General features: G+C 49.7%; 40 protein-coding genes (2 of these 40 only partly in view). 29 read left to right on the top strand and 11 right to left on the bottom strand.

The features are described from left to right. On the top strand, positions 1-189 hold the final stretch of the coding sequence (gene ubiA, locus J4614_RS09600) for a 4-hydroxybenzoate octaprenyltransferase (protein ID WP_000455249.1). 684 nt of this gene lie to the left of the window's left edge; only the last 189 of its 873 coding nucleotides appear in the window; its start codon lies beyond the left edge, outside the window; its stop codon occupies positions 187-189. Positions 190-287: 98 nt separating this feature from the next. Here ubiA and plsB read toward each other — a convergent pair whose 3' ends face one another. After that, positions 288-2,708 (bottom strand): glycerol-3-phosphate 1-O-acyltransferase PlsB, encoded by a 2,421-nt coding sequence (gene plsB, locus J4614_RS09595; RefSeq protein ID WP_208293149.1) that lies wholly within the window; start codon positions 2,706-2,708, stop codon positions 288-290. Positions 2,709-2,878: 170 nt separating this feature from the next. On the opposite strand from plsB, the gene J4614_RS09590 reads away from it, so the two are divergent. From J4614_RS09590 to J4614_RS09570, 5 genes are all read left to right on the top strand, one after another. Then, on the top strand, positions 2,879-3,247 hold the full coding sequence (locus J4614_RS09590) for a diacylglycerol kinase (RefSeq protein WP_000002900.1): 369 nt from the start codon (positions 2,879-2,881) through the stop codon (positions 3,245-3,247). A 108-nt stretch (positions 3,248-3,355) separates the two neighbouring features. After that, on the top strand, positions 3,356-3,964 hold the full coding sequence (gene lexA, locus J4614_RS09585) for a transcriptional repressor LexA (protein ID WP_000646079.1): 609 nt from the start codon (positions 3,356-3,358) through the stop codon (positions 3,962-3,964). Between the two features lie 177 nt (positions 3,965-4,141). Beyond that, on the top strand, positions 4,142-5,467 hold the full coding sequence (gene dinF, locus J4614_RS09580; RefSeq protein ID WP_001128112.1) for an MATE family efflux transporter DinF: 1,326 nt from the start codon (positions 4,142-4,144) through the stop codon (positions 5,465-5,467). Beyond that, complete coding sequence (locus J4614_RS09575) at positions 5,464-5,577, top strand: hypothetical protein (protein ID WP_001575282.1); 114 nt, start codon at positions 5,464-5,466, stop codon at positions 5,575-5,577. Before dinF ends, J4614_RS09575 begins: the two co-directional genes overlap by 4 nt. A gap of 21 nt (positions 5,578-5,598) precedes the next feature. After that, positions 5,599-5,808 (top strand): CsbD family protein, encoded by a 210-nt coding sequence (locus J4614_RS09570; protein WP_001030592.1) that lies wholly within the window; start codon positions 5,599-5,601, stop codon positions 5,806-5,808. A 99-nt stretch (positions 5,809-5,907) separates the two neighbouring features. Here the strand turns inward: J4614_RS09570 and zur are convergent, their stop codons facing one another. Then, a complete protein-coding gene (gene zur, locus J4614_RS09565) occupies positions 5,908-6,423 on the bottom strand; it encodes a zinc uptake transcriptional repressor Zur (RefSeq protein ID WP_000416271.1) in 516 nt (171 codons plus the stop codon). Positions 6,424-6,669: 246 nt separating this feature from the next. Between zur and J4614_RS09560 the strand changes: the two genes are divergently transcribed. The 3 genes from J4614_RS09560 to pspG all read left to right on the top strand — a co-directional run bounded on the left by J4614_RS09560 (position 6,670) and on the right by pspG (position 9,476). Continuing rightward, positions 6,670-7,980 (top strand): conjugal transfer protein TraF, encoded by a 1,311-nt coding sequence (locus J4614_RS09560; protein WP_023215120.1) that lies wholly within the window; start codon positions 6,670-6,672, stop codon positions 7,978-7,980. 87 nt (positions 7,981-8,067) lie between these two features. Continuing rightward, positions 8,068-9,066 carry a tRNA dihydrouridine(20/20a) synthase DusA gene (gene dusA, locus J4614_RS09555; protein ID WP_001527561.1) on the top strand — a complete coding sequence of 333 codons (999 nt, stop codon included), beginning with the start codon at positions 8,068-8,070 and terminating at the stop codon, positions 9,064-9,066. Between the two features lie 167 nt (positions 9,067-9,233). Then, complete coding sequence (gene pspG / locus J4614_RS09550; RefSeq protein WP_000891414.1) at positions 9,234-9,476, top strand: envelope stress response protein PspG; 243 nt, start codon at positions 9,234-9,236, stop codon at positions 9,474-9,476. A 174-nt stretch (positions 9,477-9,650) separates the two neighbouring features. Here pspG and J4614_RS09545 read toward each other — a convergent pair whose 3' ends face one another. After that, complete coding sequence (locus J4614_RS09545) at positions 9,651-10,634, bottom strand: quinone oxidoreductase (RefSeq protein ID WP_000235555.1); 984 nt, start codon at positions 10,632-10,634, stop codon at positions 9,651-9,653. Between the two features lie 64 nt (positions 10,635-10,698). Between J4614_RS09545 and dnaB the strand changes: the two genes are divergently transcribed. The 6 genes from dnaB to J4614_RS09515 all read left to right on the top strand — a co-directional run bounded on the left by dnaB (position 10,699) and on the right by J4614_RS09515 (position 16,408). Next, the gene (gene dnaB, locus J4614_RS09540; RefSeq protein WP_000918353.1) at positions 10,699-12,114 is read left to right on the top strand and encodes a replicative DNA helicase; all 1,416 of its coding nucleotides are present in this window, start codon (positions 10,699-10,701) and stop codon (positions 12,112-12,114) included. A gap of 31 nt (positions 12,115-12,145) precedes the next feature. Next, entirely contained in the window at positions 12,146-13,225 is a 1,080-nt protein-coding gene (gene alr / locus J4614_RS09535; RefSeq protein ID WP_001147297.1) for an alanine racemase, read from the top strand. Positions 13,226-13,410: 185 nt separating this feature from the next. Further along, positions 13,411-14,604 carry an aromatic amino acid transaminase gene (gene tyrB / locus J4614_RS09530; protein ID WP_208293148.1) on the top strand — a complete coding sequence of 398 codons (1,194 nt, stop codon included), beginning with the start codon at positions 13,411-13,413 and terminating at the stop codon, positions 14,602-14,604. 186 nt (positions 14,605-14,790) lie between these two features. Continuing rightward, complete coding sequence (aphA, locus tag J4614_RS09525; RefSeq protein WP_000724436.1) at positions 14,791-15,504, top strand: acid phosphatase AphA; 714 nt, start codon at positions 14,791-14,793, stop codon at positions 15,502-15,504. 128 nt (positions 15,505-15,632) lie between these two features. Further along, complete coding sequence (locus J4614_RS09520) at positions 15,633-16,049, top strand: secondary thiamine-phosphate synthase enzyme YjbQ (protein WP_000270392.1); 417 nt, start codon at positions 15,633-15,635, stop codon at positions 16,047-16,049. A gap of 2 nt (positions 16,050-16,051) precedes the next feature. Further along, entirely contained in the window at positions 16,052-16,408 is a 357-nt protein-coding gene (locus J4614_RS09515; RefSeq protein WP_000155665.1) for an MmcQ/YjbR family DNA-binding protein, read from the top strand. Here J4614_RS09515 and J4614_RS09510 read toward each other — a convergent pair whose 3' ends face one another. The 3 genes from J4614_RS09510 to uvrA all read right to left on the bottom strand — a co-directional run bounded on the left by J4614_RS09510 (position 16,409) and on the right by uvrA (position 20,146). Next, positions 16,409-16,747: a hypothetical protein gene (locus J4614_RS09510; RefSeq protein WP_023233009.1), complete on the bottom strand. Its 339-nt coding sequence runs from the start codon at positions 16,745-16,747 to the stop codon at positions 16,409-16,411. It abuts the gene before it with no gap. Beyond that, positions 16,734-17,189, bottom strand: a complete 456-nt coding sequence (locus J4614_RS09505) for a hypothetical protein (RefSeq protein ID WP_076031643.1) — start codon at positions 17,187-17,189, stop codon at positions 16,734-16,736. The genes J4614_RS09510 and J4614_RS09505 overlap by 14 nt, the downstream gene beginning before the upstream one ends. Positions 17,190-17,320: 131 nt before the next feature. After that, complete coding sequence (gene uvrA, locus J4614_RS09500; RefSeq protein WP_000357722.1) at positions 17,321-20,146, bottom strand: excinuclease ABC subunit UvrA; 2,826 nt, start codon at positions 20,144-20,146, stop codon at positions 17,321-17,323. Positions 20,147-20,393: 247 nt separating this feature from the next. Between uvrA and ssb1 the strand changes: the two genes are divergently transcribed. The 7 genes from ssb1 to siiF all read left to right on the top strand — a co-directional run bounded on the left by ssb1 (position 20,394) and on the right by siiF (position 45,521). After that, the gene (gene ssb1 / locus J4614_RS09495) at positions 20,394-20,924 is read left to right on the top strand and encodes a single-stranded DNA-binding protein SSB1 (RefSeq protein WP_000168322.1); all 531 of its coding nucleotides are present in this window, start codon (positions 20,394-20,396) and stop codon (positions 20,922-20,924) included. Positions 20,925-22,112: 1,188 nt separating this feature from the next. After that, positions 22,113-22,745: an SPI-4 type I secretion system auxiliary protein SiiA gene (siiA, locus tag J4614_RS09490; RefSeq protein WP_023233007.1), complete on the top strand. Its 633-nt coding sequence runs from the start codon at positions 22,113-22,115 to the stop codon at positions 22,743-22,745. Beyond that, positions 22,742-24,130 carry a MotA/TolQ/ExbB proton channel family protein gene (locus J4614_RS09485; RefSeq protein ID WP_023228454.1) on the top strand — a complete coding sequence of 463 codons (1,389 nt, stop codon included), beginning with the start codon at positions 22,742-22,744 and terminating at the stop codon, positions 24,128-24,130. Before siiA ends, J4614_RS09485 begins: the two co-directional genes overlap by 4 nt. Then, positions 24,120-25,439, top strand: coding sequence for an SPI-4 type I secretion system protein SiiC (siiC, locus tag J4614_RS09480; RefSeq protein ID WP_023262806.1), 1,320 nt, complete (start codon positions 24,120-24,122; stop codon positions 25,437-25,439). Before J4614_RS09485 ends, siiC begins: the two co-directional genes overlap by 11 nt. Continuing rightward, positions 25,436-26,713 (top strand): SPI-4 type I secretion system protein SiiD, encoded by a 1,278-nt coding sequence (siiD, locus tag J4614_RS09475; protein WP_001081935.1) that lies wholly within the window; start codon positions 25,436-25,438, stop codon positions 26,711-26,713. Before siiC ends, siiD begins: the two co-directional genes overlap by 4 nt. Before the next feature lie 16 nt (positions 26,714-26,729). Then, complete coding sequence (gene siiE, locus J4614_RS09470; RefSeq protein ID WP_023233006.1) at positions 26,730-43,415, top strand: non-fimbrial adhesin SiiE; 16,686 nt, start codon at positions 26,730-26,732, stop codon at positions 43,413-43,415. A gap of 39 nt (positions 43,416-43,454) precedes the next feature. After that, positions 43,455-45,521, top strand: coding sequence for an SPI-4 type I secretion system protein SiiF (siiF, locus tag J4614_RS09465; RefSeq protein WP_000358575.1), 2,067 nt, complete (start codon positions 43,455-43,457; stop codon positions 45,519-45,521). A 277-nt stretch (positions 45,522-45,798) separates the two neighbouring features. Here the strand turns inward: siiF and J4614_RS09460 are convergent, their stop codons facing one another. Further along, positions 45,799-46,080, bottom strand: coding sequence for a YjcB family protein (locus tag J4614_RS09460; protein WP_000719058.1), 282 nt, complete (start codon positions 46,078-46,080; stop codon positions 45,799-45,801). 561 nt (positions 46,081-46,641) lie between these two features. Between J4614_RS09460 and J4614_RS09455 the strand changes: the two genes are divergently transcribed. Continuing rightward, positions 46,642-48,243, top strand: coding sequence for an EAL domain-containing protein (locus tag J4614_RS09455; RefSeq protein ID WP_208293147.1), 1,602 nt, complete (start codon positions 46,642-46,644; stop codon positions 48,241-48,243). On the opposite strand, the gene soxS is transcribed toward J4614_RS09455, so the two are convergent. Continuing rightward, the gene (gene soxS / locus J4614_RS09450) at positions 48,231-48,554 is read right to left on the bottom strand and encodes a superoxide response transcriptional regulator SoxS (protein WP_000019483.1); all 324 of its coding nucleotides are present in this window, start codon (positions 48,552-48,554) and stop codon (positions 48,231-48,233) included. The two genes, J4614_RS09455 and soxS, sit on opposite strands and share 13 nt — an antisense overlap. 86 nt (positions 48,555-48,640) lie before the next feature. Between soxS and soxR the strand changes: the two genes are divergently transcribed. The 4 genes from soxR (at position 48,641) to J4614_RS09430 (ending at position 53,552) form a co-directional block, all read left to right on the top strand. Next, the gene (soxR, locus tag J4614_RS09445; protein WP_000412686.1) at positions 48,641-49,099 is read left to right on the top strand and encodes a redox-sensitive transcriptional activator SoxR; all 459 of its coding nucleotides are present in this window, start codon (positions 48,641-48,643) and stop codon (positions 49,097-49,099) included. 292 nt (positions 49,100-49,391) lie between these two features. Beyond that, a complete protein-coding gene (locus tag J4614_RS09440) occupies positions 49,392-50,060 on the top strand; it encodes a glutathione S-transferase (RefSeq protein ID WP_000958575.1) in 669 nt (222 codons plus the stop codon). Between the two features lie 346 nt (positions 50,061-50,406). Beyond that, positions 50,407-51,756, top strand: a complete 1,350-nt coding sequence (gene ghxP, locus J4614_RS09435; RefSeq protein WP_000106907.1) for a guanine/hypoxanthine transporter GhxP — start codon at positions 50,407-50,409, stop codon at positions 51,754-51,756. 149 nt (positions 51,757-51,905) lie between these two features. Further along, a complete protein-coding gene (locus J4614_RS09430) occupies positions 51,906-53,552 on the top strand; it encodes a Na+/H+ antiporter (protein ID WP_001542845.1) in 1,647 nt (548 codons plus the stop codon). A 94-nt stretch (positions 53,553-53,646) separates the two neighbouring features. Here the strand turns inward: J4614_RS09430 and J4614_RS09425 are convergent, their stop codons facing one another. Beyond that, positions 53,647-54,534 (bottom strand): LysR family transcriptional regulator, encoded by an 888-nt coding sequence (locus J4614_RS09425; protein ID WP_000354962.1) that lies wholly within the window; start codon positions 54,532-54,534, stop codon positions 53,647-53,649. Positions 54,535-54,637: 103 nt separating this feature from the next. Here J4614_RS09425 and J4614_RS09420 point away from each other — a divergent pair, with 103 nt between their 5' ends. Both J4614_RS09420 and J4614_RS09415 read left to right on the top strand, forming a co-directional pair. After that, entirely contained in the window at positions 54,638-55,048 is a 411-nt protein-coding gene (locus tag J4614_RS09420; protein ID WP_000257347.1) for a CidA/LrgA family protein, read from the top strand. Next, positions 55,041-55,730: an LrgB family protein gene (locus tag J4614_RS09415; RefSeq protein ID WP_001067094.1), complete on the top strand. Its 690-nt coding sequence runs from the start codon at positions 55,041-55,043 to the stop codon at positions 55,728-55,730. Before J4614_RS09420 ends, J4614_RS09415 begins: the two co-directional genes overlap by 8 nt. 38 nt (positions 55,731-55,768) lie before the next feature. On the opposite strand, the gene actP is transcribed toward J4614_RS09415, so the two are convergent. Continuing rightward, positions 55,769-57,418 carry a cation/acetate symporter ActP gene (gene actP, locus J4614_RS09410; protein ID WP_000832536.1) on the bottom strand — a complete coding sequence of 550 codons (1,650 nt, stop codon included), beginning with the start codon at positions 57,416-57,418 and terminating at the stop codon, positions 55,769-55,771. After that, on the bottom strand, positions 57,415-57,671 hold the 3' portion of the coding sequence (locus J4614_RS09405; RefSeq protein ID WP_000999620.1) for a DUF485 domain-containing protein. It continues 58 nt past the right edge of the window; 257 of the gene's 315 nt are visible here — the last part of the coding sequence; its start codon lies beyond the right edge, outside the window; its stop codon occupies positions 57,415-57,417. The genes actP and J4614_RS09405 overlap by 4 nt, the downstream gene beginning before the upstream one ends.

The raw sequence follows: 57,671 nt of genomic DNA, 5'->3' as shown, positions 1-57,671 counted from the left end.
ATCGGCTGGTTGAATGGTCTGGGATGGGGATATTACTGGGCTGTGCTGGTGGCGGGCGCGCTGTTTGTCTACCAGCAAAAACTGATTGCGAACCGTGAACGTGAAGCCTGCTTTAAAGCCTTTATGAACAATAACTACGTTGGCCTGGTGCTATTTTTAGGGCTGGCGATGAGTTACTGGCACTTCTGATGTCATGCCGGGCGAACCCGGCCTGCAAAGCCAAAATTTTCAATACGTCATATCAGTTGCCCGATGAGCTTACGCCATCGGGCATTTCAGGCACTGGCTTACTCGCTCTGCGTCGCGCTTTCAATCGTCAGACGGACATCAGAGGTAATCAGATCGGCAAGCATCTGATATATCTTCATCGTTTCTGCCGGTTCGGCATCGCCCGTATCACTGATATAACCCTCATCCCGTAGCGTCGACACGAGTGAACTGAACACCGCTTTGTCGAAAAACTCCGGCGCGTTAATACCGTGCAGGACAGACAGACGTTGCGCCACGGTACGGCTTTCTTTCTCCAGCGTACTGCGGTTGATGGACGGATTGGCGCTCAACAGCCAGAACGTAATGGCATAACGCTGTAGCGTTTCGCGCGCGCCTGCCGCCAGCAGTTGCAGCGTACGGGAATGCGCCGGGTTGATATGCAGTTCATCATCCTGCAGGGTAATTAGCCCCTGACGCTGCATTTCACTGGCCAGCGCGTCAATGACCGAGGCTAACTCCTCGCGCTCCCAGCGCAGGAACAGCTCCGCTTTTAACATCGGATAGAGCGCTTCAACATGCTGCTGCAACGCATCACGCGAAATGCGACGATGCTGGGTGATAATCGCCGCCATCAGCGAAGGCATAATCAACATATGCGCGATATTGTTACGATAGTAGGTCATCAACACCGCCTGCTCGCGCGGCAGAATGATGATATCGCCAATGGTGTCTTTCTCGACCTCAAACTTATTCATCTGCAGCGCGTGAGCGATGAGCTCACCAGCGTTGGCGGCAGGAACGGTTGAGTCTGTGGAATAAGGGACATTGCGCATCAGATCGAGATAGCAATCAAGCTGTTCGGTGAGCTGCTCGCGGGTGAGCGAGCGCTGACGCGACGCCAACAGCGCGGTACAACACAGGTTCATCGCGTTTGCCGCGCCAGCGTTGTTAATACGCACCATCAGATCGGCGGCGATACTATTTACCGTCGGCGTCAGCCAGGCTGGGCGTATGGCCTCTATAGGGTCGATAGATTCGCGCCACTCCGGCACATGCTGGTTCAGGTACGTCATGAGCGGCATCGGTTCGCCAAAGTTAACGTAGCCCTGACCCAGATTGCGCAGCTTGCTCAAGCCTTTCAGCATTTGCGGCAGGCTCTCTTTCTCTTTTGTCGCGCCGCGCAGCTCTTTCGCATAGGTTCCCACTTCCATGACGTGCTCATAGCCGATGTAAATAGGCACTAACGTAATTGGACGGGTACCGCCGCGCAGCATCGCCTGTATAGTCATCGACAGGGTGCCGGTTTTCGGGTCTAACAAACGTCCGGTACGCGAACGTCCTCCTTCGACAAAATACTCAACCGAGTAGCCGCGGCTGAACAGCTCGCCCAGGTATTCGCGAAAGACGGTGGAATAGAGTTTATTCCCCTTAAAGGTGCGACGAATAAAGAACGCGCCCAGACGACGGAAAATCGGGCCAGCGGGCCAGAAATTAAGGTTAATACCGGCGGCAATGTGCGGCGGAACCAGTCCCTGGTGATACAGCACATAAGAAAGGAGCAAGTAGTCCATATGGCTGCGATGACAGGGCACATAGACGATTTCATGCCCGTCGTGCGCCAGTTGGCGTACGCGCTCGGCGTTATGCACGTTAATCCCCTGGTACAGTCGGTTCCAGGTAAAACCCAAAATCCTGTCGGTCAAACGAATCATCTCGTAAGAGAAGTTCGCCGCGATCTCTTCCATCAGCGCAATGGCGTTTTGCTGCGCTTTTTCATGAGAGATTTTCTTACTACGCGCTTCGTCTTCTACCGCGCGGGCGATCGCTTTCGAGGCCAGCAGTTTGTTAAACAGATCCTGACGGGCTGGCAGGCGTGGGCCAACCGCCGCCAGGCGCTGGCGGGCAAAGTGCATACGCGCCACGCGAGCCAGCTTCTGCGCGATGATTTTATCGGTGCCGTGTTCATCAGCCATACGACGCAATGAGACGGACGGCGAGAATCGGACAAAGCTATCGCGACCCAGCCAGGAGATGGCAAAGAATTTCTGTACGCCGTTCAGCATACGTAAAGGCGGGTTATCTTCTCCCTTTTCACGACCCGGCGCGCGGCCAAACATCACGGAAACGGGCACCATCTGCACGTCCAAAGCCGGATTACTCCGATGCAGATCGAGATAATCGTGAAAAAGTTTCACCGACTCTTCTTTTGGCGTGTAATAGGTAAAGACACGCGGTCCGCCGTGAATAAATACATAGCGTGGCAGCAGCGCGCCGTCGATCTCCAGCGGCTCCAGCGGATCCGGGAGATCGTGCGCCAGACATTGAGCCCGCAGCGTCAGTAAGTCCGCTTTTGAGTTGTATGGCAAGACATACATAATGGGGCGAGAAGTATCGAGCCCCAATTCCTGGGCGGGTTCCGCCGGAATAGACTTGCTTTTTACCAGTATGCTTAATGGTAAATTCAGTAATTTGTAGTAAATTCGTGGCCAGCCGGACATAAACGATGTAAAGCCTCTGGTTAATAATGCAAATGCGGTGCAAGGATATCAGAAAGTTTAGCGAATTTCTGTTGTATCCCGTCATACTTCGCGCTGCGTTACGGCAGTCCGAATCGTGCAGGGCAACCGTATAATGTCATTGACGTTAATAATGTAAAAAGGTTCTTTTGATGGCCAATAATACCACTGGATTCACCAGAATTATCAAAGCGGCAGGATATTCCTGGAAAGGATTTCGCGCCGCATGGACTCACGAAGCAGCGTTTCGCCAGGAAAGTATCGCGGTATTGCTGGGCGTCATCATCGCCTGCTGGCTGGATGTGGATGCGATTACCCGTGTGTTATTGATAGGTTCCGTTTTACTTATCATGATTGTTGAAATCCTCAACAGCGCTATTGAAGCGGTCGTTGACCGCATCGGTTCTGAATACCATGAGCTTTCCGGCCGTGCGAAAGATATGGGATCGGCTGCGGTGCTACTGTCTATTTTCGTTGCCCTGATGACCTGGGGCATCCTGTTATGGTCACATTTTCGATAAAGGTTCCAAATTTTATAAATCTCTTGTTTTTTGCGCCGTTTGTGGTTCCAAAATCACCTTTAACTGTATATACTCACAGCATGACTGTATATACACCCAGGGGGCGGAATGAAAGCGTTAACGGCCAGGCAACAAGAGGTGTTTGATCTCATCCGGGATCACATCAGCCAGACAGGTATGCCACCGACGCGTGCGGAAATCGCGCAGCGTTTGGGGTTCCGTTCCCCAAACGCTGCGGAAGAACACCTTAAAGCGCTGGCGCGCAAAGGGGTGCTTGAAATCGTTTCCGGCGCATCGCGAGGTATCCGTCTGTTACAGGAAGAAGAGGACGGATTACCGCTTGTCGGGCGTGTCGCGGCGGGTGAACCGCTTCTGGCGCAGCAGCATATTGAAGGCCATTACCAGGTCGATCCTTCACTGTTCAAACCCAGCGCCGATTTCCTGCTGCGCGTGAGCGGTATGTCGATGAAGGACATCGGTATTATGGATGGGGATTTGCTGGCGGTACATAAAACGCAGGACGTCCGTAATGGCCAGGTGGTTGTCGCTCGCATTGACGATGAAGTGACAGTAAAACGCCTGAAAAAGCAGGGCAATAAAGTGGAGCTGCTGCCGGAAAACAGCGAGTTTACACCGATAGTGGTGGATCTGCGCGAACAAAGCTTTACGATTGAAGGGCTGGCGGTAGGCGTCATTCGCAACGGGGAATGGTTGTAATCTCTTTTTAATCTCCTTGTAAGCCGTCATCCGGCAATCGTGCAGCCTGATGGCGCTGCGCTATCAGGCCTACGGGAATGCAGTTCCTGAGATGATTAATTTGTAGGCCGGATAAGGCGTTACGTCGCCATCCGGCAATGCGCTCGTTTCGTTTAACTCCTTGTCAGGCTTTTCTCCATGCCGCTTTTTACCTCCTCTGATAAAGCTCTCTGGCGTCTCGCGCTGCCGATGATTTTTTCTAACATCACCGTCCCCTTACTGGGGCTGGTTGATACGGCGGTGATTGGTCATCTGGACAGCCCGGTTTTCCTGGGCGGCGTGGCGGTGGGCGCGACTGCCACCAGCTTTCTTTTCATGCTGCTGCTATTTCTACGTATGAGCACCACCGGACTAACGGCGCAGGCATTTGGCGCCAAAAATCCGCAGGCGTTAGCCCGGGCGCTCATTCAACCGTTATTGCTGGCACTGGGCGCTGGCGTGATGATTGTGCTATTTCGCACGCCGCTTATCGAGCTGGCTTTACATATTGTCGGCGGGAACGACGCTGTCCTGGTGCAGGCGAGACGCTTCCTTGAAATTCGTTGGCTAAGCGCTCCCGCGTCACTGGCGAATCTGGTGCTGCTCGGGTGGCTGTTAGGCGTTCAGTATGCGCGGGCGCCGGTTATCTTGTTGGTCGTGGGCAATATCCTCAACATCGCGCTCGACCTGTGGCTGGTGATGGGACTTCATATGAACGTGCAGGGCGCCGCCCTGGCGACGGTCATCGCAGAATATGCCACATTACTGATCGGCTTTATGATGGTACGTAAAGTTCTCCATCTCCGCGGTGTGTCGCTGGATATGCTAAAACAGGCCTGGCGCGGCAACGTGCGCCGCCTTTTAGCGCTCAATCGCGATATCATGCTGCGCTCATTGCTCCTTCAGCTTTGTTTTGGCGCAATCACGGTGTCAGGCGCGCGGCTGGGCAGCGATATTATCGCGGTAAATGCAGTCCTGATGACCTTACTCACCTTTACGGCCTATGCGCTGGACGGTTTTGCTTATGCGGTGGAGGCGCACTCCGGTCAGGCTTACGGCGCGCGTGACGGTAGCAAGCTACTGGACGTCTGGCGAGCGGCGTGTCGTCAGTCAGGAATTGTGGCCTTGTTGTTTTCCACAGTCTATGCCCTGGCAGGCGAACATATTGTCGCGTTACTGACCTCATTGCCGCAAATACAGCTACTGGCGGATCGGTATCTTATCTGGCAGGTGGTATTACCGCTGGTGGGCGTATGGTGCTATCTGCTCGACGGTATGTTTATTGGCGCGACGCGCGCTGCCGAAATGCGCAATAGCATGGCTGTCGCCGCGGGAGGATTCGCGCTGACGCTCTTCGCCCTGCCGGTATTAGGAAATCATGGTTTATGGCTGGCATTAACCGTGTTCCTGGCGCTTCGCGGTCTGTCGTTGAGCCTTATCTGGCGTCGTCACTGGCGCGAGGGTACATGGTTTGCCAGATCGTGACGGTTAAAAATTCTGAATATAAAACCGAAGGCCGAATTCCTGCCTACAATTATTATCACGTCCAGCAGAAATTGCAGTGCATTTGGGCGAATAACACCTGCTATTCCTAACCGAATGATGAGGACAAGATGATGAATAAAGACGAAGCCGGCGGTAACTGGAAACAGTTTAAAGGTAAAATGAAAGAACAATGGGGCAAACTGACCGATGACGATATGACCGTTATCGAAGGTAAACGCGACCAACTGGTAGGTAAAATCCAGGAGCGTTACGGTTACCAGAAAGATCAGGCGGAAAAAGAGGTTGTTGACTGGGAAACCCGTAACAACTATCGCTGGTAATATGTTTTCCCCTACCAGGAGTACATGGATGTGCTTCCCCCTGTTTGCCTGTGAATGCGGGCGTGCCCCTCTCTACTGCCGCCCGTTTTTCCGTTCAGGCTAACGTGGTTTTTTCTTCACCAGCACCGAGTGATCGTGACCACAGTCGCCCGGATGGCGACACGCTTCCACTTCTACGCACGCAGGGCACAGACCGTGCGCCTCAATAACGTTATGTCGTAGCGCAAAGCCCATTTTAGCCGCCAGCGTATGCATGATGTCTTCCACGCCCTCGGCACACTCTTCCTTCACCACGCCGCAACGATCGCAGATAAACATGGCCGAGCTGTGCGTCGGCTGGTCGAACAGGTGGCAAACCACATAACTATTGGTGGATTCCACTTTATGGACAAAACCCTGTTCGAGCAAAAAATCCAGCGCGCGGTAGATGGTGGGCGGTTTGGCCTGTGGTTCCGTTTCGCGCAGCAAATCGAGCAAATCGTATGCGCTGATGGCACCCTGTTGCAGACTCATCAGGCGCAGCACTTCGAGGCGCTGAGGCGTCAGGCGCACGTTGCGCTGCGCGCAGAGTTTTTCAGCTTGCGCCAGTAACTCTTGCGTTGTGGTCTTTTCCATGTAGCACCTCGAATGGCATGAAAGTCTAATCCGCTACTTTACCACGAGCTGCTTAAAACTCTGAAATTACCCCGCGACAATATATCGCCTGCTAAGCTTTTCCGCGCCAGTATTCTCATCTATACATAATGAGGGTCGATATTATAACAACAGGATTTAACATCACTATTTCACAGCAATGGTTCGCCTCTGTCCGATAAAGCGTGGCGGAGGGATTACTTCACCTGATAATAAGATGGGCTAACTGTGAACAAAAACGTCAAACTTTCACTGATTGCTATCGCGGTCTCGCTTTTTATGGCAAAGCAGGCGAGCGCCGCCAATACCTGGACGGAAGCGCGTAATGACGCAATGGGCGGGACGGGCGTCGCGTCCGCGAATTATGGCAGCGGAGTACTGTTAAATCCGGCGTTACTGGCAAAAGCCAAACCGGAAGACAATATCACTGTTGTCCTTCCTGCGGTCGGCGTCCAGATTACGGATAAAGACAATCTCCAGGATGAAATTGACGATATCAGCGATAAAGTGGATTACTACGATGAGGTCGTCGATAACCTTACGCTGGGGCAAATTCTGCTCAATCCGCGAGACGTGCTGAATCAATTTCAGGGCGCCGCGCGCGACCTGGCCGATGAGCTGGAATATCTCAACGGAAAAACCGCCCGCGCCAATGCCGGCGCCGGGTTGGCGGTAAGTATTCCAGGGCAAACGCTTTCCGTGGCGTTTATCGCCAAAGGTTATGCGCATGGGCGCGTGAGTTCGTCCATTGATCAGAACGATATTCAGTATCTGCGCGATATCCAGCATGATGAACGTGTCGCGCTTCGTGAAGCAGGACGCGCTGCTTTGCTGGGGTCTGACGAAATTACAAAGCATTTAAACTCTACCGCGTCGGGGCGGGTAGCGATTGTATCTGACTACGGTATTGCGCTGGCGAAGCAGTTTGTGGTGGGCGAGGTGCCTGTTTCCATTGGCGTTACGCCAAAACTGCAAAAAACCTGGCTCTATAACTACACCACCTCAATTTATAACTACGACAGTAGCGACTGGAATAGCAGCCGTTATCGCAATGACGATACGGGTTTTAACATTGATGCGGGGCTTGCTGCCGATATCGGTGAAAACTGGACGCTGGGGCTGAGCGGGCAAAATTTGGTATCTCGCGATATCGATACGAAAGATATTTACATCACTAATGGTATGACGGGAGAAACCACCAACTACAAAGATACATACCAAATCCGCCCCCTGGTTACCGCGGGCGTCGCATGGCATAACGATTTGCTGACCGTAAGCGCCGATGGCGATCTGACGGAAACGAAAGGCTTTAAGAGCGAAGACAATTCACAGTACGTGGGTGTCGGCGCTGAAGTTCGACCGTTGTCATGGCTGGCGGTGCGCGCAGGGTATCGTGCGGATGTGAAAAATAACGATAGCAATGTAGTTACCGGCGGTCTTGGTTTTGCGCCCTTTAACCGTGTGCATCTCGACTTAATGGGACTGTACGGCGAAGATGAAACCTGGGGGGCAGGCGCGCAGCTTACAATGACATTCTGAGGTGCTTTCACCGGAGGCGCTACGCCTCCGGTTTAGCGTTATGCTATAGTAACGCCCCTTTTTTAACCGGATGCTTATTTATTCGCCATGCAGCCTGAAACCCAGTCCTCCGCTTTTCCTGCTTATCGCTTCTCCATCGCGCCTATGCTCGACTGGACGGACAGACATTGCCGCTATTTCCTGCGTTTGCTGTCTCGCCAGACGCTGCTCTACACCGAAATGGTGACCACGGGCGCGATTATTCACGGTAAGGGTGACTATCTGGCTTACAGCGAAGAAGAGCATCCGGTCGCTCTACAGCTTGGTGGAAGCGATCCGGCTCAGCTTGCGCATTGTGCAAAGCTGGCGGAAGCGCGTGGCTACGATGAAATTAACCTCAACGTGGGGTGCCCCTCCGATCGCGTGCAAAACGGTATGTTTGGCGCCTGTTTGATGGGCAATGCGCAACTGGTCGCCGATTGTGTTAAAGCCATGCGTGATGTCGTCTCGATTCCGGTAACGGTAAAAACCCGCATTGGTATTGACGATCAGGACAGCTATGCGTTTCTGTGTGATTTCATCAATACGGTTTCCGGTCAGGGCGAATGCGAGATGTTTATTATCCATGCGCGCAAAGCCTGGCTTTCTGGCTTAAGCCCGAAAGAAAATCGTGAGATCCCGCCGCTGGATTACCCGCGCGTCTATCAGCTAAAGCGGGATTTTCCGCACCTGACCATGTCCATTAACGGCGGCATCAAATCGCTGGAAGAGGCGAAGGAGCACCTGCGCCATATGGATGGCGTCATGGTTGGCCGCGAAGCTTATCAGAATCCGGGTATACTGGCCGCGGTGGATCGGGAGATCTTTGGCGCCGATACCACCGATGCCGACCCGGTTACGGTGGTTCGCGCGATGTATCCCTATATTGAGCGTGAATTGAGCCAGGGAGCGTATCTGGGGCATATCACTCGCCATATGCTGGGGTTGTTCCAGGGCATCCCCGGCGCGCGGCAGTGGCGTCGCTATCTGAGCGAAAACGCCCATAAAGCTGGCGCGGATGTTGCTGTACTGGAGCAGGCGCTAAAACTGGTAGCAGACAAGCGTTAAAAGTTCGCCAAAAATTAGTCAATCTCACCACGCTCTGTGCAGTCTTGCAGGGCGTTTTCTTTATATATCAAAAACATAAATATTGGCATGATTTTTGTAATAGCTTACCTGACCAAACCCGGTAAGCGCCGTGCCGCCGGGCAATGCCATCTTTATGGGGAGCGACTATGCTGGAACTACTTTTTGTGCTTGGCTTTTTTCTGATGTTAATGGTGACGGGCGTCTCCTTGCTGGGCATTCTGGCCGCGCTGGTTGTAGCGACTGCCGTCATGTTCCTGGGCGGAATGTTCGCCCTGATGATCAAGCTGTTACCGTGGCTACTGCTGGCGGTGGCTGTGGTGTGGGTGATCAAAGCAGTAAAAACGCCAAAAATCCCACAGTATCAGCGCAATAACCGTCGGTTTTACTAAGGTATTGAGCGGTTCGTCACAACCTGGAACTTTGCCCTCACAGGCAAATAGGAATCGATTATTAAATCTGTCATGATTGCGCAGGTAACGAATTCATCGCGCTGTACCCTACATACAGCCGAACAAAAAAAGAAAGGGCTTCCCGGGTGGAAGCCCAATTTCTTTGCAGAGCTATTACGGAATCAGCAGGCTTGAGCCCTGTGTGGCCCGGCTTTCCAGCACCTCATGCGCGCGACGTGCATCTTTTAACGCATAGCGTTGATTTTCAGCCACATCGACTTTAATCACGCCGCTGGCGATCAATGAGAACAATTCATTGCTGGCTTCGGTTAGTTCTTCACGCGTCGTAATATACCCCTGTAGTGAAGGTCGCGTGGCATACAGGGAACCTTTCTGATTCAGAATACCTAAATTCACGCCGGTGACGGGGCCGGACGCATTGCCGAAACTGACCATCAGTCCCCGACGTTGCAGGCAGTCCAGTGAGGCTTCCCAGGTATCTTTCCCCACGGAGTCATAGACCACGCGGACTTTTTTGCCGCCGGTGATCTCTTTTACCCGTTCTACAATGCTCTCCTCACGGTAATTAATTACCTGCCAGGCGCCGGCGTCCAGCGCCCGCTGCGCTTTTTGCGCGCTACCGACGGTACCGATAAGCTTCGCGCCCAGCGCTTTCGCCCATTGGCAGGCGATCAGACCGACGCCGCCCGCAGCGGCATGAAACAGGAAGGGTTCATCGGGTTTCACTTCATAGGTTTTGCGCAACAGGTAAAAAACGGTCAATCCCTTGAGAAAAGAGGCTGCCGCCTGTTCGAAGGAAATGGCGTCAGGTAAAATCGCGGCTTTATCTGCGGGGACGTTATGGACGGAACTGTAAGCGCCGAGCGTTGACTGCGCGTAGACGACGCGATCGCCGACGCGAATGTGCTCCACGCCGTTGCCGACTTTACTGACCACACCCGCAGCTTCGGTTCCCAGGCCCGCAGGCAACGACGGGGGCGGATAGAGTCCGCTACGGATATAGGTGTCGATGAAGTTGATACCAATGGCTTTGTTCTCAACCTGGATTTCGTGTTCCGCCGGTTCCGTTGGCGTAAACTCCACGGTCTGAAGCACTTCCGGACCACCATGCTTGTGAAATTCAATACGCGTTGCCATGCTTCCTCCAAAAGAAATGTGGTAATCTTTCGACCCAATCACTATCTCGGTAACTCCATTCACTATGGCAGGAAATAAACCCTTCAACAAACCACAGACTGATGCCCGCGACCGCGATCCGCAGGTTGCCGGGATAAAAGTGCCGCCGCACTCGATTGAAGCGGAACAGTCGGTGTTGGGCGGTTTAATGCTGGATAACGAGCGCTGGGACGATGTGGCCGAGCGCGTGGTGGCGGAAGATTTCTATACCCGCCCGCATCGCCATATCTTTACGGAGATGGGGCGCTTGCAGGAAAGCGGCAGTCCTATCGACCTGATTACGCTCGCGGAATCGCTGGAGCGGCAGGGCCAACTGGACAGCGTCGGCGGTTTCGCCTATCTGGCTGAGCTGTCTAAAAACACGCCAAGCGCGGCGAATATCAGTGCTTATGCGGACATTGTGCGCGAACGCGCCGTGGTCCGCGATATGATCGCGGTGGCGCATGAAATTGCGGACGCTGGTTACGATCCACAGGGGCGCAATAGCGACGAACTGCTGGATCTGGCGGAGTCGCGCGTCTTCCAGATCGCGGAAAACCGGGCCAACAAAGACGAAGGCCCGAAAAGCATCGACCAGATTCTCGACGCTACCGTGGCGCGTATTGAGCAGTTGTTCCAGCAACCGCACGATGGCGTTACAGGCGTGGATACCGGCTATCAGGATCTCAATAAAAAGACGGCAGGGTTACAGCGTTCGGATTTGATTATCGTCGCGGCGCGTCCCTCCATGGGTAAAACCACTTTTGCGATGAACCTCTGCGAAAATGCGGCGATGTTGCAGGATAAACCGGTACTGATCTTTAGTCTGGAGATGCCCGGCGAACAGATCATGATGCGTATGCTGGCCTCGCTGTCCCGCGTCGATCAGACACGTATTCGTACCGGTCAACTCGATGATGAGGACTGGGCGCGAATCTCCGGCACGATGGGCATTCTGCTGGAGAAACGCAATATGTACATTGACGACTCCTCAGGTCTTACGCCGACAGAAGTCCGTTCGCGCGCGCGGCGTATTTTCCGCGAACATGGCGGGTTAAGTCTGATTATGATCGACTACCTGCAATTGATGCGCGTGCCGTCGCTTTCTGATAACCGTACTCTGGAAATCGCCGAAATTTCCCGCTCGTTGAAAGCGCTGGCGAAGGAACTTCAGGTGCCGGTCGTGGCGCTATCGCAGCTTAACCGCTCCCTGGAACAACGCGCGGATAAACGTCCGGTGAACTCCGACCTGCGTGAATCCGGCTCTATTGAACAGGATGCCGACTTAATTATGTTTATCTACCGTGATGAGGTTTATCACGAGAACAGCGACTTAAAAGGCATTGCTGAAATTATTATTGGTAAGCAACGTAACGGTCCTATCGGTACGGTTCGTCTGACGTTCAATGGTCAGTGGTCGCGCTTCGATAACTATGCGGGACCGCAATACGATGATGAGTAACTCTCCGTCATTCTGTTAACAAGGAATTCAAATGCAAGCGGCAACAGTCGTCATTAACCGCCGCGCTCTGCGACACAACCTGCAACGTCTGCGTGAACTGGCGCCTGCCAGTAAGCTGGTTGCGGTGGTGAAAGCGAACGCTTATGGACACGGTCTTCTGGAGACCGCGCGAACGCTCCCTGATGCTGACGCTTTTGGCGTGGCGCGTCTTGAAGAGGCTCTACGTCTGCGAGCGGGCGGGATCACGCAGCCTATCCTGCTGCTGGAGGGTTTTTTCGACGCCGCCGATCTGCCGACCATTTCCGCGCAATGTCTGCATACCGCCGTACATAATCAGGAGCAGCTTGCCGCCCTGGAGGCGGTGGAGCTGGCGGAGCCAGTAACGGTCTGGATGAAACTGGATACCGGTATGCATCGTCTCGGCGTGCGTCCCGAAGAGGCGGAGGCGTTCTACCAGCGTCTGACGCACTGTAAAAATGTACGCCAGCCGGTGAATATCGTCAGCCATTTTGCCCGTGCGGATGAGCCGGAATGCGGCGCTACCGAACATCAGCTCGACATTTTTAATGCCTTCTGTCAGGGTAAACCCGGTCAGCGCTCTATTGCCGCGTCTGGCGGTATTCTGCTGTGGCCGCAGTCTCACTTTGACTGGGCGCGTCCGGGCATCATTTTGTATGGCGTATCGCCGCTGGAACACAAACCCTGGGGGCCGGATTTTGGTTTTCAGCCGGTGATGTCCTTAACCTCCAGTTTGATCGCGGTGCGTGACCACAAAGCGGGCGAACCGGTGGGCTACGGCGGGACATGGGTGAGTGAGCGCGACACGCGCCTGGGCGTGGTGGCGATGGGTTATGGCGATGGCTACCCACGAGCGGCGCCTTCCGGTACGCCAGTACTGGTCAATGGTCGTGAAGTCCCGATTGTCGGGCGGGTGGCGATGGATATGATTTGCGTGGATTTGGGGCCAAACGCGCAGGATAACGCGGGCGATCCGGTGGTCTTATGGGGCGAAGGTCTGCCGGTTGAACGTATCGCTGAAATGACAAAAGTAAGTGCTTACGAACTTATCACGCGCCTGACTTCAAGGGTGGCGATGAAGTATATTGATTAAATACGCGGCAGGCCGGGTGGCGCTTGCGCTTATCCGGCTTGTCTAGCGCATTGGCTGTAGGCCGGATAAGACGTTCACGCCGCCATCCGGCAATATGCGCATCCACCACAACATCCTCTCGATCTTCTCGTCCTTCCGGTTTATTGTGTTATTTCCTGCCCTCTGTAAACCTGGAGAACCATCGCGTGTTTCAAAAAGTTGACGCCTATGCCGGCGATCCGATTCTTTCACTGATGGAGCGTTTTAAAGACGACTCCCGTCACGACAAAGTAAATCTGAGCATTGGCCTGTATTACAACGAAGACGGGATTATCCCACAGCTCAAAACGGTGGCCGAAGCCGAAGCCCGGCTTAACGCGCAGCCGCATGGCGCTTCGCTGTACCTGCCGATGGAAGGACTCAATACTTATCGCCATACTATCGCGCCTTTGCTCTTTGGCGCCGATCACCCGGTTCTTCAGCAACAGCGCGTGGCTACTATCCAGACATTAGGCGGTTCCGGCGCGCTGAAAGTGGGCGCGGATTTCCTGAAGCGTTATTTCCCCGACGCAGGCGTATGGGTGAGCGACCCCACCTGGGAAAACCATATTGCGATATTTGCCGGGGCAGGATTCGAAGTGAGTACTTACCCCTGGTATGACGACGCGACTAACGGCATCCGTTTTAACGATCTGCTGGCCACGCTGAATACGTTACCTGCACGCAGTATCGTGCTGCTGCACCCCTGTTGTCACAACCCGACCGGGGCGGATTTAACACCTTCGCAATGGGATGCGGTGATTGAGATAGTGAAAGCGCGCGATCTGATTCCGTTCCTTGATATTGCCTATCAGGGTTTTGGCGCAGGCATGGACGAGGATGCTTACGCTATTCGCGCCATTGCCAGCGCCGGGTTACCTGCGTTAGTCAGTAATTCTTTTTCGAAGATTTTCTCGCTGTATGGCGAGCGCGTCGGCGGCCTGTCCGTGGTGTGTGAAGATGCCGAAATCGCCGCGCGGGTTCTGGGGCAGCTAAAAGCGACGGTGCGCCGAATTTACTCCAGTCCGCCGTGTTTCGGCGCTCAGGTGGTCGCTACGGTCCTGGGCGATGAGGCGTTAAAAGCGAGCTGGCTGGCGGAAGTCGACGCGATGCGTAACCGCATTATATCGATGCGCCAGACGCTGGTGAAGGAGCTGAAGGCGGAGATGCCTGACCGCAACTTTGATTACTTGTTACAGCAGCGCGGTATGTTCAGCTATACCGGGTTAAGCGAGGAGCAGGTCGAGCGGTTGCGCGATGATTTTGGCGTTTACCTGATTGCCAGTGGCCGCATGTGTGTCGCCGGGCTTAATGCTTCAAATGTACACCGCGTGGCGAAGGCATTTGCCGCTGTCATGTAATATTCAGGCCGGACGGCGATAACATTGCCCTCCGGTCTGACAATAGCTGTTGTGATCATCCTCTTTTTTCGTAACAAAACCGCAGATAATCCTTCCTTTTGACCGTTACTGGCGTTATGGTCAGATAGTTTTTTGAGCAAAGACTCATCTTAATAATTATAATATTTTGAATTTTAAGGGAAAAGCATGAAAAAAATAACCCTGGCGCTAAGTGCCGTCTGTTTGTTGTTTACGCTAAACCATTCCGCGAATGCGTTAGTATCTTCCCCTTCGACGCTCAATCCGGGCACTAACGTTGCAAAACTCGCGGAACAAGCGCCTGTCCATTGGGTCTCTGTCGCCCAGATTGAAAACAGCCTCACCGGACGCCCGCCGATGGCGGTCGGCTTTGATATTGACGACACCGTGTTATTTTCCAGCCCCGGATTCTGGCGCGGAAAGAAAACCTACTCCCCGGACAGCGACGATTATCTGAAAAATCCGGCCTTTTGGGAAAAAATGAACAACGGCTGGGATGAGTTCAGTATTCCAAAAGAAGTGGCCCGACAGCTCATTGATATGCATGTTCGTCGTGGCGACAGTATTTACTTTGTCACTGGTCGTAGTCAGACGAAAACGGAAACCGTGTCGAAAACGCTGGCGGATAACTTCCATATTCCGGCGGCGAATATGAATCCGGTGATTTTCGCCGGCGATAAACCGGGACAAAATACGAAAGTTCAGTGGCTGCAGGAGAAGAACATGCGTATCTTCTACGGCGATTCGGATAACGATATTACTGCGGCTCGTGATTGTGGTATCCGCGGTATTCGCATCCTGCGCGCGGCTAACTCCACCTACAAACCGCTGCCGCAGGCAGGAGCGTTTGGCGAGGAAGTCATTGTCAACTCGGAGTACTAAAAATCAGGAGAGCGACAGGCTCTCCTTTTTTGCATGATTTTTGCACAAACTTGCCCCGCTGGCTTTTACCTTTTCCAGACTTGCTGCACACTATTCAGGAGACGTTTGTTTTTAGGAAGGAGCAGCCTATGTGGTATCAGCGCACCATTACACTGAGCGAGAAGCCGCGCGGGTTTCATCTGATAACAGATGAAATTATCGATAAATTGTCTGGCTTACCGCCTGTCGAAACGGGTTTGCTGCATCTGTTGTTGCTACATACCTCGGCCTCGCTGACGCTAAACGAAAACTGCGATCCCACCGTGCGCGCTGATATGGAGCGCCATTTCCTGAAAACCGTTCCCGATAATGCGGCGTATGAACATGATTACGAAGGCGCGGATGACATGCCTTCGCATATTAAGTCGTCAGTATTGGGCGTCTCGTTGTTGCTGCCTGTACGCCAGGGGCGTTTACAGTTAGGAACATGGCAAGGTATCTGGTTGGGAGAGCACCGTATTCACGGCGGTCCACGTAAAATCATCGCGACACTACAAGGGGAATGATAATGACCATTTCGGAATTACTGCAATACTGCATGGCAAAACCTGGCGCAGAGCAGAGCGTCCACAGCGACTGGAAAGCGACGCAAATTAAAGTGGAAGATGTACTTTTCGCGATGGTAAAAGAAGTTGAAGGACGCCCGGCAGCCTCTCTCAAAACCAGCCCGGAACTGGCAGAGTTGTTACGCCAGCAGCACAGCGATGTACGACCGAGTCGGCACCTTAATAAAGCGCACTGGAGCACGGTCTATCTGGACGGATCGCTGCCGGATTCACAACTCTATTATCTGGTCGATGCCTCTTATCAACAGGCGGTAAATGCGCTGCCGGAAGATAAACGCAAGCAGTTGCCGCAGTCCTGATTATAGCGCGCCGACCAACAACGCCAGGGCGATATCAATGAGGCGGATGACCGTAGACCGGATACGGCTGCCGAGGGCGATTTGCGCATTATTGGCGCGTAGCCTGGCGAGGTCCCGCTGTCCTTCCAGCAGAATAATCATATCGTCGTCGTCCAGCCAGCCGCGAGCATGTTCCTGAAGCGCGCGGGCGATAAACGCGGCGGACTCGCGGATACCGTCGTCGCTGTCTTCTCTTGCCTGTTTATACGTCTGGATAAACTCGGCAATCGCCGAGGAGGCTACAGGATGTTCGGCCCGGGTGGTGGTCATCAGGTTATGTATTTCGTTAATAGACGCCATTTTCATCTCCCTGAGTGCAGCGGGTGCCCCAATGCAGACACTCACCCTGTATGGCTAATTTCCAGACCTGATTATTTTGCTGTTGGTATCTCTCAGTCTGGATGTAAGTAAGTGGTTGCTTACGTTGCATAACCCGCGCATAAAGACGCAAATAGTGATTTTTCAGCAGCGCCAGATTATCGAGTCGGTGTTTATCCCCACCTTGACGGGCGACCCGCTCAGCCTGAAAAAATGTCTGGCGGATATCGCGGTCATCCTTGAGCAGTGTCTCTTTTTGCCACGGTATTCGCGCCGCGTCCTGCAGGAAGCGGGTTGAGCGCGCTTGTAATAGCGTCAGTTGTTGAAAAGCCACGGCGCTAAAGCGGTCAGGCAGCGTACAGGCGGCTAAAAACAGGCACAGCAGTAGTGTGATTGCGTAGGGCAACTTCATGGTGTTTTCCATAACAGACCGTTTGCGCTATCACATGTCAGAGCGAGGCGGCACGCAAATCACAAATGCTCAACACGGATACAATGAGGTGGGATGAGGAAAAATGATGCCGCTTCCCGGCGAATCGGAAAGCGGCGTGAAGGTTATTTGAGCATAGGTTTAAGGAAGCGGGCGGTATGCGACGCCTCGCACTCCGCCACGGTTTCCGGCGTACCGGAGACGAGAATTTCGCCGCCGCCGCTGCCGCCTTCCGGGCCGAGGTCGACAATCCAGTCCGCCGTTTTAATGACGTCCAGGTTGTGTTCGATCACCACGATGGTGTTGCCCTGATCGCGCAACTGATGCAGAACGTCAAGCAACTGCTGAATATCGGCAAAGTGCAGGCCGGTGGTCGGCTCGTCGAGAATATACAGCGTCTGCCCGGTGCCGCGCTTCGACAGTTCGCGCGCCAGCTTCACGCGCTGGGCCTCGCCGCCGGAAAGCGTCGTCGCCGACTGACCAAGACGGATATAGGTCAGCCCCACGTCCATCAGCGTCTGCAGCTTACGCGCCAGCGCCGGAACCGCATCAAAGAACTCACGCGCTTCTTCAATGGTCATATCCAGCACTTCGTGGATGGTCTTGCCTTTGTACTTAATCTCCAGCGTTTCCCGGTTATAGCGCTTGCCTTTGCACTGGTCGCACGGCACGTAAATATCCGGCAGAAAGTGCATTTCGACTTTAATGACGCCATCGCCCTGGCACGCTTCGCAGCGACCGCCGCGCACGTTGAAGCTGAATCGCCCTGGCGTATAGCCGCGCGCGCGAGACTCCGGCACGCCAGCAAAAAGCTCGCGAACCGGGGTAAAGACGCCCGTATAGGTCGCCGGGTTGGAACGCGGGGTGCGCCCGATCGGGCTCTGGTCGATATCGATCACTTTATCGAAATGTTCCAGCCCCTGAATATCCCGATACGGCGCCGGTTCGGCGATAGTCGCCCCGTTTAACTGACGCTGGGCGATGGGGAACAGCGTATCGTTAATCAGCGTTGATTTACCGGAACCCGAGACGCCGGTGATACAGGTAAACAGCCCTACCGGTAGCGTAAGGGTCACATCTTTCAGGTTATTGCCGCGCGCGCCGGTGAGTTTGAGCACTTTTTCTGGATTTGCCGGCACGCGTTGTTTCGGCACTTCAATTTTGCGTTTACCGCTCATGTACTGGCCGGTCAGCGATTCCGGTACCGCCATAATGGCTTCCAGCGGGCCTTCCGCCACCACCTCGCCGCCGTGAACGCCCGCGCCGGGGCCAATATCAATCACATGGTCGGCGGCACGGATGGCGTCTTCATCGTGTTCCACCACAATCACGGTATTGCCAAGATTGCGCAGATGAATCAGCGTACCCAGCAGCCGTTCGTTATCGCGCTGGTGCAGACCGATGGACGGTTCATCCAGCACATACATCACGCCGACTAACCCGGCGCCTATCTGGCTCGCCAGACGAATACGCTGGGCTTCGCCGCCGGAAAGCGTTTCTGCCGAGCGGGAGAGCGTGAGATAGTTCAGGCCGACGTTCACCAGAAACTTGAGGCGATCGCCGATCTCTTTTAGCACTTTTTCGGCGATTTTCGCCCGTTGCCCGGAAAGCTTGAGATTAGTGAAAAAATCCATCGCATGGCCAATGCTCATATCGGAAATAGCAGGCAGCGGCGTATTTTCCACAAATACATGGCGCGCTTCGCGATTCAGTCGCGTTCCTTCACAGCTGGCGCAGGGGCGATTACTGATGAATTTCGCTAGCTCTTCGCGCACCGCGCTGGATTCCGTTTCTTTATAACGGCGCTCCATATTATGCAGCACGCCTTCGAACGGATGGCGGCGCACGGAGGTATCGCCGCGATCGTTCATATATTTAAATTCGATGTTCTCTTTGCCGGAACCGTACAGCACGACTTTGTGTACGTTGGCGCTGAGGCTTGCCCACGGCGCATCCACGTCGAACTTATAGTGTTCCGCCAGCGACTTGAGCATTTGAAAGTAGTAAAAATTGCGACGATCCCAACCACGAATCGCGCCGCCTGCCAGCGACAGGTCGGGATTCTGGATCACGCGGTCCGGATCGAAATATTGCTGAACGCCGAGGCCGTCACAGGTCGGGCAGGCGCCTGCCGGGTTGTTGAACGAGAACAGACGCGGTTCCAGCTCGCGCATACTGTAGCCGCAAATCGGACAGGCAAAATTGGCGGAGAACAGAAGCTCCTCCGCTTTCTCATCGTCCATATCGGCAACAACCGCCGTGCCGCCGGATAATTCCAGCGCCGTTTCGAACGACTCCGCCAGGCGTTGGGAAAGATCGTTGCGAACTTTGAAGCGATCGATCACCACCTCAATAGTATGTTTCTTTTGCAGCTCCAGCTTCGGCGGATCGGAGAGATCGCAGACTTCGCCGTCAATACGGGCGCGAATGTAACCCTGGCTTGCCAGATTTTCCAGCGTTTTGGTGTGTTCGCCTTTACGCTCTTTAATAATCGGCGCCAGCAGCATCAGACGTTTGCCTTCCGGCTGTGACAGCACGTTATCGACCATCTGGCTAACGGTTTGCGCCGCCAGCGGCACGTCATGATCCGGACAACGCGGCTCGCCCACGCGGGCAAACAGCAGGCGCAGGTAGTCGTGGATCTCGGTAATAGTACCCACCGTAGAGCGCGGGTTGTGCGATGTCGATTTCTGTTCAATTGAGATCGCGGGCGATAGCCCCTCAATATGGTCGACATCCGGTTTTTCCATGAGCGACAAAAACTGCCGCGCGTAAGCGGAGAGCGATTCAACGTAACGACGCTGCCCTTCGGCATACAGAGTGTCGAAAGCCAGTGAGGATTTGCCTGAACCCGAAAGCCCGGTCACGACAATCAGTTTGTCGCGGGGGATGACGAGGTTAATATTTTTGAGATTATGGGTGCGGGCGCCCCGAACTTCGATCTTATCCATTCACCTTTCCCGGTAGAGACTCGGATGCCTGGTTTGTTTGAAGGACAAACGGCAGAAACGGCTAATTATGACACAATTTAACCTGTTTGAATATACAGTATTGGAATGCATCTTCAGCTAAAGTATGCAACAATATGAGGTTCGCGCGAGTGACCTGGAACCTGCATCGCAGCTATTAAAATGCTACGTGGAAATGGTACACTCACGCGTTTACACTATTTATGAAACGTATTCAGGAGACTCAATTATGGCCAGCAGAGGCGTAAACAAGGTGATTCTCGTTGGTAATCTGGGCCAGGACCCGGAAGTACGCTATATGCCGAGTGGCGGCGCTGTCGCCAACTTAACGCTGGCTACTTCTGAATCCTGGCGCGATAAGCAGACCGGCGAAATGAAAGAGCAGACTGAATGGCACCGGGTGGTGATGTTCGGCAAACTGGCGGAAGTGGCCGGCGAATATCTGCGTAAAGGTTCTCAGGTGTATATCGAAGGTCAATTGCGTACCCGCAAGTGGACCGATCAGAGTGGCCAGGAACGCTATACGACTGAAATTAACGTTCCGCAGATCGGCGGCGTGATGCAGATGCTGGGTGGTCGCCAGGGCGGCGGCGCACCGGCAGGCGGTCAGCAGCAGGGGGGTTGGGGTCAACCGCAACAACCTCAGCAGCCACAGGGCGGCAACCAGTTCAGCGGCGGCGCGCAGTCGCGTCCACAGCAATCCGCGCCAGCGCCGTCTAACGAACCGCCAATGGATTTTGACGACGACATTCCGTTCTGATTTTTGGTAAAAAACTCAAAGCGTTATTTGCATTTTCGCTATAGTTCTCGTCTGCTGAAATGCCTGGTGTAAACCAGGCATTTTCTTACCTGGTATTATTGTCTTAGGGCCTATCCCACCAGGCGTTATTGGCGCAGCCAGTTTGGACACGGACAGCGCGCAAAAACCGGAGCGTACACGTAGTACGTGAGGATTTTGAGCACTGCCCAGGACCAAAATGGCAAGTAAAATAGCCCTAATGGGATAGGCTCTTTGTATCCCTTTCAAAAAAGAGAAGCGCATATCTTACGGAAAAATGTCGCTTATCGCCTTTGGCCGACTCGCCTCGGCACATCATTATCCAGCCGAAGTTCATAAATGTACTGCAATAACCCGGATTGTCTTAAATATGAAAGAGAAATCTCATCTGCAAAATATATAATTTATAGCCATTTTTTGACAACAAAAAGATATTATAAAATAACGTTAGAGAATGGTCGGTATTATCAATAGTTAATTAAATGTTTGCTTTAGCTTGTGATGAGGTCAAATATGATATGTTCATCTTGCTTTATTTTTAATTGCTGAAGATAAACTTGTTACTTATAGCTGGCTTTATATAAAAAATGGTTTTATTTATGTATTTTTTTACGCAATTCTGATTTTTTACTCCCCACTTATTATATTTTTAATGATTTAAGTTATATTGAAGTCCCTATGACCCTATGTTTTAATTGTGAAAATTCATTTTATCCTCTGGAGGCAAATTTATTAAATACGTATGATTATAACGCGTATTAAAAAGAAATATGTCCTTAAAATGATTTAGAGTTTCAATGATTAGCTAACAAATCTATTTATCGGCGAGTGGTTTTAATTTGCTGATGACTATTTTTTATTTATGAGCTGAGAGCTTATGCGATACCTATTATTGGGGAAGATATAGTTAGTGCAATAATTGATGTATACCTAATAAAAAAATGAAGAGTGTTTTTAATTAAAGCACTCATCTTTGTTGTGGGCGCATAAAAATGGCGTCATTGTTTTTATTTTTCTGATTACGAGATGTAGGGAAAACTGAAATCTATAAAGCGTATTGGTAGCAGGAAGCCAAGGGCGGTAGCGTTCACTTTCTGAATAAGTTGAGCATCCTTTATCCTTTCTAATCCACAAAAACATTTTATTCACAATGTAATATCAGGAGACAACATGGAAGACGAAAGTAATCCGTGGCCTAGTTTTGTTGATACATTCTCTACGGTATTGTGCATTTTTATATTTCTTATGTTGGTGTTTGCACTTAATAATATGATTATTATGTATGACAACTCAATTAAAGTTTATAAAGCAAATATAGAGAATAAGACTAAATCTACTGCTCAAAATAGCGGAGCCAATGACAATTCAAATCCTAATAAAATAGTTAATAAGGAAGTGAATACTCAAGATGTGTCGGACGGAATGACTACAATGTCAGGTAAGGAGGTTGGAGTATACGATATCGCCGATGGTCAGAAAATTGATATAACATCTACAAAAAATGAGCTTGTTATTACGTATCATGGCAGGCTGAGAAGCTTTTCAGAAGAGGACACTCATAAAATAAAGGCTTGGTTAGAAGACAAAATCAATAGTAATTTATTGATAGAAATGGTTATTCCTCAGGCAGACATCTCTTTCTCTGACTCTTTACGACTGGGATATGAACGGGGAATTATTTTAATGAAAGAGATTAAGAAGATATATCCTGATGTAGTTATTGACATGAGTGTTAACTCCGCAGCATCAAGTACAATGAGTAAAGCTATTATCACGACTATTAATAAAAAGGTGTCAGAGTGAAATATATAAATCATTACCGCTATTTGTTTGTCTGTTTTTTCCTTGCCATACTCCCTTTTTCCGCTTTATCTTTTCCCGGTATAAGAGAGTATGTTTTTGATAACTTTATGGTTTCTGCAATTTACAATGGAGTCATTATTGCCATTTATATTACAGGCTCTTTGTGTGCATTATTCACTATTTTTAAAAATATTTCAGCAAAAGACATATTAATAGCTCAGGACGCCAGCAGAAAAAATAGTATTCTTTCTAACCTCAATCAGATTTTGTTTTCCGGAGAACCCAAACAGTGTGATTTCAATTTGCTGATGGAATTAGATGACAATGTGTCTACCGCCCGTAACCAACGATTGTCATTTATTATGAGTTGTAGCAATGTGTCGACGCTTGTTGGCCTGTTGGGGACGTTTGCGGGTCTGTCTATTACGATTGGTTCAATCGGGAATTTATTGAGCTCGCCATCAGATGTTGGCGGTGATAATGCAAGTAATACACTCAATATGATCGTGACAATGGTAGCGTCGCTTTCTGAACCATTGAAAGGGATGAATACCGCATTTGTATCTTCTATCTATGGTGTTGTTTGCGCCATACTCCTGACCTCACAAAGTGTTTTTGTTCGCAGCTCCTATTCCCTTGTTTCTACGGAAATCAAAAAATTAAAAATTATAAGCAACAGATCCAATAATAAACAACGAAGCCTGCGGGTTGAATCAGAGACGCTTGTAGAATTTAAAGAGTTGTTTAAAGCGTTTTTTGATAACTACCTGACAGTTGAAAACTTACGGACGCAGGATGAAGAAAAGAAACGAGTGATGCTATCAGATAGCTTTGTCACTTTGCAAAACCGACTATTGGATAACTCAGCAAAACTGGAACAACTTTCTACGCTGATTGATGGTTATCTGGTAAGCAGTAACGAAAATCTCAAAAAATTATCTGACGGTGTAATAACAATTACCTCTCGTTTATCTGAAGGTAATATCCTGCTTGCTGATAATAATGCACGACTGGAGGCAATGAGTACAATACAAAATATTATAGACAAAAAGAATGATTCAATAATAGCATCAGTTGATAAATGTTATCAGGAATCTCTTTCACATGGTAAGACCATAAACGATATTGCCGCTGGCAGTGCCGATATTTCTCATACTCTCGATGGGCTGAGAACAGAAATGGATGAGGATATGAACAATGTTCATTTAGCACTATCCGATCTATCGGCTACTGATAAAAAGATTATTGCCAATACTAAAGAGATTAGTGCTGAAATGGTTAGCTACCGTGATACCTATATGCCATTAATGGAAAAAATAACATCTATGCACCAGGAAATAGTAAAGCAACGTTTGTTAAACAAGGAGGAAAAAAATGAAGATTAAGATGTTTTTTCTGACGGCTGCTTTTATTACACAAAGCACATACGCCAGCGAGCTTCCGGTCATTCCTCTAAGAGATTTAGTTAATGCCGCATTAACGCATCAGCCCTCTGTTGCTGTTTCATATTATGAGACTGAAAAGAAAAACAGTGACTTAGATCTTTCACGGGCAGCACTTTATCCTACCCTGGATCTAACATCTGGCCTTAATAATAACAGGAAAGAGTCATCAGGTACCGAGAGAAACGTTGAAAATAAGGTGTCTTTATCATACCGAATAACGGATTTTGGAGTGAGGGGGGCTAATATCAGGAAATCTGAATATGAAAGAGATAATAGTAAAACTGACTATGAAAAAACAAAGAATATAGTGTCTCAGGAGGTTGTGACAACCTATTACAACATCAGTAAATATCGTGAAATGATTGATGGCGTAAATCTGGAGAAAGAGTTTTATAAAAAGATGCTGGAAACTTTTTCGCTGCTGGTATCTTCCGGTGTAGCTATGCAATCTGATATGCGTAAAGTACAAGTATCTATCGATGCATTAAATACCAGAAGCATTATGTATCAGTCGATGTTGGATGATGAAATGTATAAAATGCAGAATATGACTGGTCTGAATTTATCACCAGTTCAGATTCAAAGCGATGAAAAATTCAACCTCTTCAAAAAATATATCTTTGTCGAAAGCCCTGAAAAACTTATGGACATGGTGATGAAATACAACGATGACTATAAGATGCTTGTCAATACCCGAAAAGCCGCGACCGAAGATATTAATGCCGCAAAATCATCCTATTTTCCGACTGTAGATCTCGTTTCCAGCTATGTACAGAATAACCCGAGCGGTAGTGCCAAAAAAAGTGATTATGAAGATGAATTCAAAACGGGTATCAATGTCAGTTTCAACATTTTTAATGGGTTCAGAAATTCAGCCCAGGAAAGAAAAATGGTGGCAAGTTACTCGCAGGCTAAGCTGCAAATTGACGATTTTTTGATTAAAACGCGTTATAACATTGATTCACAACTTTCAAAATACACCGCTGCAAAAGAGACTTACTCAGTGGCGGAACGTTCACATACAAACGCGTTACAGCTTACTGAGTTATATGAGCAGGAGTTTCAGTTAGGGCAAAAAAGTTTGCTTGATTTAATTTCAAGCCGTAATGAAGCATTTCAGGCATATGTAAGCATGGTCGACAGCAAATATAGCCTGTATATTTTAAAGTTACAGCAGCTCTCATTGATTTTTCATTTAATGGATTATTTAAAAGGAAATACTGAAAGTGAGTTAAATGGAATGAAATGAATAGAAGACAAAGCGATCATCTCATGATGATAATTATTTCTTTGACGATCTTAATTATTATCCTTACCTACTTTATAGAAATTAATTCAGTGGTTCATGGTCAGGGCGTTATCACTACTAAAGATAATGCTCAGTTAATATCTCTTTCTAAAGGAGGAACGATACAAGATATTTATGTGGCCGAGGGTGATACTGTAAAAAAAGGAGAACTCCTTGCAAAGGTCGTTAACCTTGATCTGCAAAAAGAATATCAAAGGTATAGAACTCAAAAAGGGTATCTGGATAAAGATGTTAACGAAATATCTTTCATTCTTGATAAGGAAAATGAGAGTGGGTTGATTACCCTGGATGGTACCCGTTCTTTAAGCAATAAAGAGGTAAAAGCGAATATTGAATTAGTGCATAGTCAGATAAGAGCTAAAGAGTTAAAAAAAACCTCTCTTGATTCTGAGATTAGCGGATTACAAGAGAAGCTGAGTTCGAAAGAAAAAGAACTAGCATTGCTTGCCGAAGAAATAAATATTCTTTCTCCACTGGTAAAAAAAGGAATTAGCCCATATACCAATTTTCTTAACAAGAAACAGGCGTATATAAAAGTTAAGTCTGAAATTAATGATATTGAAAGTAGCATCACTTTAAAAAAAGATGATATTGAGCTGGTTGTTAATGATATTGAGGCGCTTAATAATGAATTGCGATTATCTTTATCTAAAATAATATCTAAAAATCTTCAGGAACTTGAGGTTGTTAACTCTACATTAAAAGTAATAGAGAAGCAGATAAATGAGGAGGATATCTATTCACCGGTTGACGGTGTAATTTATAAAATCAATAAAAGTGCCACTACTCATGGTGGTGTGATTCAGGCGGCGGACTTACTTTTTGAAATAAAACCAAAAGTAAGGACTATGCTGGCCGATGTGAAAATACTACCCAAATACCGTGACCAAATATATGTAGATGAAGCCGTTAAGCTGGATGTCCAGTCAATTATCCAACCAAAGATAAAATCGTATAATGCGACTATCGATAATATTAGCCCTGATTCCTATGAGGAAAATACCGGAGGAACAATTCAGCGTTATTATAAAGTAATTATTGCATTCGATGTTAATGAAGATGATTTACGGTGGTTAAAACCAGGTATGACTGTTGACGCCAGTGTAATTACCGGAAAACACAGCATTATGGAATACCTGTTATCTCCCTTGATGAAAGGCGTGGACAAAGCCTTTTCAGAACCAGTTAATACTAAACGATTAGATACACCTTGAGAGTGAATATAATATTATGGGAAATAAAAGCATACAAAAGTTTTTTGCCGATCAAAATTCTGTAATTGATTTATCTTCTTTGGGTAATGCCAAAGGCGCAAAAGTTTCTCTTTCCGGGCCAGACATGAACATTACTACGCCGCATGGGTCAGTGATCATTGTCAATGGCGCTCTTTATTCAAGTATCAAAGGCAATAACCTCGCTGTTAAATTTAAAGATAAGACTATTACCGGCGCTAAAATTCTGGGCAGCGTAGATTTAAAAGATATTCAACTAGAGAGAATTGACAGCTCATTGGTTGATTCTGCTCAGGTAGAAAAGAAAGGTAATGGCAAACGACGAAATAAGAAGGAAGAAGAGGAATTAAAAAAGCAGCTTGACGAGGCTGAAAACGCAAAGAAAGAAGCTGATAAGGCGAAGGAAGAAGCTGAGAAAGCTAAGGAGGCTGCAGAAAAAGCGCTCAATGAAGCGTTTGAAGTACAGAACTCGTCAAAGCAAATTGAAGAAATGCTGCAGAACTTTTTGGCTGACAATGTAGCAAAAGACAATCTGGCTCAGCAAAGCGATGCTTCCCAGCAAAATACCCAAGCTAAAGCAACGCAGGCTTCTAAACAGAACGATGCTGAAAAAGTTCTTCCTCAACCTATTAATAAAAATACCAGCACTGGCAAAAGTAATAGCAGTAAAAATGAGGAAAATAAGCTCGATGCCGAGTCTGTTAAAGAGCCGCTTAAAGTCACATTAGCGCTTGCGGCCGAGAGTAACAGCGGTAGCAAAGATGATAGTATAACTAATTTTACCAAACCTCAGTTTGTAGGTAGCACTGCTCCCAATGCCACGGTCATTATTAAAATTAATGGTATTGCTGTCGGTCAGGCTGTAGCGGATAGTTTGGGTAACTTCACCTTCACTGCGCCTGAAACATTGACTGATGGAACATACAATCTGGAGGCAGAGGCCAAGACTGCTGATGGGAGCGGTAGCGCCAAACTTGTCATTACTATCGATTCCGTTACCGATAAGCCAACATTTGAACTTTCGCCTGAAAGTAGTGTGTCTGGTCATAAGGGCTTAACGCCGACCTTGACGCCTTCAATTGTTGGTACGGCGGAAGAGAATGCCAAGGTTGACATTTATGTAGATAATAAACTGGTTGCCAGCGTTGATGTCGATAAAGATGGAAACTGGAGTTATGAATTTAAAGATAATGAATTATCTGAGGGCGAAAATAGTATAAAAGTCGTTGCCGTAGATAAAGCAGGTAATAAAAACGAAACGACGGATAGTATCATAACCGACACCATTGCTCCGGAAAAGCCGACGATTGAGCTGGATGATAGTAGTGATTCCGGCATTAAAAATGACAGCATTACAAATAGCACCCTGCCAACATTTATTGGTGTGGCGGAACCCGGTTCTACAGTCTCTATTTATCTTGGACTTAAACATCTTGGTGAGGTCATTGTTGCTAAAGATGGGACATGGAGCTATACGCTTACTACGCCGCTCAAGGATGGCGAATACAATATAACAGCAACAGCTACTGATATTGCCGGGCATACCTCAGCGACGGCAAATCTGCCTTTTACTATTGATACACGTATCAGCTATTTCAGCGCTGAGATTGAAACTACTGATGATAGCGGTATTGTTGGAGATAACGTTACTAACAATACTCGCCCAACCTTTACAGGTAAAACTGAGCCAAATGCTATTATCAGTGTCATAAATAGTGAGACTGGCGAAGAGGTTATTTTTAAAGCGAATGACAAGGGCGAATGGACGTTCAATTTCACTTCCGACTCAGTGGAAGGGGTTAACAATCTTACGTTCACTGTTGAAGATGTCGCTGGCAACAAAAAGGATTTTTCCTTTAGTTACGTTATCGATACTGTTGCCCCTGTACCTCCGACAGTTTCTTTGGAGGATTTTGTTGTTTTACCGAATGGTATAATTTTATCAGGGAATGATTTACCGGCTTTAGTCGGTACGGCAGAGCCAAAGTCTACCATCTTATTGATGCGAGATGGTAAATTATATGACAGCATTGAGGTTGACTCAAACGGGACCTGGAATTATCAGTTTAGTAATAAATTTCTTCAGGGTGCCTATGATATTGAAATCATTTCTCAGGATGCCGCCGGTAATAAATCCTCTACTGTTAAATATTCTTTTACTATTCAAACTGAAGTTGTACCTCCAAAAGCGGAACTCGATGCCAGTGATGATTCCGGTGCAAAAGGCGACTGGATTACCAATAAACATAATGCTCTGACGTTACTGGGAACAGCGGATAGGTTTGCTACCGTAAATATCCTTATTGATGGTAAAACGATAGGCGTGACGACTGCGGATGCAGACGGTAACTGGAATTTTGATATTTCCCGAAATCTGTCTGACAATGTTTATAAGATTACGGTTGAATCCATCGATCCTTTAGGAAGAACGTCATCTGTAGATTATCAGCTTACCATTGATAGCTTTACGCCGATCCCTACTGTTATGTTGCATGATAGCGCTGATTCTGGCGTTAAAGGCGATATGATTACTAAAATTAATACGCCGTTGTTTACCGGGATGGCTGAAGCTAATGCTAAGGTTTCCATCTATGTTGACGGTGTGTTAAGTGGCGAGGCTATTGCTGGCGATGATGGTGTATGGAATTTTCAATTTACCACAGCGTTATCCGATGGCTCGCATGACGTAACGGTAAAGGTAGAAGATATTGCCGGTAATACTGCCTCCTCATCAGCGTATAATTTCCAAATCGTAACGCAAACACAAAAACCAACAATAGAGTTGGTCAACGATACGGGGGTTGATAATACAGACCATATTATTAATGAAAAGAATCCTGCACTGACAGGAACCGCTGCACCCTATTCAACGGTTAAACTCTATATTGATGGTGCGCTGATCGCTGAGGTCAGAACAAATAAAGATGGCAGATGGGAGTATACTCTAAAAGCCGATCAAGGTTTGGTTGATGGCGATCATAGAATAACCGCTTCAGTTGAAGATATCGCTGGCAACATTGCCCATTCGGATCCTTTCTTAATTAGCGTCGATACTGCTATTTCAATACCGATAGTTTCATTGAGCCCGGATTCAGATTCGGGAATTTCAGATGATAATTTAACGAATATCGTTAAACCTACCTTGCACCTAAAAGATATTGATCCGGACATTATCAGTGTTCAGGTATGGGATGCCGCGTCTGATACGCAGATCGGTGTTGCCACGCAACAACCTGATGGTTCATGGGCCTATACCTTTACTTCAGATTTAACGGAAGGCTTGCATCAGGTTTATGTCAAGGTTGAGGACATTGCGGGTAATAAAGCAAACAGCGCGGTATTCGATTTTACTATCGATACCACAGTATCAACGCCGGTGATTTCCCTGCTTTCTAAGGATGATACGGGGGTTACAGGCGATAACCTGACCAACATCAATAAGCCAGGTTTTGCTATTTCCGGTGTTGATGCCGATGCGCATCGGGTCGTCGTACAGGTGATGCACAATGGCGTGAGCGAAGAGATCGAACTTTCCCACCTCAATGGTAGCTGGTTATTTACACCAGGGAATACGTGGGCGGATGGCAGCTACACGTTAACGGTGAAAGTAGAAGATAAGGCAGGAAATACCAACTACTCAGCGCCGCTGACGGTCGTTATCGATACCCAAATCGCCATTGATGGGGTGGAACTGGTCAACGATAGCGGCGTGAAAGGCGATAATATGACCAATGACGACCGTCCCCACTTTCGTGTGACGGTACCGACGGATGTCAATGAAGTCCGTCTGAGCATTGACGGTGGTAATTCGTGGGTTCAGGCAACTCCGGGCGTGGCAGGAAGCTGGGAGTATATCTGGCCGACAGACCTGGCAGATGGTCAATACACGCTAACGGTGGAAGCTACTGATAAAGCAGGCAATACAGTGACGAAGACCATCGATTTCGCGGTGGATACCACGCTGTCAGTGCCGGTCATCGTACTGAATAGCGCGGACGATACCGGTGTCCAGGGCGATAACATGACGAATAGCACCCAGCCGACATTCGCCCTGCAGCATATTGATGATGATGCCGTTCGCGTTACGGTCAGCGTGGAGCATGGCGGCGTCACCACCACATTTGACGCCACGAAAGGCGTAGGCGGATGGAGCTTTACGCCGACAGGGGCGTGGGCGGATGGTGATTATACCCTGAGTGTGTCAGTCGAAGATAAAGCGGGAAACACCAGCCATTCGGCATCGCTGACGGTGACGGTGGACACGCAAATCGCCATTAATAACATTGAACTGGTCAATGACAGCGGTATTCCCAACGATAATCTGACTAATAACGTGCGTCCGCACTTCCAGGTGACGGTACCGACGGATGTCAACGTGGTGCGCCTGAGCATTGACGGCGGCAAGACGTGGTTCAACGCTACCCAGAACGCGACGCCGGGCGTTTGGGATTATATCTGGCCGGATGATGTGGCCGACGGAGGCTATACCCTGACGGTAGAAGCGACCGATGAGGCGGGAAATAAGACAACACAGACGCTCGATTTCACCATCGATACCACTCTGTCTGTGCCGACCCTCGCGCTGGACAGCGCAGATGACAGCGGCATCGCGGGCGATAATATCACCAATGTTAAAACGCCGGGCTTTACCCTCAACAATATTGATACCGATGTCAGCCGGGTGATAGTGGAGGTAATGCACAATGGCATTAAACAGGAGGTGCCACTGGTTCAGACCGGCGGACAGTGGCGCTTTGCGCCGACCAGCGACTGGGCGGACGGCGACTATATCCTGACGGTGAAGGTAGAAGATAGGGCCGGAAATGTGAAGCAGTCCGCGCCGTTGACGGTGACAGTGGACACGCACATCGCCATTGACCGTATTGAACTGGTTAACGACAGCGGTATCCCCGGCGATAATCTGACCAATGAAGCACGCCCGCACTTTCAGGTGACAGTACCGGCGGATGTTAACGGTGTAAGACTGAGCATTGATGGCGGCAAAACGTGGTTTGACGCTACGCAGAGCGCGACGCCGGGCGTTTGGGATTATACCTGGCTGACGAATGTGGCTAACGGCCCTCACACCCTGATGGTGGAAGCGTCCGACAAGGCGGGAAACAAAACGACGCAGAAACTGGACTTCATCATCGATACCATGCTGTCAGAACCGACGATTACCCTGGACAGTGCGGATGACAGCGCCGCTGGCGATAACATCACCAACGTTAAGATGCCAGGCTTTACCCTCGGTAATATCGACGCCGACGTGACCAAAGTGGTGGTGACGGTGGCGCATGATGGTAAGAACCAACAGATAGAGTTGATTAAGAACGGCGGTGTGTGGCGCTTTACGCCGGGCGCAGCCTGGACCGATGGCGACTATACGCTGACGGTAAAGGTAGAAGATAAGGCGGGTAATACAAATTATTCTGCGCCGCTGACGGTGACTATCGATACGCAAACGTCTATTGATCGCATTGAACTTCTTAATGACACGGGTATTGTCGGGGATAACCTGACCAATGAAGCACGTCCACAGTTTCATATTACGGTACCGACGGACGTGAACTCTGTGCAACTGAGTCTTGATGGCGGCATCAACTGGGTTAACGCAACGCTGACGCCCGACGGCGTTTGGGAGTATATATGGCCGACAGATCTGGTCGAAAATACGTATACCCTGACAGTGAAAGCAACCGATGTTGCAGGCAACACGGCGACGGAAACGCTCAATTTTATCATTGATACCACATTGTCGACACCGACCATCACGCTGGATAGCGCAGATGATAGCGGCACCGCCAACGATAATAAGACTAACGTTAAAACACCGGGTTTTATTATCGGCGGTATTGATTCTGACGTGACTCAGGTCGTCGTGCAGGTGATGCGCGATGGTCACAGCGAGGAGGTGGAGCTGACGCAGACTAACGGGCAGTGGCGTTTTGTACCCGGCAGCGCGTGGACTGATGGCGACTATACGCTGACGGTAACGGTGAAAGATGAGGCGGGTAATATTCGCCACTCAGCGCCGTTGACGGTCACCATCGATACGCAAATCGCCATTGACCATATTGAACTGGTCAATGACAGCGGTATTCCCGACGATAATCTGACCAATGAAGCGCGCCCGCACTTCCAGGTGACGGTACCGACGGATGTCAACGTGGTGCGCCTGAGCATTGACGGCGGCAAGACGTGGTTCAACGCTACCCAGAGCGCGACGCCGGGCGTCTGGGATTATACCTGGCTGGCTGATGTGGGAGAGGGTAAGCATACCCTGACAGTGGAGGCGACCGACAAGGCGGGAAACAAAACGACGCAGCAACTGGACTTCATCATCGATACCATGCTGTCAGAACCGACTATCGTGCTGGACAACACGGACGACAGCGGAACAAAAGGCGATAACCTGACCAACGTAAATAAGCCGACGTTTTTACTGGGCAATATTGACGCAGACGCGCGGTATGTCACGGTTGAGGTGCAGCATGGCGGCACGAAAGAAGTGCTGACGGCCACCAAAGACGCGACCGGCAACTGGAGCGTAACACCGACCGGCACATGGGCAGATGGCGACTATACGCTGACGGTGAGGGTGGAAGATGAGGCGGGGAACGAAAAACACTCAGCGTCGCTGACGGTCACTGTTGATACCCAAATCACCATTGATGCTATTGAACTGGTTAATGATAACGGTATTCCCGGCGACAATATGACTAACGACGCCCATCCGCAGTTCCGCGTGACGGTACCGGGGGACGTTAACGAAGTCAGTCTGAGCATTGACGGTGGCGTGACCTGGGTTAAGGCGACACAGAGCGCGACGCCGGGCGTCTGGAATTATACCTGGCCGGGCACCGTGCCGGATGGCGACTATACGCTGAATGTGAAAGCGACTGACAATGCGGGTAATACGGTGACGGAGACACTCCACTTCACTATTGATACCACGCTGTCGACGCCGGTCATCGTACTGGATAGCGCGGACGACACCGGCATCCAGGGCGATAACATGACTAATCGCACCCAGCCGACATTTAACCTGCAACATATTGATGATGATGCCGTTCGCGTTACGGTCAGCGTGGAGCATGGCGGCGTCACCACCACATTTGACGCCACGAAAGGCGTAGGCGGATGGACCTTTACGCCGCCGACATCATGGGGGGCGGGCGATTATACCCTGAGTGTGTCAGTCGAAGATAAAGCGGGGAACACCAGCCATTCGGCATCGCTGACGGTGACGGTGGACACGCAAATCGCCATTAATAACATTGAACTGGTCAATGACAGCGGTATTCCCGACGATAATCTGACTAATAACGTGCGTCCGCAGTTCCAGGTGAAGGTACCGACGGATGTTAACGAGGTGCGCCTGAGCATTGACGGCGGCAAGACATGGTTCAACGCTACCCAGAGCGCGACGCCGGGCGTCTGGGATTATACCTGGCTGGCTGATGTGGGAGAGGGGAAGCATACCCTGACAGTGGAGGCGACCGACAAGGCGGGAAACCAGACGACGCAGAAACTGGACTTCATCATCGATACCCTACTGTCAGAACCGACTATCGTGCTGGACAACACGGACGACAGCGGAACAAAAGGCGATAACCTGACCAACGCGAATAAGCCGACGTTTTTACTGGGTAATATTGACGCAGACGCGCGGTATGTCACGGTTGAGGTGCAGCATGGCAGCACGAAAGAAGTGCTGACGGCCACCAAAGGCGCGACCGGCATCTGGAGCGTGACACCGACCGGCACATGGGCAGATGGCGACTATACGCTGACGGTGAGGGTGGAGGATGAAGCGGGTAACGTAAAATACTCGGCGCCGCTGACGGTCACGGTTGATACCCAAATCACCATCGATGTTATTGAACTGGTTAATGATAACGGTATTCCCGGCGACAACCTGACCAATGACGTTCGTCCACACTTCCGCGTCACGGTGCCAGGGGATGTCAACGAGGTACGTCTGAGTATCGACGGCGGTAATACGTGGGTTCGTGCAACACAGGGCACGGCAGGGATCTGGGATTACACCTGGCCGAAAGATGTGACCGACGGGCTACATACCCTGACGGTAGAAGCGACCGATAAGGCGGGAAATAAGACGACGCAGACGCTCGATTTTACCATTGATACCCGGCTGTCAACGCCTACCATCACTATGGATAGCAGGGACGATACAGGTGCCATTGGCGATCATATTACGAGCGTCAAAAGACCGGGCTTTACCATTGGCAATATTGACTCCGATGCGCAATCGGTCATTTTGCGGATCACACAGGGCGGCAATAGCCAGGAAGTGACACTAACCCAGGTTGGAGGACAGTGGCGCTTTACGCCAGATGCTGACTGGGCGGACGGTAGCTATACACTGACGGTAGAGGTAACGGATAACGCAGGAAACGTTCGTCAGTCCACGCCGCTGATAGTGACGGTAGATACGCAAACCAGCATTACTGATATTACATTGGTCAATGATCATGGCGTGCCGGATGACAATCTAACTAACAGCACCCGTCCGCAGTTTGAGATCACGGTGCCGGCGGATGTGAATTCTGTGCAACTGAGCATTGATGGCGGCGCAAACTGGGTGAGCGCGGCGCAGGGTATCGAAGGCGTCTGGGGCTATACCTGGCCAACGGACATGGGCGATGGAAAACACACCCTAACCGTCATGGTCACCGACAGAGCGGGCAATACGGCGACGCAAACGCTTGAATTTTTCATCGACACCCGGTTGTCGACGCCGACCATTGCGCTGGATAGTACGGATGATACCGGTACGCCTGGCGATGATATGACCAATCGCACCCGACCGACCTTTATTCTGCAGAATATCGATTCGGATGTTATCAACGTTACAGTCAGCGTCACGCATAATGGAACGACAACCTCGTTTACTGCGACACAGGGGGCTGGAGGATGGAGCTTTACACCGCCAGCACCGTGGGGCGACGGTGATTATACGCTGACGGTGACAGTGGAGGATCGGGCGGGAAATACGCGTCCGTCTACGCCGCTGACGGTGACAGTGGATACGCAAATAGCCATTGATCATATTGAATTAGTCAACGATAGCGGCGTCCCTGGCGATAATATCACAAAACATGTGCGTCCGCAGTTCCAGATCTCGGTACCGGATGATGTGGAAAAGGTTCTTCTGAGTATTGACGGCGGCACGACCTGGGTTACTGCAATCAAGAGTTCGACGGCTGGCATTTGGGATTACACCTGGCCGACGGATATGCCAGAGGGACAGCATACCCTGATCGTGGAAGTGACTGACGGTGCGGGTAATAAGATGACGGGGACGCTCGATTTCACTATCGACATCACGTTGTTGACGCCAACCATTGAGCTAGCGCCCGATCAGGATACCGGACAGAATAAGAACGATAATCTGACCAGTGTCACTCAGCCGATATTTGTGTTGGGGAGTATCGATAAAGATGTTCGACACGTGGAATTGAGTATTGAGCATAACGGCACGTTTAAAACGGTGGTACTCACCGAATCAGCCGACGGCTGGCGTTATCGACCGGATTCTGCTTTGGCGGACGGTAGCTACACATTCACCGTGACGGTAACAGATGTGGCAGGCAACCAGCAAACATCCGCGCCTTTAAAGGTGACGATAGACGGTACGTTGACTACGCCGGTGATTGAACTGGCAGCTGGCGAAGATAGCGGTACTGTTGGCGATCGCCTCACCAATCACGATCGGCCGGTGTTCGACATACGCCAGGTTGATTCTGACGTTACGCGCGTGATGGTCAAAGTAACTTACAACGGTAAAACGCACGAGGAAGCGGCGGTATTCACCAATGGTCAATGGCGCTTTACGCCTTCTGCGAGCTGGGCTGATGGCTCATATCAGTTAGCCGTTGTGGTGGAAGATCTGGCGGGGAATGTAAAAGAATCTGCGCCGTTAGAGGTGCGTATTGATACCACGACAACCATTAACAATATCGTATTGCTTAATGATACTGGCGTGCAGAATGATCAATTAACGAATGTTGCCAAACCGTCATTCAGAATTGACGTTCCCGGTGATGTCATCCAGGTACGCGTAACCCTGGATGGTGGCGCTAACTGGAATGTGATACGCAAAAATGCCGACGGACAGTGGATTTTTGACAGCCCGAATACTCTGGTTGACGGCACATATACCCTTCGCGTAGAGGCCACGGATGAGGCAGGTAATATTGCGAATAAAGATTTAGTATTTAATATCGATACTAATATACAGGTTCCGACTATTGCTTTAGACGCAGGACAAGATACCGGAGCGAATACAGCCGATAATATCACTAATATTTCACGACCCACCTTTACGATTGGTAATGTTGACCCCGATGTTATTAAAGTCGTGGTGACGATTGATGGTCATGATTATAACGCGACTAAGGTTGGGGCTGGTTGGCAATTTACACCAGGCAATGCCATTCCGGATGGTTCTTATAATATTACCGTTACGGTTGAAGATAAGGCCGGAAATACCGCGACATCGAAACCATTACCTGTTGTGATAGATACGACGGCTGAAATTGAAAGCGTCACGTTGGTTACAGATAGCGGTGATAGCGATGTAGATAACATTACCAAAGTCGACAAGCCGCAGTTTAGTATTGTTACCGCTGATGATATTACCCATGTGCGCGTTAAAATCGATAACGCCGCTAATTGGATTGAACTCACAAAAGGAGGGGATGGCCGCTGGATATTTAATGTCGGTTCGGCATTACCTGATGGGAAACACACTCTCTTGGTTGATGTGACTGATATCGCTGGCAACGTTGCGCAAGAAACGCTGCAGTTTACGATTGATACGACTCTGCGAGAGCCGACAATTGTACTCGATCCCACCCATGATACTGGTGATGATACTAATGATAATCTTACCAGGATTAACAAACCGGTGTTTATTATCGGTAATGTCGATAATGATGTATCACACATTGTGGTTCATATTGATGGTCGGGATTACACCATTGAAAACACAGGGGGGAATTTAACCTTTACGCCGGATCAACCGCTGTCTGACGGTCAGCATACGATCTCTGTTACCGTAACGGATATTGCTGGTAATACCAAAACATCGGCCGAACTGCAGATTGAAATCGACACGCAGGTTCAGATTGACAGTGTTACGTTAACAACAGATAGCGGCGTCAACGATCACGATAATGTCACCAATGCTACCCGTCCCTCTTTTGAAATTGCAACGCCTGATGATGTGACATCGGTGCTGGTTTCTTTCGATGGCGTAAACTGGACGCCTATCAGTAAAAATGCGGCCGGGCAGTGGGAATTTACTGCAGGTAGCGCATTGCCTGATGGTCATTATACTCTCCATGTCCAGGCGACGGATCGGGCAGGAAATACGGCAAATTCCACGCTGGGCTTCACCGTGGATACGCAGATTGACGGCCTGAGCGTCGTGATGCTGGACGACGCCGGAAAGGATTCTACGGATGGTATTACGAATATTACCTCTCCACGTTTTGAAATTTCAGCCAGAGAACCGCTGCAGAGCGTGACGGTAATTTTAAACGGGAAATCCAGCACACTGACTCAGGGGGCAGGTAATAAATGGCTGTTTACCCCTGATACACCGTTAGTGGATGGAACTTACAAAATAGAAATAGTGGCTGAAGATATCGCAGGTAATAAAATTAGCAAAGAGGTATCATTCACAATAGACACTATTGTTTCTGATCCCAGTATTGATTTGCTGGATGCGGATGATACTGGCGAAAGCGCTGTTGATAATATTACGAGTGTCACTAAACCACGTTTCGTTATTGGCAATGTACCCGCCGATATTGATACTGTTGTAATCAGAATTAACGGCGTTTCTTATCCGGTTACGGCAAATGGCAATAACCTCTGGGAATTTCAGGTTCCCGTTGCGTTAAACGATGGCGTATATGAAGCCGTTGTTGTCTTCAGAGATATTGCCGGAAATACTTCTGAAACTAAGCTGCCCTTTACCATTGATACCACGACAAGCGTCAGTGTCAGAATGGAGCCAGCGTCTGATACCGGCAGCTCCAATAGCGATAACCTTACGAATAAGCAAAATCCCAAATTCGAAGGTACTGCGGAGCCTAATGCGAAACTGGTGATTACCATTGTTGATGATAAGTCAGGTCGGGAGGTTCTAAAACACACGATTACGGTTGGCGCCGATGGCAACTGGAGTGTGACGCCGAATATACTGCCGGATGGCATGTATACCATCAACGTCGTCGCAACAGATGTCGCGGGAAATACTGCGCAAACGCAGGAAAGATTCACTATCGATACGGTTACGATCGATCCTACCATTCGCCTTTCGGATCCATCTATTGATGATCAGTATGAAGCAACCAGCCTGCGTCCTGAGTTCAAAGGGCTAGCCGAAGCGTTCTCGACGATTATGATTCAGTGGGATGGGAAAGTGGTCGGCTCGGCAAACGCCAATGCGAATGGCGAATGGAGTTGGACGCCGCCATCAGTATTAGCGCCAGGCTCCTATGTTGTGAGCATTGTTGCCAAAGATAAAGCGGGTAATGAATCGTCGCAGGTCGACTTTCCTGTCGTAATACCTGTTATTGATGTCACGCCTCCAACCATAAAGCTCAGCGAGGAGAGCGATAGTGGTGCCTTAGGAGACTTTACCACGAATAATAAAACGCCGACCCTGGTTGGGAACACGTTACCTAATGCGATTGTGAGTATTTATGTGGATGGCGTGAAGGTCGGCGAGGCGACAGCGGATACAGCGGGTCGATATACTTTCCAGTTATCGGAAATGAAAGATGGCCATTATGTCGTCCAGGTGGGTATCGTCAACCCTCGCGATAATAGCGAACTGCGTTCCACCGCCGTTGATGTCACTATCGATACCGAGGTTGCTGAACTGGTATGGAATATATCTGGAATGCATGAGGGCGGATATATCAATACGGTGACGCCGGAGATTGGCGGCACCAGTGAGCCAAACAGCAAAATCACTATCTTTGTGAATGGCGTTGAAAAAGCGATTGCTTATACGACAGGCGCAGGACACTGGGGCGTAGTATTACCTGCTTTGGGTAATGACGGTAATTATGTATTAACGTTTAAAGTTGAAGATGTTGCCGGCAATATCAGAGAGTTTGGTCCGCAGAATGTGATACTGGATACGGTAATTTCGCCGTTAACCGTGGTATTACGCGAAGCTGATGACAGTGGCAAAGTTGGCGACTGGATCACCAATAAATCTCATGTCACCATCGATGGTACTGCCGAAGCCGGAAGTACTTTAACCATCAGGAATCCACAGGGGGTGGTTATTGCTACCCTGGTGGTAGGCAATGATGGTCGATGGAGCGCAGAATTAGATCTGCGTGAAGGTAGTAATGCCTTTGTCGTGGTATCGGAAGATAAAGCGGGCAACAGCCAACAAAAAGATATCCTGATAGAACATGATACGCAGATTGAAATCAGCGATATTTCATTAAGTCGGGATACTAATAGCGGTGATAAATATGATCTGATTACCAATAATAAGTCTCCGGTACTGGTTGCCATGACCGATCCCGGCGCGACGGTACAGGTTTATATTAATGGTGTGTTACAAGGCACAGTAGAGGCGAGTTCGTCAGGTAATATTAGCTATACCATGCCGGCAAATAGCGCCGACGGCGAGTATCAGGTGCAATTTGTTGCTACGGATACTGCTGGTAACCGGGTTGAGTCTGCGATTACAACCGTGACAATCGATTCTCAAATTGCTGTCTTTGACATTGATGAAGATTCATTACCGGCCCTCTCTAATAACCGGGCGTTGTCAGTCTCAGGTGTCGGGGAGGCAGGTTCTCAGGTCAGCATCTTTGTCGATGGTAAATTAGTCAACGTTGTTATGGTTGAGGCTGATGGCACATGGCGCGCGCCGATACTGCTGCAAGATGATGGTACGTTTAATATTCATTTCAGCATTACTGACGTTGCTGGCAACACTGAAGTGAGCAAGGATTATAGCGTGGATGTCGATTCATCAACCGACTTCCCAACGCTCAACCTTGAAGATGCGAGCAACTCTGGTTCACTTGACGATCTGATTACTAGTCACAACAAGCCTGTGTTAGTTGGCACCGCAGAAGCGGGAGCCACAATCCATATTTATGTGGATGAAAAGATCGTGGCAAATGTTCTTGTGCTTGAAGATGGAACCTGGTCCTATCAGTTTGATAATGCGTTAAAAGATGGTGAATATTCTATCCGAGTGGTTGCCGAAGACCCGGCAGGTAATACGGCAGAATCGCCTCGCTTACTCGTCACGATAGATACCAGTACGTTTATCGATAATCCTGTTATGATGGCAGGTTCTGATAACGGTATTTTCAGTAATGATAGTATAACGAGTCAAACCCGGCCTGCGTTTAGTATTTATGGAGAAATGAACCAGAGTGTTCAGATTTTCATTGATGGGGTGTTAGTCGATACGATCACGGTGACGGACAGAAATCAAGTTTATCGACCTGAGTCACCGTTGGGCGATGGTTCCCATAGCATTTATTATGTTATCACCGATAAAGCAGGCAACACGGCTACCTCGAAAACGCTAAACTTTACTATCGATACCTTTAATACGACGCCTGTCGCCATTGATTCTATCGGTGGACAAACGTTAGCAGAGATGACCGGTAGTGATGGCAAAATATATATAACGGACACGACACGTAACTTATTGTTTAGTGGCAGTGCCGAGCCCAATAGCAAAATAGAAATCATCATTAATGGCTTAAATGTGGGGGAAGTTTGGGTTAATGACAAAGGCCACTGGCAGATGCCGGTGAACCCGCTTTATTTCACAGAAGGCCAGCTGGATATCACTGTTAAATCTACGGACCGTGCTGGTAACGTAAATCAGGAAAAGTATTCCATTTGGGTCGATACGCATATTCAGGTATTTACCAGCGAGCTTGATGACAATAAATCATCATCGAAAACGGACTGGTGGAGTAATAGCTCCACTATTACCATGAGAGGTATGGGGGAAATTGGCGCTACGGTATCATTAATCGTGGCAGGGGTCACGCTGGCAACCGCTGTCGTTGCGGCTAATGGGCAGTGGGAGTTATCGACCGATCAACTTCCGGAAGGGAAATACGATATCACTTTGAGTATTGAGGATAACGCAGGCAACCGTAAGGAAGAAGTACATGAAATATTTATTGATCGAACGCCGCCAAACGCTCCGGTCGTAACTTATTCAGATATTGTCAACGATCTAATTATTATGCAGGGAACGGCGGAAGCCAAATCTCAGCTAATAATAACCGATAGTAATGGGAATACTTATACGTTAACCGTTCCTGATAATGGTAAATGGAGTATGGCGATCCCGTATCCATCGGAAGGGAAGTTTACCATTACGAGTGTGGATGCGATTGGTAACCGGAGTGATGATGTCCCTCTCGATATCATGAAAGAGACTCCTGTTATTTCATTATCTCCAGACTCAGACAGTGGTACGGTGGGCGATAATATTACGCGAGATAATCAGCCTACCTTTATTATCGGGAATCTGGAAAGCGATGTTGTGGTCGTTCAGGTCGATATCAATGGGACCGTATATAATGCTGAAAAAAATGCCGATGGCGTTTGGTTCTTTACGCCAGGTACACCGTTAGCTGATGGTTCCTATACGATATCGGTAATCGCAAGCGATGCCGCGGGTAATCAGAAAAACTCGTTACCCATTACCGTTACGATCGACAGTACGCTGACCGTGCCGGAGATTGCGCTGGCAGCAGGTGAAGGCAATGGCGCTTCAGACAGCGATAACGTGACGAATCACAATCACACCCAGCCTAAGTTCACGCTGCAGCATATTGATGCTGACGTGACCGGGGTGACCGTAAACGTGACGCATAATGGCGTGACAGACATCTATCAGGCGACGCAAGGCGCGGATGGCTGGACCTTCACGCCGCCAGCCGCCTGGAATGATGGTACCTACACGCTGAGCGTGACGGTGGTGGATCGCGCGGGGAACTCACTGCAATCTGCTTCGCTGGAGGTGACGGTTGACTCAACGGTGACGGTAACAGCGGATAGCCAGCATGACGATGCGAGCGATGACGCCACGCCAACAGCGGTTACTCCACCGGAGTCTGAAACAGTGAATGCCGAAAGCGCTACGCATCTTCGTACAGTGCCGTCTGCGGCGGAAGAAAGCGTGGTGAAGGAGACAGCCTATAGTATTACATTGTTAAACGCTGACTCTGGGGATGAAATAGATCGTTCAATTAGTCAGACACCTTCTTTTGAAATATCAGTACCTGAGAATATTGTTAATGTCAGTGTTATGTTTGAAGGAGAAGAGTTTACTCTGCCGATAACTAACCAGAAAGCAATATTCGAAGTTCCGCTATCTTTGGAAGATGGTGAATATACTATGGACGTGAAATTCCTTGATAAGGACGATGATTTCCTGATTAAGGAGAAAACATTCTCAGTCGATCACTCCTCGGCGGATATTGTGAACGCAATGAATGCAAGAGGAAAGACCGAGGATGATATTAATGATTCCCCTTCAACGAGTTCTGTAGGGCACAACAATAACGGCGCTATTGAAGTTTTCGCCGTTAATGAAGTTACGTTACCTGTAGATAACCAAGAAGAACACGCATAATAACGGAGACCCCTCACCTTTGGGTGAGGGGGTTTACTTATGGATAAAAAACTAGAACCTTATTATTTAAGTGCGGAAACGGCATTATCTATAGTGTCTAAAAAATTCAACATAAAAATTGACATCAAAGAGGATGATATAAATTTAAGATTTAAAAAGTACGACAGAAATAACACTGACGACTCTATACAAATGAAGAATTTCTTTTTGTCGTTAGGGCTTTCTCTACAGGATATATTATTTAATAATGGTGAGGATTTACTAAATGAGCCTATGCCGATTTTACTATTAACACCAGAAATGAAGTGGATGGTGTGTGTGAGTGGCGGGCAAAAAATAAAGTTGGTAAACGCGCGCGGTGAACTCTGTTATGTTGAAATTGAAGATGAATATTTAAAAGAGTTATCTGCATTTAGTATACTACCTTTAAATAAAGTTGTTGATAGTATAAGAGTAAAAAATATCATAAAAAACTCTTTATCGATGAACAAGATTTTTTATACTAAATACTTCTTTTCATCTCTTTTTATGGCAATTTTTGCGTTAACTATTCCAGTATTTAGTAATCTGTTCTATGATAAGCTTGTTCCAAGCGCTTCGGTTTCATCTTTATTTGGCGTGGCTATAATTGTTGCTGTATTTATTGTTTTTGAGTTTATCCTTCGTACTTCGAAAGATATTTATCAGTCTATCACAGCAAGGCAGGATGACGTCGATATTGATATCGCATTTCTTGAAGCGGTCCTGTATAGTAAAAAGAAAAATGGCAGATCCATGTCATCAGCATTTGTGCTATGGAATGAGTTTCAGAAAATTAAACCCGTTTTATTAAACTCGATCTTTCAACGTATAGCCGATATTCCAATATTTATTATATTTCTCATTGTTATATATGTAAATTTAGGTCTGGTCGTTATTGTCCCTGTTACCATGTTTATCGTCTCTATTATTATTTCCCTCGTTAACCACCATTATACTAATGAGTTAATGAACAAACAAAAAGAAGGACAGAAGAACAGGAATATCTTCATCTCAGAGGTTTTCTTATCTATTAAAATGATCCATACCTTAAATAATCAAGGTTTACTTTTTGATTGGGTCAACACATCAAATGAACAGTCGTATCTTAACCTGAAGATAAGGAAATTAAATCTTATCTATCAATCTATATTGGGGAGTATGTCATCTATTACCCAAATAACTATTATGGTAATAGCCTTTTTTATGGTAATCAAGGGTGATGTTACTACTGGCGCAATTGTTTCATCTGTCATTGTCTCTGGTCGTATTTCCGGGATCATTTCGAATTTTTCTTCTACATTAATCTCTATTTTATCAGCAGAAAAAACCGGTAAGGATCTGCTTTCTTTTTTTGATGAAGATCAGGCAGAAAAAACACCGGCATTACAGTCCATATCAAAGTGCAATGGCGATATCTCTATTCGGGGTGTGAGTTATCAGTATGACGCTCAATCTCCGATGATTATTAACCGACTGTCTATAGACATACCTGCGGGGCAGCGTGTCGCAGTGATAGGCGAATGCGGTGCAGGAAAAAGCTCATTACTGGGAATGCTATCTGGCTACCTTTCGCCAACAGACGGCGCCATCTTATATGATGGATATAACTTAGGACATTTATCGCAGAACTTTTTTTCTCAGCATTTAAGCGTGGTGACGACACATGATGTTTTATTCACCGGAACCATTGAAAGTAATTTCGCGTTAAAACCGCAAAACGACAGGGGCCGGGTACTCAAGGCGCTCCATCTGGCGAACTGTGGTTTTATCTTGCAACATCCTATGGGGCTGAAGTTTCCGGTGAATTTTATGGCTAAAAACCTGTCATCCGGACAGCAACAGCAGTTATTATTAGCACGTAGTCTGAGCAGTAACGCCAGCGTCTTTTTATGGGATGAACCAACATCAAATCTGGATGAAAATACCGAGAAGCAAATTTTTGATAACTTAGATGAGTTTATTCATGGGAAAACGTTGATCATGGTGACGCATCGTCGATACCTGATAAAGTATTTTGACCGGGTCCTGGTAATGAAAGGTGGAAAAATAATCCGTGATTGTTCTCCGGATAAATTATTAACGTAAAATAAGCAGCGCTTGTCGCTGTTATCAGGTGGTACTGCTTAATAAAAAAGACCCGTTGCACAAACGGGTCTTTTTTGTCATTTAACGAGTCGGCAACGTCTTCAATAAGTTTAGCTCGATTCTGTTAGGGCTATTCCACTTGCCATTTTTGGATAACCACACCTGGCGGCCCTCATCAACGGCAATGCGAGGGACGTGATGGTTCGCAAGGCTACCCCTGGTGCGCGGTTCCGCGTTGAGATAACCGGTGGGCGACTTCAGCGGCAGCGATGGCGTATCAGGTCAGCACCATCGGCCATTCTGGTGGGGTCTGGCTCATCGTTTCGACCATTACGGCTTCAATGTTATGCCAGATCGCAGCGAGATCCATCATGGTAATACCGAGTAAACCGGTGGCAAACCAGCAGGCGGATACCACGCCCAGACCGCTACTGATCACCGCCAGACCAATATAATCTGATTTACGGAAACGGATATTGAGCGTGCTGGCTAAAAACATGAGCACGGCGCTCAACAGTTGCCAGCGGAGAAGAACGACACCAGTGGTTATGGCAGCCATGAAACATTTCCTCTGAATAGACCTTTGTCCAGGACAGCGCGGCGTTGTTCCCGGGAAACGTGGGACATTCTGGCTATCAACGGACATCACATCAACATCGAATGAAACATTGTTTCTATTTCATTATTTTTGTGAACTATATCACAAAAACAAGCTTGTTCGCCAGATCGGCAATGTATTTTTTGTGCGTTTTATAACCGTATTTTTTGTGTGACTTCTACGCGTCCGTAGAGAAACTGCCGGAAAGCAAAGATGTATTATTACTACTCTTTTATTTTTTTCGTGAAATACAGACCTGATAAAAATATCAAGTTATTTATCAAAAGAAAGGAGTAAAGATGTATACCCCATCGTTTACTTAGGTATAAATCTGATATTATCAAAAATATTTAGTGTCCTGCCTGGTATGCGAGAGAGATTGCGCGTAGTTATTAATGGTAAATGTTGATCGGTAAAAGTCTGTTGCTAATATTGATAAATTCATGCACCGTAAACCTCCGTTTGGTTCACGTCTTATTTTGCCAATAATAGTCACAAATAATGCAGGGAAATAGGCTGAAAATGAGTCAAAGCACACGACGCAAGGTGTTGAGATTTCTCGGAACGATCATTGTGGTGTTACTTCCTGTATTGCTGGCAATCTGGTTTGCTCATATCCGGGCAGTCTCTGAAACCAGAAATCAGTTACATTCATTTGCGCAGTTGGTATTAGATAAAACGGAGCGGGTTATCCTGCAAGCAGATTTAGCCCGCGATGCCGCTGAACAATATCAGGGGCAAGCCTGTACTCCAGTCCATCAACAGCGAATGCTGAATATTATCCGCGGTCGTTTGTACATTAATGAGTTGATTTATGCTAAGGGCCAGCGTTTTCTATGCTCTACGGTTATGACGCCAACAAGTCCTTATTTTATTCCCCGCGCTGACTATAAACGAAAGCCTGACATCGCTATTTATTACTATCGTGATACGCCTTTTTTCAACGGTTATAAAATGACATATATGCAGCGGGGAAACTATGTCGCGGTTATCAATCCCTTATCTTATAGCGAGGTGATGTCAGACGATCCGGCGTTGGCCTGGGGAATGTATGATACGGTGACCAACACCTTTTTCTCTCTGAGTGAACAGGCGCAGGCTGATCACCTATTACCTTTGGTACGACGGAGTGAACCTGTGTTCCAACAGGGTGAGCGTTTTTATACTCTGGTTAAATCAGCAAAACGACCGGTTGCCGCGATTGTGTCAACCTCAAAGCAACGCTTTTACCAGAACCTCTTTCATCAGCTTACGTTAACGCTACCGTTAGGGATCATCTGTAGCATTATCGTCTTATTTATGTGGTCACGATCCCGGCAGGCATATTACTCACCGCGTCGATTGCTGCAACGGGCCATTACCAGGCACCAGCTTTGCCTTCATTATCAGCCGATCATTGATATCCGAAACGGGACATGTGTAGGTGCCGAAGCGCTATTGCGTTGGCCGGGCTATCACGGTCCGGTGATGAGCCCGTGCGAATTTATTCCGCTGGCGGAAAAAGAGGGGATGATTGAGCAGATCACCGATTATGTCGTCGAAGAGGTATTTAATGATTTAGGTGGTTTTCTGGCCGCGCACCCGCATCTTTATGTCTCTATCAATCTCTCTGCCGCCGATTTTCTCTCTTCCCGACTAATTGTGATGATTCATGAAAAAACGCGTCAGCATTCAGTGCTTGCGCAACAGATAAAGGTTGAAGTGACCGAGCGCGGATTTATTGATGTGCCTAAAATGACGCCGATTATTCAGGCGTTTCGCCAGGCGGGATACGAGGTGGCAATTGATGACTTTGGTACCGGCTATTCGAACTTGCATAACCTGTACTCATTAAATGTCGACCTTTTAAAAATTGATAAATCTTTTGTCGACACGCTAACCACTAATAGCGCCAGCCATTTGATTGTGGAACATATTATTGAAATGGCGCAAAGTTTGCGGCTAAAAATCATTGCGGAGGGGGTTGAAACGGCTGAACAGGTTAGCTGGTTGCTAAAACGCGGCGTTCAGTATTGTCAGGGATGGCACTTTGCGAAGGCGTTACCACCGCAGGAATTCATCTCCTGGCTACAACAAACGCCCGCGCCTCTGACGATACGCGGGCAGACGCCCTACAGGCGGTGACGGTAATCGCTGGGAGTGCGATCGAACTCGCGGCGGAATACACGCGAGAAGGTTTGCTGCGATACATAGCCCAGGTCCATCGCGATATCAAAAATCGGGCGCTCGGTCGTTCGTAGCTCAACGGCCGCCAACAGGAGACGGCGCTGGCGAATATACTCGCCTAATGTTTGATGCGTTACCGTACGAAACATCCGCTGCAAATACCACTTGGAGTAGCCCGATTTTTTTGCCACCACATCAATGTTTAGCGGTTGGTCGATATGTTCATCAATCCATTCGATAAGGGTCTGAATTATCTGCTGATGCGACATATTGTTGCCTCTTAAACAGTATTCGATTCGTCGTTTTGTCTGCGGGCGAGTATAATTCCTCAAGTTAACTTGAGGTAAAGCGATTTATGGAAAAAAAATCTCCCCGTTTAAAAGCCTTACTGACGCCGGGGGAAGTTGCGAAACGTAGCGGTGTTGCTGTGTCCGCCCTGCACTTCTATGAAAGCAAAGGGCTAATTACCAGTATCCGTAATAGCGGTAACCAACGGCGATACAAGCGTGACGTGTTGCGTTATGTCGCGATTATCAAGATCGCCCAGCGTATCGGCATCCCGCTGGCAACTATCGGCGACGCGTTTGGTATCTTGCCGGAAGGGCATACGTTAAGCGCGAAAGAGTGGAAGCAGCTCTCCTCGCAGTGGCGCGAAGAGTTAGACCGACGTATTCATACGCTGGTGGCGTTGCGCGATGAGCTGGACGGTTGTATCGGCTGCGGCTGTTTATCGCGTAGCGACTGTCCGCTGCGAAATCCAGGCGACAGGCTTGGCGAACACGGGACGGGTGCCCGGCTGCTTGAAGATGATTAATATGCACTCGGCCATCGGGCTGAGTTCACCTAAAACTAAAGCGCCGCTAAGGGCGCTTTAGTTTGTTTCCGGTCTTTGTCTTTCGCTCTATCCCGCTGATTACAGGAGGGTTTCCCCCGACGTCAACACCCCTCATATCGAGCACGTGGTGGAGGTTCCGGTTTGTGTTGATACTGTAAGTGTAAGCGATGACGCCCTGTTCGCCAGCGAAATGCTGATTTTTTAGCCGAAATTTTTACGGCAACTGCCATAATTTTCTATAGTTAGTTGGCATACCTTACAGGAGACAGCCATGCTGACGGTGCACCATTTAAATCAGTCTCGTTCGCAGCGCATCCTCTGGGCGCTGGAAGAGCTGGCGTTGCCTTACCAGATTGTGCGTTACCAGCGTGAAAAGACCATGCTGGCGCCGCCGGCATTGAAAAAAGTGCATCCGCTGGGCAAGTCTCCGGTTATCGAAGATCACGGTATGGTTATTGCGGAATCGGGCGCTATCCTGGAATATTTGCAGGACACTTACGACAGTATCGGACGCTTTAAACCTGCGGATGCGCAGGGGAAACAACACTATCGATTCTGGCTACATTACGCTGAAGGTTCGCTCATGCCCTTACTATTGATGAGACTGCTCTTTACCTCTCTGGGTAAACCGCCAGTACCATTGGGTCTGCGAACGTTGGGCGGCGTTATCGGTAAGGGCGCGCAAAAAGCGTACCTTAATCCGCAGCTGGAAACCCATGCGCGCTTTATTGACGGGCATCTGGCAAATCACCCCTGGTTTGCCGGAGAGCAGTTAAGTATGGCGGATATCCAGATGAGCTTCCCGCTATTTGCGCTGCTTGCCCGAGGCGGGATCGCTCATCTCGACCATATCAACGCATGGAAAGCGCGGGTAGAAATGCGTCCAGCCTGGCAACGAGCGATTCAGCAGGGCGGTCCGTTTACCATTCCTGGCGGATAATGGCGTTTTTGTGAGCAGATTGCGCAACGTATTTGCTAACAGCGATGCGAAAAATTGTTGCTGGATTGCGCAGGGACGATAACGTTTGCGCATCGTCTGGCGATTTATTGAGCATACTAAGCAGAAAAGCATAAAAAGCGGCAAAGTTCAGTTGAAAAAGCGTTTATGATCGCTGGATAATCGTTTGCTTTTTTTTGCCACCCGTTTTGTATACGTGGAGCTAAACGTTTGCTTTTTTGCGGCGCCCCGGTTGTCGTAAATGTAGCACAAGGAGATAACGTTGCGCTGTTAGTGGATTACCTCCCACGTATACCGACGAATAATAAATTCTCAGGGGATGTTTTCTATGTCTACGCCTTCAGCGCGTACCGGCGGTTCACTCGACGCCTGGTTTAAAATTTCACAACGCGGGAGCACCGTTCGCCAGGAAGTCGTTGCTGGCTTAACCACGTTTCTTGCGATGGTTTACTCCGTCATCGTGGTGCCAGGGATGCTGGGTAAAGCCGGATTCCCGCCTGCTGCCGTCTTTGTAGCGACCTGCCTGGTCGCCGGCGTCGGCTCTATCGTTATGGGGCTTTGGGCGAATCTGCCGCTGGCTATCGGTTGCGCTATTTCGTTGACGGCGTTTACCGCGTTTAGCCTGGTCCTGGGGCAGCATATTAGCGTCCCGGTCGCGCTTGGCGCCGTATTCCTGATGGGCGTACTGTTTACCGTTATCTCCGCCACCGGCATTCGTAGCTGGATTTTGCGTAACTTGCCACAGGGCGTGGCCCACGGAACCGGTATCGGTATTGGCCTGTTTTTGTTGCTGATTGCCGCCAACGGCGTCGGCCTGGTCATTAAAAACCCGCTGGATGGCCTGCCGGTCGCGCTGGGCGATTTCGATACCTTCCCGGTGATTATGTCGCTCGTGGGGCTGGCTGTTATTCTCGGTCTGGAAAAGCTGAAAGTCCCCGGCGGCATTCTGTTGACCATTATTGGCATTTCTATTGTGGGTTTGCTCTTCGATCCTAACGTCCATTTTTCCGGCATTTTCGCCATGCCTTCGTTGAGCGATGAAAACGGCAACTCACTGATCGGCAGCCTGGATATTATGGGCGCGTTAAACCCTGTCGTTCTGCCAAGCGTACTGGCGCTGGTGATGACGGCGGTGTTTGATGCGACCGGCACGATCCGTGCGGTCGCAGGGCAGGCTAATCTGCTGGACAAAGACGGACAAATTATCGATGGCGGTAAAGCGCTAACCACCGACTCCCTGAGTAGCGTTTTCTCCGGCCTGGTCGGGGCGGCGCCAGCCGCGGTGTATATCGAGTCTGCGGCCGGTACGGCGGCGGGTGGTAAAACGGGCCTGACGGCGATTACCGTGGGTGTGCTGTTTTTGCTGATCCTGTTTCTTTCGCCGCTCTCTTATCTCGTTCCCGTCTACGCAACCGCCCCGGCGCTCATGTATGTCGGTCTGCTGATGCTGAGTAACGTGGCGAAAATCGATTTTGCTGATTTCGTCGATGCGATGGCGGGGCTGGTAACGGCTGTATTTATTGTACTGACCTGTAACATTGTCACCGGGATTATGATCGGCTTTGCCACGCTGGTCGTCGGGCGTCTGGTTTCCGGCGAATGGCGTAAGCTGAATATCGGAACTGTCGTCATTGCGGTCGCGCTGGTCGCTTTTTATGCCGGCGGCTGGGCTATCTAGTTCTGCCTTCATTCTGAAAAACGGGCGGCGTTGGTCGCCCGTTTTCATTTTCAGGACACATCACGTTACCTTTTGCGTTAATCTGAAGAAGGTGAAACCGAGGCATGATGCCTTTCTCCATCATAAAAAACATCGCAAACAGGGAACGCATGGAAATTTTCTTCACAATACTCATCATGACCCTTGTGGTCTCGCTGTCGGGGGTATTTACGCGTGTATTACCCTTCCAGCTTCCTTTACCCCTTATGCAGATCGCCATTGGCGCGCTGTTGGCGTGGCCGACGTTTGGTTTGCATGTGGAATTCGATCCGGAACTCTTCCTGGTGCTGTTTATTCCGCCGCTGCTGTTTGCGGATGGCTGGAAGACGCCGACCCGTGAATTTCTTGAGCATGGACGAGAGATTTTCGGGCTGGCGCTGGCGCTGGTCCTGGTAACGGTCGTGGGAATCGGCTTCCTGATTTATTGGCTGGTGCCCGGCATTCCGCTGATCCCCGCCTTTGCGCTGGCCGCCGTGCTGTCGCCGACCGATGCGGTAGCGCTCTCCGGAATTGTGGGCGAGGGGCGTATCCCGAAAAAAATCATGGGCATTCTGCAGGGAGAGGCGTTAATGAACGACGCCTCCGGTCTGGTATCGCTGAAATTCGCCGTCGCGGTGGCGATGGGGACGATGGTCTTTACCGTCGGCGGCGCGACGCTGGAATTTTTTAAGGTCGCTATCGGCGGTATTCTGGCGGGTTTTGTGGTCAGTTGGCTGTATGGCCGCTCGCTGCGTTTTTTGAGCCGCTGGGGCGGCGATGAACCCGCGACGCAAATTGTCCTGCTGTTTCTGCTGCCCTTCGCGTCTTACCTGATTGCCGAGCATATTGGCGTCTCAGGCATCCTGGCCGCGGTTGCCGCCGGGATGACCATCACCCGTTCTGGCGTAATGCGCCGCGCGCCGCTGGCAATGCGTTTGCGCGCGAACAGTACCTGGGCGATGCTGGAATTTGTCTTTAACGGTATGGTCTTTCTGCTGTTGGGACTGCAATTGCCGGGTATTCTGGAATCTTCGCTGGCGGCGGCGGAAGCTGACCCGAATGTCGAAACCTGGATGCTCTTTACCGATATCGTGCTGATTTATGCGGCATTGATGCTGGTTCGCTTCGGCTGGCTGTGGGCCATGAAAAAGTTCAGCCTACGTTTTTTGAAGAAGAAACCGATGGAGTTCGCCAGCTGGACGTCGCGTGAAATTCTGATTGCTTCCTTCGCTGGCGTTCGTGGGGCGATCACCCTGGCTGGTGTGCTCTCTATACCGTTACTTTTGCCGGATGGCAGCGGATTTCCGGCGCGTTATGAACTGGTATTCCTGGCGGCTGGCGTCATTCTGTTCTCGTTATTTGTCGGCGTGATCATGCTGCCGCTGCTGTTGCAACATCTGGAAGTCGCCGATCATGCGCAACAGTTGAAAGAGGAGCGTATCGCCCGTGCGGCGACGGCGGAGGTGGCAATTGTCGCCATTCAGAAAATGGAAGAGCGTTTGGCGGCGGATACCGAAGAAAACATCGATAATCAGTTACTTACTGAAGTAAGCTCGCGTGTCATTGGTAACTTGCGTCGCCGTGCCGATGGGCGAAACGATGTCGAAAGCTCCATACAGGAAGAAAATCTGGAGCGACGTTTCCGTCTTGCCGCGCTGCGTTCTGAACGCGCCGAGTTGTATCATCTGCGCGCCACACGAGAAATCAGCAATGAAACATTGCAAAAGCTGCTGCACGACCTGGATTTGATGGAAGCGCTACTGATAGAAAATCAGTAGTCCTTGTGGCCCGGTGGTGCCATGCTTACCGGGCCTACAAGTAGGCCGGATAAGGTGCTTGCGCCGCCATCCGGCAAGGGTTTTAACCTATGGCTTACGGTTGTTTCAGCCAAAACCCTTCGCAACAGGTTAACCATGCCCGGGCGCTGTGCGACAGATACACGCCCTCTCGCCAAATCATGCCTAACTGCCAGCGGAGATCGCTTTCCAGCGGTAGCCAGCGCAGCGTGGCCTTATCCAGACGCTGACAAATCGGCTCCGGCAAAATGGCGATGCCGACGCCCGCTTGCACCATGGCGGCGAGAAAATCCCATTGCCCGCTGCGCACGGCAATCCGTGGTTTTACGTCATGCTGGCTAAATAAGGTCATCAACTGGCGGCTCAGGGCAAAGTCTTCGTTATAGATAAGAAGAGGATGCTCCGCCAGTGCTTCAGGCGCGATGGAGTCGCAGGTTGTCCACTGACCTGAACGGGGAACCAGCACGCACAGCGGATGACTGAACAGCGATAACGTCGTTAGCCCGCTCGCTTCTTCCACCGGGAGCGCGGTCATCGCAACATCCAGCTCGCCATTCATTACCGCCTGCTGTACCGTCAGGCCGCCAAACTCCGAAATTTTGAGTTCAACGCCAGGGTAGCGTTGTCGAAACAAACTGATTGGCCCGGCCATCAACATGCCGACCATCGGGGGAATACCCAGCCGCAGCACGCCCTTATTGAGATGGTTAATATCGCTCAACTCGGCCTCTAACTGGCGAAACTCAGCGAGGATCGCCAGACCGCGTTCAAACACCACGCGTCCGGTATCGGTCAGCAATAACTTACGTCCGTCGCGGATCAGTAGCGTACAGTTAAGCTCATCTTCAAGATTTTTCAGCATCTTGCTAATGGTGGGCTGGGTGACAAATAACTTCTCCGCTGCGCGGGTGAAACTTTGCTGACGCACCACCTCGACAAAATAACGCAGCGTTCTGATATCCATGATTATTCCTTCCGACTATGCCTGCAATGATTTTAATTCATTTCTGCCCGTGACGGAGGTTCTCTATACTGGCGCTCCGTATTATTTTTCAGGACATTCCCTCATGGCTGTGGCGATAAGCCGCGTTACGCCTGCCGTTGTGCAACGACTCCAGGTACCGGTTCAGGTACTGCTCTATGCAGGTTTATTTATTTTTTCCCAATATCTTGTCTCCTGGCTGCACCTGCCGTTGCCCGCGAATCTGGTCGGCATGGTGCTTATGTTGGCGCTGATCGTTTGCCGGATTATTCCGCTTAGCTGGGTACGCGCAGGCGCACGCTGGCTGCTGGCGGAGATGCTGTTATTCTTTGTTCCCGCTGTCGTGGCGGTAGTGAACTATGCCCATCTGTTACTGGTGGACGGCTGGCGCATCTTCTCGGTGATAGCGATCAGTACCTTAATGGTACTCGGTGCGACGGCGTGGGTGGTGGATAAAGTGTATCGCTATGAGATGAGCAGGCTAAACCGTGAATAACGTTCAGTTAAGCGTACTGTGCCTGGTGATTACGCTGGGGATTTACTTCGCCAATAAGCGTCTGTATCGCCGTTTTCGCAAACTGCCGTTGATGCCATTAGTGTTGACGCCAGCACTGCTGGTGTTAATGCTGGTGTTCGGTCATATCTCCTGGCAAAACTATATTGGTGAATCGCACTGGCTATTGTGGCTGCTCGGCCCGGCGACCATTGCCTTTGCGGTGCCGGTGTACGATAACCTCGCGATTATCAAACGTCACTGGATGTCGCTCACTGCGGGCGTAGTGACGGCGACGGTGGTGGCGGTCACCAGTTCCGTTTGGCTGGCGCGTCTGTTCACGTTATCGGATGAGATTCAGCGTAGTCTGGCGGTACGTTCCGTTACCACGCCGTTTGCGCTGGCGGCGGCAGAACCCCTGGGCGGGCAGCCAGATCTGGTGGCGCTGTTCGTGGTCGTCACTGGCGTGTTTGGCATGGCGGTCGGCGACGCGCTATTTTTGCGTCTCTCTATCCAGGAAGGCATGGCAAAAGGGGCAGGATTTGGCGCGGCGTCACATGGGGCGGGCACGGCGCGTTCCTATGAACTTGGTCAGCAGGAGGGTGTCGTCGCCAGTCTGGTAATGATGCTGTCCGGCGTGGTGATGGTGCTGGCAGCCCCGCTGGTGGCGAGGGTAATGTTCTGATTTTCCTCCGACCCACAGGGCCGGAGGAAACGGTAAGATTAATGCGCACGCCCTTGTTGTACGCCGAATCCCGTTTGGGAGCGGATAAACTGAGCGCGGAACTGCTCACGTTCACGGTTGCCTTCTGCCGAGTTATCGGTGGCCGAGAAAAACCAGATCCCCAGGAACGCCACGCTGATAGAGAACAGCGCCGGATACTCATACGGGAAGATCGCTTTTTCGTGGCCGAGGATCTGCACCCAAATGGTAGGGCCAAGAATCATCAGCACCACCGCTGTCAGTAAACCTAACCAGCCGCCCAGCATAGCGCCGCGCGTGGTCAGTTTTGACCAGTACATGGAAAGCAGAATGATGGGGAAGTTGCAGCTCGCGGCGATAGCAAACGCCAGGCCCACCATAAAGGCGATGTTCTGATTTTCAAACAGGACGCCGAGGATAATGGCGATCACGCCCAGCACCAGGACGGTGATTTTCGACACCTTCAGCTCTTCACGTTCGGTTGCGCCTTTGCGGAACACGTTAGCGTACAAATCATGCGACACCGCCGATGCGCCCGCCAGCGTCAGACCGGCGACCACCGCCAGAATGGTGGCAAACGCCACTGCCGAAATAAAGCCGAGGAACAGGTTGCCGCCTACCGCGTTGGCCAGATGCACCGCCGCCATGTTATTGCCGCCAATCAGCGCGCCCGCCGCATCTTTATAGGCGGGATTCGCCCCCACCAGCATGATAGCGCCGAAGCCGATAATAAAGGTCAGAATGTAGAAATAGCCCATAAAACCGGTGGCATAGAACACGCTCTTGCGCGCTTCGCGGGCATCGCTGACCGTAAAGAAACGCATCAGAATATGCGGCAAGCCGGCGGTGCCGAACATCAGTCCCAGACCCAACGACAACGCCGAAATCGGATCTTGCACCAACCCTCCTGGGCTCATAATCGCCGTGCCTTTCGGGTGTACCGCCATGGCTTCGGTAAACAGATTATTGAAGCTAAAGCCGACGTGTTTCATCACCATAAAGGCCATAAAACTGGCACCAAACAGCAACAGGACGGCTTTGATAATTTGCACCCACGTTGTCGCCAGCATCCCGCCGAACAGCACGTACATCATCATCAGTACGCCGACCAGCACCACGGCGATGTGATAGTTGAGGCCGAACAGCAGTTCAATCAGTTTACCGGCGCCGACCATTTGGGCGATGAGATAAAGCGCTACCACTACCAGGGAGCCACAGGCCGAAAGAATACGGATTGGCCCCTGTTTCAGGCGATAAGAGGCAACGTCAGCAAAAGTATAACGTCCCAGATTACGCAGGCGCTCGGCAATCAAAAACAGGATGATTGGCCAGCCGACAAGGAAGCCCAGCGAATAGATCAGCCCGTCATAACCGGAGGTAAACACCAGCGCGGAAATGCCGAGAAATGACGCGGCGGACATATAGTCGCCGGCAATCGCCAGGCCGTTCTGGAACCCGGTGATATTGCCGCCTGCGGTGTAGTAGTCGCTACGGGAACGTACGCGTTTAGAGGCCCAGTAGGTAATACCGAGCGTAAACACGACGAAAATCAAAAACATGATAATCGCCTGCCAGTTGGTGGGCTGGCGTTCAACCGCGCCGCTAATGGCATCCGCCGCATGAGCGGCGAAGGGGAGTGCGGCGGCAAGCGCCGTCAGAACTCTCTTCATAATGCTTTCACCTCATGCAGTACGGCGTTATTAAGACGATCGAATTCGCCATTCGCCCGCCAGATATAAATTCCGGTTAACACAAAAGAAATCACAATCACCCCGACGCCAATGGGAATTCCTCGGGTGACGCTGGTTCCCGCATGTAGAGGCGTGCCCAGCCAGCCAGGCGCGAAGGCGATCAGTAAAATAAAGCTGATATAAACCGCCAGCATGATAACCGACAGAATCGTGGCAAACCGTTGCCGTTTTT

Source organism: Salmonella sp. 32031103-2018-00083-FB-01-SM-01 (genome assembly GCF_017571995.1).
Taxonomy (GTDB): domain Bacteria; phylum Pseudomonadota; class Gammaproteobacteria; order Enterobacterales; family Enterobacteriaceae; genus Salmonella; species Salmonella enterica.
This window is presented reverse-complemented; position numbering and strand designations above follow the sequence as displayed.

Bases quoted from the DNA above. Each gene is read 5' to 3' on its own strand.
- plsB (WP_208293149.1), bottom strand. From the start codon at position 2,708: ATGTCCGGCTGGCCACGAATTTACTACAAATTACTGAATTTACCATTA.
- J4614_RS09590 (WP_000002900.1), top strand. From the start codon at position 2,879: ATGGCCAATAATACCACTGGATTCACCAGAATTATCAAAGCGGCAGGA.
- lexA (WP_000646079.1), top strand. From the start codon at position 3,356: ATGAAAGCGTTAACGGCCAGGCAACAAGAGGTGTTTGATCTCATCCGG.
- dinF (WP_001128112.1), top strand. From the start codon at position 4,142: ATGCCGCTTTTTACCTCCTCTGATAAAGCTCTCTGGCGTCTCGCGCTG.
- J4614_RS09570 (WP_001030592.1), top strand. From the start codon at position 5,599: ATGAATAAAGACGAAGCCGGCGGTAACTGGAAACAGTTTAAAGGTAAA.
- zur (WP_000416271.1), bottom strand. From the start codon at position 6,423: ATGGAAAAGACCACAACGCAAGAGTTACTGGCGCAAGCTGAAAAACTC.
- dusA (WP_001527561.1), top strand. From the start codon at position 8,068: ATGCAGCCTGAAACCCAGTCCTCCGCTTTTCCTGCTTATCGCTTCTCC.
- pspG (WP_000891414.1), top strand. From the start codon at position 9,234: ATGCTGGAACTACTTTTTGTGCTTGGCTTTTTTCTGATGTTAATGGTG.
- J4614_RS09545 (WP_000235555.1), bottom strand. From the start codon at position 10,634: ATGGCAACGCGTATTGAATTTCACAAGCATGGTGGTCCGGAAGTGCTT.
- dnaB (WP_000918353.1), top strand. From the start codon at position 10,699: ATGGCAGGAAATAAACCCTTCAACAAACCACAGACTGATGCCCGCGAC.
- alr (WP_001147297.1), top strand. From the start codon at position 12,146: ATGCAAGCGGCAACAGTCGTCATTAACCGCCGCGCTCTGCGACACAAC.
- aphA (WP_000724436.1), top strand. From the start codon at position 14,791: ATGAAAAAAATAACCCTGGCGCTAAGTGCCGTCTGTTTGTTGTTTACG.
- J4614_RS09520 (WP_000270392.1), top strand. From the start codon at position 15,633: ATGTGGTATCAGCGCACCATTACACTGAGCGAGAAGCCGCGCGGGTTT.
- J4614_RS09515 (WP_000155665.1), top strand. From the start codon at position 16,052: ATGACCATTTCGGAATTACTGCAATACTGCATGGCAAAACCTGGCGCA.
- J4614_RS09510 (WP_023233009.1), bottom strand. From the start codon at position 16,747: ATGGCGTCTATTAACGAAATACATAACCTGATGACCACCACCCGGGCC.
- J4614_RS09505 (WP_076031643.1), bottom strand. From the start codon at position 17,189: ATGGAAAACACCATGAAGTTGCCCTACGCAATCACACTACTGCTGTGC.
- uvrA (WP_000357722.1), bottom strand. From the start codon at position 20,146: ATGGATAAGATCGAAGTTCGGGGCGCCCGCACCCATAATCTCAAAAAT.
- ssb1 (WP_000168322.1), top strand. From the start codon at position 20,394: ATGGCCAGCAGAGGCGTAAACAAGGTGATTCTCGTTGGTAATCTGGGC.
- siiA (WP_023233007.1), top strand. From the start codon at position 22,113: ATGGAAGACGAAAGTAATCCGTGGCCTAGTTTTGTTGATACATTCTCT.
- siiC (WP_023262806.1), top strand. From the start codon at position 24,120: ATGAAGATTAAGATGTTTTTTCTGACGGCTGCTTTTATTACACAAAGC.
- siiD (WP_001081935.1), top strand. From the start codon at position 25,436: ATGAATAGAAGACAAAGCGATCATCTCATGATGATAATTATTTCTTTG.
- siiE (WP_023233006.1), top strand. From the start codon at position 26,730: ATGGGAAATAAAAGCATACAAAAGTTTTTTGCCGATCAAAATTCTGTA.
- siiF (WP_000358575.1), top strand. From the start codon at position 43,455: ATGGATAAAAAACTAGAACCTTATTATTTAAGTGCGGAAACGGCATTA.
- J4614_RS09460 (WP_000719058.1), bottom strand. From the start codon at position 46,080: ATGGCTGCCATAACCACTGGTGTCGTTCTTCTCCGCTGGCAACTGTTG.
- J4614_RS09455 (WP_208293147.1), top strand. From the start codon at position 46,642: ATGAGTCAAAGCACACGACGCAAGGTGTTGAGATTTCTCGGAACGATC.
- soxS (WP_000019483.1), bottom strand. From the start codon at position 48,554: ATGTCGCATCAGCAGATAATTCAGACCCTTATCGAATGGATTGATGAA.
- soxR (WP_000412686.1), top strand. From the start codon at position 48,641: ATGGAAAAAAAATCTCCCCGTTTAAAAGCCTTACTGACGCCGGGGGAA.
- J4614_RS09440 (WP_000958575.1), top strand. From the start codon at position 49,392: ATGCTGACGGTGCACCATTTAAATCAGTCTCGTTCGCAGCGCATCCTC.
- ghxP (WP_000106907.1), top strand. From the start codon at position 50,407: ATGTCTACGCCTTCAGCGCGTACCGGCGGTTCACTCGACGCCTGGTTT.
- J4614_RS09430 (WP_001542845.1), top strand. From the start codon at position 51,906: ATGGAAATTTTCTTCACAATACTCATCATGACCCTTGTGGTCTCGCTG.
- J4614_RS09425 (WP_000354962.1), bottom strand. From the start codon at position 54,534: ATGGATATCAGAACGCTGCGTTATTTTGTCGAGGTGGTGCGTCAGCAA.
- J4614_RS09420 (WP_000257347.1), top strand. From the start codon at position 54,638: ATGGCTGTGGCGATAAGCCGCGTTACGCCTGCCGTTGTGCAACGACTC.
- actP (WP_000832536.1), bottom strand. From the start codon at position 57,418: ATGAAGAGAGTTCTGACGGCGCTTGCCGCCGCACTCCCCTTCGCCGCT.